The 55,376-nt window shown below is 70.8% G+C and carries 57 protein-coding genes (2 of these 57 running past the window's edge); 36 read left to right on the top strand and 21 right to left on the bottom strand.

Annotated elements, in window-relative coordinates:
- A protein-coding gene (locus tag O9K63_RS03640) for a Rieske 2Fe-2S domain-containing protein (RefSeq protein ID WP_277240631.1) crosses the window boundary here: on the bottom strand, positions 1–249 show its beginning. Its footprint begins 627 nt before the window's first position; 249 of the gene's 876 nt are visible here — the first part of the coding sequence; the start codon lies at positions 247–249; its stop codon lies off the left edge, out of view.
- 138 nt (positions 250–387) lie between these two features.
- Here O9K63_RS03640 and O9K63_RS03645 point away from each other — a divergent pair, with 138 nt between their 5' ends.
- The 3 genes from O9K63_RS03645 (at position 388) to O9K63_RS03655 (ending at position 2,250) form a co-directional block, all read left to right on the top strand.
- Complete coding sequence (locus O9K63_RS03645; protein ID WP_277240633.1) at positions 388–894, top strand: O-acetyl-ADP-ribose deacetylase; 507 nt, start codon at positions 388–390, stop codon at positions 892–894.
- A gap of 59 nt (positions 895–953) precedes the next feature.
- Positions 954–1,994 carry a glutathione S-transferase family protein gene (locus tag O9K63_RS03650; RefSeq protein WP_277240635.1) on the top strand — a complete coding sequence of 347 codons (1,041 nt, stop codon included), beginning with the start codon at positions 954–956 and terminating at the stop codon, positions 1,992–1,994.
- A gap of 100 nt (positions 1,995–2,094) precedes the next feature.
- Positions 2,095–2,250: a hypothetical protein gene (locus O9K63_RS03655; RefSeq protein WP_277240637.1), complete on the top strand. Its 156-nt coding sequence runs from the start codon at positions 2,095–2,097 to the stop codon at positions 2,248–2,250.
- Positions 2,251–2,371: 121 nt separating this feature from the next.
- Here O9K63_RS03655 and nadA read toward each other — a convergent pair whose 3' ends face one another.
- Positions 2,372–3,565 carry a quinolinate synthase NadA gene (gene nadA, locus O9K63_RS03660; RefSeq protein ID WP_277240641.1) on the bottom strand — a complete coding sequence of 398 codons (1,194 nt, stop codon included), beginning with the start codon at positions 3,563–3,565 and terminating at the stop codon, positions 2,372–2,374.
- A gap of 40 nt (positions 3,566–3,605) precedes the next feature.
- On the opposite strand from nadA, the gene O9K63_RS03665 reads away from it, so the two are divergent.
- From O9K63_RS03665 to aat, 4 genes are all read left to right on the top strand, one after another.
- Positions 3,606–4,772 (top strand): glycerate kinase family protein, encoded by a 1,167-nt coding sequence (locus tag O9K63_RS03665; RefSeq protein WP_277240643.1) that lies wholly within the window; start codon positions 3,606–3,608, stop codon positions 4,770–4,772.
- Positions 4,773–4,887: 115 nt separating this feature from the next.
- Positions 4,888–5,253, top strand: a complete 366-nt coding sequence (locus O9K63_RS03670) for a HesB/IscA family protein (RefSeq protein ID WP_277240646.1) — start codon at positions 4,888–4,890, stop codon at positions 5,251–5,253.
- Positions 5,254–5,338: 85 nt separating this feature from the next.
- The gene (locus tag O9K63_RS03675) at positions 5,339–6,328 is read left to right on the top strand and encodes a carbohydrate kinase family protein (protein WP_277240647.1); all 990 of its coding nucleotides are present in this window, start codon (positions 5,339–5,341) and stop codon (positions 6,326–6,328) included.
- A 19-nt stretch (positions 6,329–6,347) separates the two neighbouring features.
- Positions 6,348–7,085: a leucyl/phenylalanyl-tRNA--protein transferase gene (gene aat, locus O9K63_RS03680; protein WP_277240648.1), complete on the top strand. Its 738-nt coding sequence runs from the start codon at positions 6,348–6,350 to the stop codon at positions 7,083–7,085.
- Here aat and O9K63_RS03685 read toward each other — a convergent pair.
- Positions 7,072–8,265, bottom strand: coding sequence for an aminotransferase class V-fold PLP-dependent enzyme (locus O9K63_RS03685; RefSeq protein ID WP_277240650.1), 1,194 nt, complete (start codon positions 8,263–8,265; stop codon positions 7,072–7,074). The two genes, aat and O9K63_RS03685, sit on opposite strands and share 14 nt — an antisense overlap.
- A 168-nt stretch (positions 8,266–8,433) precedes the next feature.
- Between O9K63_RS03685 and ctaC the strand changes: the two genes are divergently transcribed.
- The 4 genes from ctaC to O9K63_RS03705 all read left to right on the top strand — a co-directional run bounded on the left by ctaC (position 8,434) and on the right by O9K63_RS03705 (position 12,719).
- Positions 8,434–9,270 (top strand): aa3-type cytochrome oxidase subunit II, encoded by an 837-nt coding sequence (gene ctaC / locus O9K63_RS03690; RefSeq protein WP_277240652.1) that lies wholly within the window; start codon positions 8,434–8,436, stop codon positions 9,268–9,270.
- Positions 9,270–10,994, top strand: a complete 1,725-nt coding sequence (ctaD, locus tag O9K63_RS03695; protein ID WP_277240654.1) for an aa3-type cytochrome oxidase subunit I — start codon at positions 9,270–9,272, stop codon at positions 10,992–10,994. The genes ctaC and ctaD overlap by 1 nt, the downstream gene beginning before the upstream one ends.
- Positions 10,991–11,392, top strand: a complete 402-nt coding sequence (locus O9K63_RS03700) for a cytochrome c oxidase subunit 4 (RefSeq protein WP_277240656.1) — start codon at positions 10,991–10,993, stop codon at positions 11,390–11,392. Before ctaD ends, O9K63_RS03700 begins: the two co-directional genes overlap by 4 nt.
- Positions 11,393–11,525: 133 nt before the next feature.
- Positions 11,526–12,719, top strand: coding sequence for a L,D-transpeptidase (locus O9K63_RS03705; protein WP_277240658.1), 1,194 nt, complete (start codon positions 11,526–11,528; stop codon positions 12,717–12,719).
- Positions 12,720–12,735: 16 nt separating this feature from the next.
- On the opposite strand, the gene O9K63_RS03710 is transcribed toward O9K63_RS03705, so the two are convergent.
- Genes O9K63_RS03710 through ctaE form a run of 7 tightly spaced genes read right to left on the bottom strand, consistent with a single transcriptional unit; the run spans position 12,736 to position 18,764 of the window.
- Positions 12,736–13,116 (bottom strand): metallopeptidase family protein, encoded by a 381-nt coding sequence (locus O9K63_RS03710; protein ID WP_277240660.1) that lies wholly within the window; start codon positions 13,114–13,116, stop codon positions 12,736–12,738.
- A gap of 2 nt (positions 13,117–13,118) precedes the next feature.
- Positions 13,119–13,472 (bottom strand): hypothetical protein, encoded by a 354-nt coding sequence (locus O9K63_RS03715; protein WP_277240662.1) that lies wholly within the window; start codon positions 13,470–13,472, stop codon positions 13,119–13,121.
- Entirely contained in the window at positions 13,469–14,344 is an 876-nt protein-coding gene (locus O9K63_RS03720; RefSeq protein ID WP_277240664.1) for an MFS transporter, read from the bottom strand. The genes O9K63_RS03715 and O9K63_RS03720 overlap by 4 nt, the downstream gene beginning before the upstream one ends.
- A gap of 59 nt (positions 14,345–14,403) precedes the next feature.
- On the bottom strand, positions 14,404–16,116 hold the full coding sequence (gene qcrB, locus O9K63_RS03725; RefSeq protein ID WP_277240666.1) for a cytochrome bc1 complex cytochrome b subunit: 1,713 nt from the start codon (positions 16,114–16,116) through the stop codon (positions 14,404–14,406).
- A gap of 2 nt (positions 16,117–16,118) precedes the next feature.
- Positions 16,119–17,228: a cytochrome bc1 complex Rieske iron-sulfur subunit gene (qcrA, locus tag O9K63_RS03730; protein WP_277240667.1), complete on the bottom strand. Its 1,110-nt coding sequence runs from the start codon at positions 17,226–17,228 to the stop codon at positions 16,119–16,121.
- Between the two features lie 40 nt (positions 17,229–17,268).
- Entirely contained in the window at positions 17,269–18,051 is a 783-nt protein-coding gene (qcrC, locus tag O9K63_RS03735) for a cytochrome bc1 complex diheme cytochrome c subunit (protein ID WP_277240669.1), read from the bottom strand.
- A gap of 41 nt (positions 18,052–18,092) precedes the next feature.
- Positions 18,093–18,764 carry an aa3-type cytochrome oxidase subunit III gene (gene ctaE, locus O9K63_RS03740; RefSeq protein WP_431190350.1) on the bottom strand — a complete coding sequence of 224 codons (672 nt, stop codon included), beginning with the start codon at positions 18,762–18,764 and terminating at the stop codon, positions 18,093–18,095.
- Between the two features lie 79 nt (positions 18,765–18,843).
- Between ctaE and O9K63_RS03745 the strand changes: the two genes are divergently transcribed.
- Together O9K63_RS03745 and trpD are read left to right on the top strand one after the other, a co-directional pair.
- Positions 18,844–19,308, top strand: a complete 465-nt coding sequence (locus O9K63_RS03745) for a hypothetical protein (RefSeq protein ID WP_277240671.1) — start codon at positions 18,844–18,846, stop codon at positions 19,306–19,308.
- Complete coding sequence (trpD, locus tag O9K63_RS03750; RefSeq protein WP_277240673.1) at positions 19,305–20,366, top strand: anthranilate phosphoribosyltransferase; 1,062 nt, start codon at positions 19,305–19,307, stop codon at positions 20,364–20,366. The genes O9K63_RS03745 and trpD overlap by 4 nt, the downstream gene beginning before the upstream one ends.
- A 73-nt stretch (positions 20,367–20,439) precedes the next feature.
- Here trpD and O9K63_RS03755 read toward each other — a convergent pair whose 3' ends face one another.
- Together O9K63_RS03755 and O9K63_RS03760 are read right to left on the bottom strand one after the other, a co-directional pair.
- Entirely contained in the window at positions 20,440–21,375 is a 936-nt protein-coding gene (locus tag O9K63_RS03755; protein ID WP_277240675.1) for a cation diffusion facilitator family transporter, read from the bottom strand.
- The gene (locus tag O9K63_RS03760) at positions 21,375–21,752 is read right to left on the bottom strand and encodes an ArsR/SmtB family transcription factor (RefSeq protein WP_277240680.1); all 378 of its coding nucleotides are present in this window, start codon (positions 21,750–21,752) and stop codon (positions 21,375–21,377) included. Before O9K63_RS03760 ends, O9K63_RS03755 begins: the two co-directional genes overlap by 1 nt.
- A gap of 97 nt (positions 21,753–21,849) precedes the next feature.
- Between O9K63_RS03760 and cmtR the strand changes: the two genes are divergently transcribed.
- The 4 genes from cmtR to O9K63_RS03780 are packed head-to-tail and all read left to right on the top strand — an operon-like array spanning position 21,850 to position 25,481.
- Positions 21,850–22,230, top strand: a complete 381-nt coding sequence (gene cmtR, locus O9K63_RS03765) for a Cd(II)/Pb(II)-sensing metalloregulatory transcriptional regulator CmtR (RefSeq protein WP_277240682.1) — start codon at positions 21,850–21,852, stop codon at positions 22,228–22,230.
- On the top strand, positions 22,227–24,224 hold the full coding sequence (locus O9K63_RS03770; protein ID WP_431190351.1) for a heavy metal translocating P-type ATPase: 1,998 nt from the start codon (positions 22,227–22,229) through the stop codon (positions 24,222–24,224). Before cmtR ends, O9K63_RS03770 begins: the two co-directional genes overlap by 4 nt.
- Entirely contained in the window at positions 24,221–24,871 is a 651-nt protein-coding gene (locus O9K63_RS03775) for a DsbA family protein (protein WP_277240683.1), read from the top strand. The genes O9K63_RS03770 and O9K63_RS03775 overlap by 4 nt, the downstream gene beginning before the upstream one ends.
- On the top strand, positions 24,864–25,481 hold the full coding sequence (locus tag O9K63_RS03780; RefSeq protein ID WP_277240685.1) for a vitamin K epoxide reductase family protein: 618 nt from the start codon (positions 24,864–24,866) through the stop codon (positions 25,479–25,481). Before O9K63_RS03775 ends, O9K63_RS03780 begins: the two co-directional genes overlap by 8 nt.
- A 170-nt stretch (positions 25,482–25,651) precedes the next feature.
- Here the strand turns inward: O9K63_RS03780 and lnt are convergent, their stop codons facing one another.
- The 4 genes from lnt to O9K63_RS03800 all read right to left on the bottom strand — a co-directional run bounded on the left by lnt (position 25,652) and on the right by O9K63_RS03800 (position 30,771).
- Positions 25,652–27,106, bottom strand: a complete 1,455-nt coding sequence (gene lnt, locus O9K63_RS03785; RefSeq protein WP_277240687.1) for an apolipoprotein N-acyltransferase — start codon at positions 27,104–27,106, stop codon at positions 25,652–25,654.
- Between the two features lie 272 nt (positions 27,107–27,378).
- On the bottom strand, positions 27,379–28,113 hold the full coding sequence (locus tag O9K63_RS03790; protein WP_277240689.1) for a ZIP family metal transporter: 735 nt from the start codon (positions 28,111–28,113) through the stop codon (positions 27,379–27,381).
- A 691-nt stretch (positions 28,114–28,804) separates the two neighbouring features.
- A complete protein-coding gene (locus O9K63_RS03795) occupies positions 28,805–29,083 on the bottom strand; it encodes an Lrp/AsnC family transcriptional regulator (RefSeq protein WP_277240691.1) in 279 nt (92 codons plus the stop codon).
- The gene (locus O9K63_RS03800; RefSeq protein WP_277240692.1) at positions 29,080–30,771 is read right to left on the bottom strand and encodes a DEDD exonuclease domain-containing protein; all 1,692 of its coding nucleotides are present in this window, start codon (positions 30,769–30,771) and stop codon (positions 29,080–29,082) included. The genes O9K63_RS03795 and O9K63_RS03800 overlap by 4 nt, the downstream gene beginning before the upstream one ends.
- A gap of 76 nt (positions 30,772–30,847) precedes the next feature.
- On the opposite strand from O9K63_RS03800, the gene O9K63_RS03805 reads away from it, so the two are divergent.
- Positions 30,848–31,885: a DUF2332 domain-containing protein gene (locus O9K63_RS03805; RefSeq protein WP_277240693.1), complete on the top strand. Its 1,038-nt coding sequence runs from the start codon at positions 30,848–30,850 to the stop codon at positions 31,883–31,885.
- 92 nt (positions 31,886–31,977) lie between these two features.
- Positions 31,978–32,259: a hypothetical protein gene (locus O9K63_RS03810; RefSeq protein WP_277240695.1), complete on the top strand. Its 282-nt coding sequence runs from the start codon at positions 31,978–31,980 to the stop codon at positions 32,257–32,259.
- Positions 32,260–32,274: 15 nt separating this feature from the next.
- Here O9K63_RS03810 and O9K63_RS03815 read toward each other — a convergent pair whose 3' ends face one another.
- A complete protein-coding gene (locus O9K63_RS03815) occupies positions 32,275–34,065 on the bottom strand; it encodes an AMP-dependent synthetase/ligase (RefSeq protein WP_277240698.1) in 1,791 nt (596 codons plus the stop codon).
- A gap of 185 nt (positions 34,066–34,250) precedes the next feature.
- On the opposite strand from O9K63_RS03815, the gene O9K63_RS03820 reads away from it, so the two are divergent.
- From O9K63_RS03820 to O9K63_RS03845, 6 genes are read left to right on the top strand one after another with little or no spacing between them, the layout of a single operon-like run.
- Positions 34,251–34,607, top strand: coding sequence for a hypothetical protein (locus O9K63_RS03820; RefSeq protein ID WP_277240700.1), 357 nt, complete (start codon positions 34,251–34,253; stop codon positions 34,605–34,607).
- A 9-nt stretch (positions 34,608–34,616) separates the two neighbouring features.
- Positions 34,617–35,063 (top strand): SRPBCC family protein, encoded by a 447-nt coding sequence (locus O9K63_RS03825; RefSeq protein ID WP_277240702.1) that lies wholly within the window; start codon positions 34,617–34,619, stop codon positions 35,061–35,063.
- Positions 35,064–35,070: 7 nt separating this feature from the next.
- Positions 35,071–35,976, top strand: coding sequence for an ArsA family ATPase (locus O9K63_RS03830; protein WP_277240703.1), 906 nt, complete (start codon positions 35,071–35,073; stop codon positions 35,974–35,976).
- Positions 35,969–36,280 carry a hypothetical protein gene (locus O9K63_RS03835; protein ID WP_277240704.1) on the top strand — a complete coding sequence of 104 codons (312 nt, stop codon included), beginning with the start codon at positions 35,969–35,971 and terminating at the stop codon, positions 36,278–36,280. Before O9K63_RS03830 ends, O9K63_RS03835 begins: the two co-directional genes overlap by 8 nt.
- A 7-nt stretch (positions 36,281–36,287) precedes the next feature.
- Positions 36,288–37,250 carry an ROK family protein gene (locus O9K63_RS03840; protein ID WP_277240706.1) on the top strand — a complete coding sequence of 321 codons (963 nt, stop codon included), beginning with the start codon at positions 36,288–36,290 and terminating at the stop codon, positions 37,248–37,250.
- Positions 37,247–38,221, top strand: coding sequence for an ROK family glucokinase (locus O9K63_RS03845; RefSeq protein WP_277240708.1), 975 nt, complete (start codon positions 37,247–37,249; stop codon positions 38,219–38,221). Before O9K63_RS03840 ends, O9K63_RS03845 begins: the two co-directional genes overlap by 4 nt.
- Before the next feature lie 36 nt (positions 38,222–38,257).
- Here O9K63_RS03845 and O9K63_RS03850 read toward each other — a convergent pair whose 3' ends face one another.
- A complete protein-coding gene (locus O9K63_RS03850; protein WP_277240710.1) occupies positions 38,258–38,869 on the bottom strand; it encodes a hypothetical protein in 612 nt (203 codons plus the stop codon).
- A 99-nt stretch (positions 38,870–38,968) separates the two neighbouring features.
- Here O9K63_RS03850 and O9K63_RS03855 point away from each other — a divergent pair, with 99 nt between their 5' ends.
- The 4 genes from O9K63_RS03855 to O9K63_RS03870 are packed head-to-tail and all read left to right on the top strand — an operon-like array spanning position 38,969 to position 43,096.
- Positions 38,969–39,781, top strand: coding sequence for a lysophospholipid acyltransferase family protein (locus O9K63_RS03855; protein WP_277240712.1), 813 nt, complete (start codon positions 38,969–38,971; stop codon positions 39,779–39,781).
- A 3-nt stretch (positions 39,782–39,784) separates the two neighbouring features.
- Positions 39,785–40,972 carry a MacS family sensor histidine kinase gene (gene macS, locus O9K63_RS03860; RefSeq protein ID WP_277240714.1) on the top strand — a complete coding sequence of 396 codons (1,188 nt, stop codon included), beginning with the start codon at positions 39,785–39,787 and terminating at the stop codon, positions 40,970–40,972.
- Entirely contained in the window at positions 40,969–41,685 is a 717-nt protein-coding gene (locus O9K63_RS03865) for a response regulator (protein WP_277240715.1), read from the top strand. The genes macS and O9K63_RS03865 overlap by 4 nt, the downstream gene beginning before the upstream one ends.
- 55 nt (positions 41,686–41,740) lie before the next feature.
- Entirely contained in the window at positions 41,741–43,096 is a 1,356-nt protein-coding gene (locus tag O9K63_RS03870; RefSeq protein WP_431190352.1) for a class II 3-deoxy-7-phosphoheptulonate synthase, read from the top strand.
- A 69-nt stretch (positions 43,097–43,165) separates the two neighbouring features.
- Here O9K63_RS03870 and pknB read toward each other — a convergent pair whose 3' ends face one another.
- Complete coding sequence (gene pknB / locus O9K63_RS03875) at positions 43,166–45,082, bottom strand: Stk1 family PASTA domain-containing Ser/Thr kinase (RefSeq protein WP_277240719.1); 1,917 nt, start codon at positions 45,080–45,082, stop codon at positions 43,166–43,168.
- A 34-nt stretch (positions 45,083–45,116) separates the two neighbouring features.
- The gene (locus tag O9K63_RS03880) at positions 45,117–46,244 is read right to left on the bottom strand and encodes a LysM peptidoglycan-binding domain-containing protein (protein ID WP_277240721.1); all 1,128 of its coding nucleotides are present in this window, start codon (positions 46,242–46,244) and stop codon (positions 45,117–45,119) included.
- Between the two features lie 204 nt (positions 46,245–46,448).
- Between O9K63_RS03880 and O9K63_RS03885 the strand changes: the two genes are divergently transcribed.
- Positions 46,449–46,835: an Rv2175c family DNA-binding protein gene (locus tag O9K63_RS03885; RefSeq protein WP_277240723.1), complete on the top strand. Its 387-nt coding sequence runs from the start codon at positions 46,449–46,451 to the stop codon at positions 46,833–46,835.
- A gap of 28 nt (positions 46,836–46,863) precedes the next feature.
- Here O9K63_RS03885 and O9K63_RS03890 read toward each other — a convergent pair whose 3' ends face one another.
- The gene (locus O9K63_RS03890; protein ID WP_277240724.1) at positions 46,864–47,949 is read right to left on the bottom strand and encodes a polyprenyl synthetase family protein; all 1,086 of its coding nucleotides are present in this window, start codon (positions 47,947–47,949) and stop codon (positions 46,864–46,866) included.
- A 140-nt stretch (positions 47,950–48,089) separates the two neighbouring features.
- Here O9K63_RS03890 and O9K63_RS03895 point away from each other — a divergent pair, with 140 nt between their 5' ends.
- From O9K63_RS03895 to dinB, 6 genes are all read left to right on the top strand, one after another.
- A complete protein-coding gene (locus O9K63_RS03895) occupies positions 48,090–48,509 on the top strand; it encodes a DUF6504 family protein (protein ID WP_277240726.1) in 420 nt (139 codons plus the stop codon).
- Between the two features lie 13 nt (positions 48,510–48,522).
- Positions 48,523–48,972: an SAV_6107 family HEPN domain-containing protein gene (locus O9K63_RS03900; protein WP_277240728.1), complete on the top strand. Its 450-nt coding sequence runs from the start codon at positions 48,523–48,525 to the stop codon at positions 48,970–48,972.
- Complete coding sequence (locus O9K63_RS03905; RefSeq protein ID WP_277240730.1) at positions 48,969–52,739, top strand: DNA polymerase III subunit alpha; 3,771 nt, start codon at positions 48,969–48,971, stop codon at positions 52,737–52,739. Before O9K63_RS03900 ends, O9K63_RS03905 begins: the two co-directional genes overlap by 4 nt.
- A gap of 187 nt (positions 52,740–52,926) precedes the next feature.
- A complete protein-coding gene (locus O9K63_RS03910) occupies positions 52,927–53,286 on the top strand; it encodes a DUF4440 domain-containing protein (RefSeq protein ID WP_277240732.1) in 360 nt (119 codons plus the stop codon).
- 97 nt (positions 53,287–53,383) lie between these two features.
- Complete coding sequence (locus tag O9K63_RS03915) at positions 53,384–54,157, top strand: class I SAM-dependent methyltransferase (protein WP_277240734.1); 774 nt, start codon at positions 53,384–53,386, stop codon at positions 54,155–54,157.
- A 13-nt stretch (positions 54,158–54,170) separates the two neighbouring features.
- Positions 54,171–55,376, top strand: the 5' portion of a protein-coding gene (dinB, locus tag O9K63_RS03920) for a DNA polymerase IV (protein WP_277240736.1). It continues 66 nt past the right edge of the window; the window shows 1,206 of its 1,272 coding nt (coding positions 1–1,206); it begins with the start codon at positions 54,171–54,173; its stop codon lies off the right edge, out of view.

A 55,376-nucleotide genomic window follows, 5' to 3' on the forward strand; every position in this document is an offset into this window, starting at 1 on the left:
CCGGGAGGCCCGCCCGTCGTCCGGACCGACGAGGTCGAGCACGCTCGCGCCGACGAAGGAGCCGATGACCACGTCGGTCAGCGGGGGGTGCACGGGGTGGCCCAGCCACGTCCCGCTCAGGGCGTCCTTGACCCCGCCGGCGGGGACCGCCTTGCGGATGGCCGTGCCCACTGCCTTGCCCGGCTCGTCCAGCCGGGCCAGTCGCTCGATGCGGTCGGTCAGCGTCGTCAGCGGTCCCAGAGCAGTCATCATCATCCTCCGTGCGCGCAGGCGGGTGCAGGTCTCCTGCTGGTACCCCTGCCCAGCGCGGGGTAAACGGACGGACGTGCCGGGGCCACCCCCTTCGCACCCCTTGAGCGGAGGAGCCGCCGACGGGAGACTGGAGCGATGGTCACGCTCACTGCCGTCCGGGGAGACATCACCACCCAGGAGGTCGACGCGGTCGTCAACGCCGCCAACTCCGCGATGCGCGGAGGCGGGGGAGTGGACGGGGCGATCCACCGGGCGGGCGGTCCGGCGGTGCTGGAGGACTGCATCGCGCGCTTCCCCGACGGCCTCGCGACCGGGGACGCCGGCTGGACGACCGCAGGGGACATGCCCGCCCGGTGGGTCATCCACACCGTCGGACCGAACCACAGCGCCGGCCAGACCGATCGCTCGCTGCTCACCTCCTGCTACCGACGCTCCCTCGAGGTGGCCGACGAGCTCGGGGCGCGCAGCATCGCCTTCCCGCTGATCAGTGCCGGGATCTACGGCTGGCCCAAGGACGACGCCATCGCGGCCGCCGTCGAGACGATCACGCAGGCGCGCACGGCGGTCGAGGCCGCGCACATCGTGGCCTTCGACGAGGACACCTTCGAGCAGGTCAGGCGACGGTGCCCGGGCGGGGCATGACGACGGGCCCCGCCGCGCCGTGATGGATAAAAGTACAATTTTCAACTACTATGGGTGACATGACACAGGGCACTTACGTCGAGAAGGAATTCCAGCGCGACACGACCTACATCGAGGACCGGATCACCTCCGACGGCAGCGGTGAGTGGCCGGTCGAGCCGGGCCGGTACCGGCTGGTGGTCTCCCGGGCGTGCCCGTGGGCCAACCGCACGATCATCGTCCGGCGCCTGCTCGGGCTCGAGGACGTCATCTCCATGGGCGTCACCGGTCCGACCCACGACGCCGACAGCTGGACCTTCGACCTCGACGAGGGGCGCCTCGACCCGGTGCTGGGCATCCCGCGGATCAAGGACGCCTACCTCAAGCGCTTCCCCGACTACTCGAAGGGGATCACCGTCCCCGCGCTCGTCGATGTGCCCTCCGGTGAGGTCGTGACGAACAACTTCCCGCAGATCACCCTCGACTTCTCCACGCAGTGGCGCGAGTACCACCGCGAGGGTGCCCCGGACCTGTGGCCCGAGGACCTGCGCGAGGAGATGGAGGCCGTCAACAAGCGGGTGTACACCGAGATCAACAACGGCGTCTACCGCTGCGGGTTCTCCGGCGACCAGGCTGCCTACGAGGCCGCGTACGACCGGCTCTGGGCGGCCATGGACTGGCTCGAGGAGCGCCTGTCGACCCGTCGCTACCTCATGGGTGACCACATCACCGAGGCCGACGTGCGTCTGTTCACCACGCTCGCGCGCTTCGATGCCGTCTACCACGGACACTTCAAGGCCAACCGCTCCAAGCTGAGCGAGATGCCGGTGCTGTGGGCCTACGCCCGCGACCTGTTCACCACGCCCGGGTTCGGTGACACCACCGACTTCACCCACATCAAGAGCCACTACTACGAGGTCCACCGGGACATCAACCCCACGGGCATCGTGCCGGCGGGCCCGGACCACGCCAACTGGCTCGAGCCGCACGGCCGTGAGGCCCTGGGCGGCTCGCCCTTCGGGCCGAACGGGACGGCACCCGGCGCGCCGAGCGAGGACGAGCGCGTCCCCGTGGCGCACAACCCGCTGCTCGACGAGGCCGGGATGGTCCGCTCGGGCTGACCGCGCCCGCCCGGGGGACCCGATCCTTCACCCTCAGCGGTGGCCCTGCGGCCTCGTGGTGGAGATCGACGGCGCGGGTCACCGGTGGGGGCTGGCGGTCATGGACGACAACCTCCGGCAGAACGCAGTTGCTCTCGGTGGGGACACCGTCCTGCGCCTCGACCTGTTCGGGCTGCGGATCGCAGAGGAGCAGTTCATGAAGCAGGTCGTGACCGCTCATGCTCGGCTCACCGGTGGTGCCAAGCCCCTCGGCTGACCGTGAACTCGCGGGCGATTCCTCCGCGCGTACACCTCCAACCGCGTCAAAGACCGAGCAGGCCGCGCCGAGTGGACACAGACGCGCGGGCGCTTCACCCGCGTGTTCACCTCCACCCGGTTCAGGGCAGGGCGAGCATCCGGTCCAGCGCCGTGCGTGCCTGCTGCGCAACGGTCTCGTCGACGACGATCGGGTTGACCACGCGTCCCTCGACGAGTGACTCGAGCGCCCAGACGAGGTGCGGCAGGTCGATGCGGTTCATCGTCGAGCAGTAGCAGACGTTCTTCTCCAGGAAGCTGATCTGCTGCTCCGGGTGCTCCTTCGCCAGACGCTGCACGAGGTTGAGCTCGGTCCCGACGACCCACTTCGTGCCGGCGGGGGCGGACGAGACGGCCTGGATGATCTTCTCCGTCGAGCCGACCTCGTCGGCGAGCGAGACGACCTCGTTGCGGCACTCCGGGTGCACGATCACCCGCACGCCGGGGATCTCCCGTCGCGCCGTCTCGACGGCCTCGGGGGTGAACCGTCCGTGGACCGAGCAGTGGCCGCGCCACAGGATCATCCGTGCGTCGCGGATCTCCTCGACGGTCAGCCCGCCCATCGGCCGGTGGGGGTTCCACACCACGCAGTCGTCGAGGTCGCGGCCGAGGTCGCGCGCCCAGGTGTTGCGGCCGAGGTGCTGGTCGGGCAGGAAGAGGACCTTGCCCTCGCCGTCGACGCCGCCGACCCGGTCGAAGGCCCACGTCAGCGCCCGCTCGGCGTTGGAGCTGGTGCACACGGTGCCGCCGTTGCGTCCGGTGAAGGCCTTGATGGCCGCGGAGGAGTTCATGTAGGTCACGGGCACCGTCGACTCGGCGACCCCGGCCTCGACGAGGTCGTCCCAGCAGTCCTCGACCTGGTGCAGGGCGGCCATGTCGGCCATGGAGCAGCCGGCGGCGAGGTCGGGCAGGACGACCGTCTGCTCGTCGTTGGTGAGGATGTCGGCGGACTCGGCCATGAAGTGCACGCCGCAGAAGACGATGTACGGCGCGTCCGGCCGGGCGGCAGCCTCCTTGGCCAGCTTGAAGGAGTCGCCGGTGGTGTCCGTGAACTCGATGACCTCGTCGCGCTGGTAGTGGTGCCCGAGGACGAAGACGCGGTCACCCAGTGCCTCCTTGGCTGCGCGCGCACGCGCGACGAGGTCGGGGTCGGAGGGCTGCGGCAGCTCGCCGGGGCACTCGACACCTCGCTCCGAGTGCAGGTCGCTGTCCTGGCCGAGGACGAGCAGCGACAGGGGCGCCGGGCGGGTCTGGGTCGTCTCGCTCACGTCAGGCATGGTCCCACAGCGTCGACGGCACTCTCGGTAGAGTCCATGCGTGCACGTGCTCATCGCGCCGGACTCCTTCACCGGCACCCTCACAGCGACCCAGGCGGCAGAGGCGATCGCGGCCGGGTGGCGCCGCAGCGCCCCCGACGACCTGCTGACCCTCGTCCCGCTCAGCGACGGCGGCCCCGGATTCATCGACGTGATCACCGCCGCGTGCCCGGGCGACTCGTCGATCGTGACCGTGACCGGCCCCCGTGGGGGGTTCGTCCCGGCGGCCGTGCACGTCACCACGGACGAAGGGGGGCGGCGCACCGCCTGGGTGGAGTCGGCCCAGGCCATCGGCCTCCACCTGCTCGACGCGGCGGAGCGGGACCCGGGCGTGACCTCGACGTGGGGCCTGGGTGAGCTGCTGGCGGCAGCCCTGGAGCAGGACGTCCAGCGGATCGTCGTCGGTCTCGGTGGCTCGGGGACCAACGACGGGGGTGCGGGCATGCTCGCCGCCCTCGGCGCGGGGCCCCGGGAGGTCCTCGGTGGCGGGGGAGCGGGCCTGATCGCGACCCGCGAGGGAGACCTCGACGGCCTCGCGGCCACCCGCGAGCGCTTCGCGGGGGTCGAGATCGTCGCTGCGACGGACGTCGCCTCCCCGCTGCTCGGTCTCAAGGGCGCCAGCGCCGTCTTCGCCGAGCGCAAGGGTGCCACGCCCGAGCAGTCGCAGCTCCTCGAGGCCGCCCTGGGCCACTTCGTCGACCAGGTCCGCCGGGTGCTGCCCGCGGGAGCGGACCTGCTCACGGGGCAGGAGCGCCGACTCGACCGCGAGCCGGGCGCGGGTGCCGCCGGCGGCGTCGGGTACGGGCTGATGCTCCTTGGCGCCCACCGCACGAGCGGCGTCGAGACCGTCCTCGACGCCGTGGGCCTGGCTCCCCTCCTCGCGGCTGCCGACGTCGTCATCACCGGGGAGGGCTGCCTGGACCACCAGAGCATGGTGGACACGGTCGTCGCCGGTGTCGCCGATCTCGCCGCGACCCACGCCACGCCTGTCGTGGTCCTGGCGGGGCGGGTGCTCATCGGCCGGCGCGAGGCCATGTCCCTGGGCCTGAGCGGCAGCTACGCCGTGGCCGAGCGGTACGAGGACCTCGAGCGGTCGATGGCCGACCCGGTCGGGACCCTCCGCGGGCGCGCGGCACGGGTCGCCGCGACCTGGTCACCCCGCCGTTGACACCCACACATCTGGCGTATGGTGGGCCCACGGGAACATCCGGCGCCACCGTCGTGTTTGCCCCGTTGTGGCGGGACTCCGCCACTGCCACACCCCCGAGCCACGAGGACATCGCATGAGCGTCCAGGACACTTCTTCCGACGTTGCCACCGACAGCCACGAGGTCATCCTCACCGATGTCGCGGCGGGCAAGGTCAAGTCACTGCTCGAGCAGGAGGGCCGTGACGACCTGCGGCTTCGCATCGGCGTCCAGCCCGGCGGCTGCTCCGGCCTGATCTACCAGCTGTACTTCGACGAGCGCTCCCTCGACGGTGACCTCGTGCGTGACTTCGACGGCGTCTCGGTCGTCGTCGACCGGATGAGCGCCCCGTACCTCACCGGCGCCACGATCGACTTCGCCGACACCATCGAGAAGCAGGGCTTCACCATCGACAACCCCAACGCGGGCAGTTCCTGCGCCTGCGGCGACAGCTTCGGCTGAGCCGACTCCGGCGCCCGAAGGGCCTCCCCACCCACCGGTGAGGAGGCCCTTCGCCGTCCCCGGGCACGTCTGTAGGGTTGCGCGCGTGCCCATCGCCATCGCCGGATCCATCGCCACCGACCACCTGATGACCTTCGCCGGTCGCTTCGCGGACTCCCTGGTCGTCGACCAGCTGGACAAGATCTCCGTGAGCTTCCTCGCCGAGGACCTGGACATCCGGCGCGGGGGAGTCGCGGCCAACATCGCCTTCGGCATGGCCAACCTCGGACAACGACCGGTGCTCGTCGGTGCCGTCGGCGAGGACTTCGCCGACTACCGCAGCTGGCTGGAGCGCCACGGTGTCGACTGCGACTCGGTGCGGGTCTCCGAGACCCGGCACACGGCGCGCTTCGTGTGCACGACCGACGAGGACATGGCCCAGATCGCGACCTTCTACGCCGGAGCGATGAGCGAGGCCCGCGAGATCGAGCTCGCCCCCATCGGCGAGCGCGTCGGCGGCCTCGACCTCGTCCTCGTCGGCCCGGACGACCCGGACGCCATGCGCCGGCACACGCAGGAGTGCCGCGACCGGGGCATCCCCTTCGTGGCCGACCCGAGCCAGCAGCTGGCCTTCGGTGGCGGCGACCTCATCCGCGACCTCATCGACGGGGCCGAGTACCTCATCACCAACGAGTACGAGAGCCACCTGACCGCGCAGAAGACGGGCTGGAGCCAGGACGAGATCAACTCCCGGGTCGGCTACCGCGTGACCACGCTGGGCAAGGACGGGGCGCGCATCACCGGTCGTGACCTCGAGGAGCCGATCCACGTCGGGGCCGCGCGCGAGGTGACCAGGGCCGACCCCACCGGTGTGGGCGACGCCTTCCGCGCCGGCTTCCTCACCGGTGTCGCCGAGGGCCTGCCCCTGCGCGAGTCCGCGGAGCTGGGCTCGATGCTCGCCACCTACGTCATCGAGACGGTGGGCACCCAGGAGTACGAGCTGGGCACCGCCCGCTTCCTCGAGCGACTCACCGAGGCCTACGGCGCCGAGAGCGCCGAGCTGATCGCCGGCCACATCCGCTGCCGGCGTCCCTGACGGGAGGGCCGCGACCGGGATGAGCACCCCCTTCCCACCGATCGAGCCCCCCGGCGGGTCCGCTCTGTGGGCGAACTACCTGCGCGCCGGGATCGAGGCCGCGGACGCCAACCCCGGCGACGTCGGGGAGGTCGTGGGTGTCGGCGGACGGCTGGACCCGCTCTCCGTGCTCACCGCCTACCGCCTCGGCGTCTTCCCCATGGGCCTGGGCGAAGGGGGTGGCCCGCCGATGGGGTGGTGGTGCCCCCGGTGGCGGGGCGTCCTCGTGCCCGGCCGGGCGCACGTCTCCCGGTCATTGCGGCGGTCCTTGCCCCGCTTCACCGTGACGGTCGACGAGTCCTTCCGCGAGGTCGTCGCCGCCTGCGCCGACCCGGCGCGGGAGGGCGCGTGGATCAGCGACGCCGTGGCCGAGGTCTACGGGGAGCTGCACGAGCTCGGCTGGGCCCACAGCATCGAGGTGCGCGACGACGCCGGCGTGCTCGTCGGCGGTCTCTACGGCGTCGCCGTGGGTGGCCTCTTCGCCGGGGAGTCGATGTTCCACCACGCCACGGATGCCTCCAAGGCCGCCCTGGTCCACCTCGACCGGCTCGTCGCCGCCGACGGCGACGAGCGCCGGATCATCGACGTGCAGTGGCGCACCACGCACCTGGCGACCCTGGGGATCGAGGAGATCCACCGCCGCGAGTACCTGGCCCGGCTGTCGGTGGCGCTGCAGGCGCCTGCGATCGACTTCGGCGCCCACCTCACAGATCGGTGATCCCGAGCCGTGCACGAGCGCTGCGCACGACCTCCGGGAGCACGGCGCAGAGCCGCTCGACGTCGTCGGCCCGGTCGGGGGAGACGGCCGCGAGGGGGAGGATGATGCGCACGTTCCCCTGCGTCAGGGCGCCCATCGCCGCGAGCACGTGGCTGGGTTCCAACGTGTCGGAGGTGCACGCGGAGCCCGAGGCGACGGCCAGCCCGTGCCGGGCGAGCTCGTCGACGATGGTGTCGCCGTCGACGTAGAGCACGGAGAAGGTGCACACGTGCGGCAGCCGGTCCCGCGGGTCGCCGACGACGTCCACGGCCGCCACGGCACCGGCCGCGGACCGGACCCGGTCGATCAGCTCGCTGGCCCGTCGTGACTCCTCGCCGTCGTCGGTGGTGACCTGCTGCCAGGCCTCGGCCGCCGCGAGGGCCGTGGGGACGGCGACGGGATCGAGGGCGAAGCCGCCCTCGTGGGGGCTCGGTGGGTCGTGGGGCGAGAAGCGGGTGCCCGTGCGCACGACGAGCACTCCCAGCCGGGGTCCACCCCAGGAGACGGCGTCCGCCACGAGCACGTCGAAGTCCTGCGGTACCGGGTCGCGCCCCACCGACGCACGGGCGTCGACGAGGAGGGGGACGCCGTGCGCGGCCGCGACGGACCGGGCCGCAGCGAGGGGCTGTCGGGTCCCGACCTCCTGGTTGGCGGCCTGCAGGACGGCGAAGGGGGTCTCCTCGGTGATCGCGGCGCGCCACGCCGGCAGGTCGAGCGCCCCGGTGGGGGAGACGGCGACCTCGACCGCCTCCGCGGCACCCGCACGCAGCCACCGCAGGAGGCCCGAGTGCTCCACGGAGGAGGTCACGGGCGGCCCGGTGCGGCGTCGCCGCCCCCTGGCGAGGCCTTCGAGCGCCGTGCGGGCCGCCTGGTCCCCACTGGCGTGCAGGGTGACCTCGTCCGGCCGGACCCCGAGGCCCTCTGCGAGGACCGCCCGTGCTCGGTCGAGCAGGGCCCGGCTGCGACGGCCCGCCGCGTGTCGCGAGGTGGGGTCGGCCCACGCCAGGTCGTGGGCCGCGCGCCAGGTCTCGAGGGCCGCCGGGAGGGCCGGTCCGGGGGAAGCGTCGAGCAGGCCCGGGAGACCCTCTGCGAGAGCCGTTCCACGGGGGTTTGGCGGGGTCGAATCCGTCTCTGGCGCCACGCCTGCAGGTTACTGCCACCCTTCCTCGAAGGGCCCGCACCCCTGCGGTAATGTGTGACCGTCTTCTGAAAACTTCGGACCAGTAGTAGGTGCCTCTTGCCTGTGTCTTCGAGCACAACGTCCCGGCGTGTACGTCGCGGGATCGGTGCGATCGGACTCGTCGCCGCCGTGTCGGCCCTTTCGGCCTGTAGCGCGGTCGGTGTCAACACCGATCTCAAGAACGGCTACCTGCCCGAGGGGGTCACCGAGGAGTCCGTGCTCGTCGAGAACCTCTGGATCTGGTCGTGGGTCGCGGCGCTCGCCGTCGGCGTGCTCGTGTGGGGCCTGACCCTGTGGTGCATCGTTGCCTACCGCAGGCGGAAGGACGACGACGGCACCCTGCCGGTCCAGCTGCAGTACAACGTACCTCTGGAGATCCTCTACACGGTCGTGCCGATGTTCATGGTCGGCGCGCTCTTCTTCTACACCGAGCAGGCGCAGTCGAAGCTCCAGGACACCAGCCAGGAACCCGACGTGACGATCAACGTCGTCGGCAAGCAGTGGAGCTGGGACTTCAACTACGTCGACGCGAACGTCCACACGGCCGGTGACATGGCCCGGCTGGACGGCAAGTCCGGCCACGAGGAGAAGCTGCCGACCCTGTACCTGCCGAGGGGCGAGCGGGTCGAGTTCGTCCTCACCTCGCGTGACGTCATCCACTCCTTCTGGGTCCCGGCCTTCCTCGAGAAGATGGACGTCAACCCGGGCATCGTCAACCGCTTCCAGGTGGTGCCGTCGCAGACGGGCACCTTCCAGGGCAAGTGCGCCGAGCTGTGCGGTGCCTACCACTCGCAGATGCTCTTCAACGTCAAGATCGTCGAGCCGGCTGAGTACGAGGCGCACATGCAAGAGCTGCGGGACAAGGGCCAGACGGGCCTCCTGGACAACGACCTCAACCGCGAGGGCATCAACCAGCGGGATCGTGACCTTCTTCCCGAGCCCGCCGATGACGAGGAGACGAACTGATGTCGACGATCTCAGGAGCACTGAGCCGGAACACGAGCGAGTCGGAGGTCGCCGAGAAGACCATCGCCCGTCGTGAGCGGGCGGGGAGCCAGTTCTTCCGCATCATCACCTCCACCGACCACAAGGTCATCGGCAACCTCTACATGGCGACCAGCTTCCTGTGGTTCCTGCTCGGTGGCGTGATGGCCCTGGTCATCCGGCTCGAGTTGTGGGCCCCCGGGCTGCAGGTGGTGGACAACCCCGAGCAGTTCAACGAGATGTTCACCATGCACGGCACGATCATGCTGCTGCTGTTCGCGACGCCGGCCTTCGCCGGGTTCGCCAACGCGCTCATGCCGCTGCAGATCGGGGCACCGGACGTCTCTTTCCCCCGGCTGAACATGTTCGCCTACTGGCTCTACCTCTTCGGTGGCCTGATCGCGGGTGCTGGTCTGATCACGCCGGGAGGTGCGGCGGCCTTCGGCTGGACCGCCTACGCGCCGCTGTCCGACCCCACGTACAGTCCCGGCGTCGGGGGCGACCTGTGGGTCTGGGGCCTCAGTCTCGCCGGGTTCGGCACGATCCTCGGCGCGGTCAACTTCATCACCACGATCCTCTGCATGCGTGCGCCCGGTATGACGATGTTCCGGATGCCGCTCTTCACCTGGACCGTCCTGGTCACCTCGGTCATGGTCCTGATGGCCTTTCCCATCTTGGCGGCCGCGCTCATCGGGCTCGGCGTGGACCGGGAGTTCGGCGGGCAGATCTTCGCCCCCGAGAGCGGTGGGGCCCTGCTGTGGCAGCACCTTTTCTGGTTCTTCGGACATCCTGAGGTCTACATCCTCGCGCTGCCGTTCTTCGGCGTGATCTCCGAGATCGTTCCGGTATTCGCCCGCAAGCCGCTCTTCGGCTACAAGACCATGGTCTTCGCGACGATCGCCATCGCGGGTCTGTCGGTCTCGGTGTGGGCCCACCACATGTACGGCACCGGCCAGGTCTTCCTGCCCTTCTTCGCCGTCATGACGATGGCGATCTCGGTCCCGACGGGGCTGAAGATCTTCAACTGGATCGGCACCATGTGGGGCGGCAAGCTCGTCTTCAGCACGCCGATGGTCTGGGCGCTGGGCTTCCTGGTCACCTTCCTCTTCGGTGGTCTCACCGGTGTCATCATGGCCAGCCCGGCGTTGGACTTCCACATCACCGACACCTACTTCATCGTCGCCCACTTCCACTACGTCCTCTTCGGCACGGTCGTCTTCTCCTTCTTCGGCGGTATGTACTTCTGGTGGCCGAAGTGGACGGGCAAGATGCTCGACGAGTTCCTGGGCAAGGTGCACTTCTGGCTGCTCTTCGTCGGCTTCCACCTGACCTTCCTCATCCAGCACTGGCTGGGCGTCCAAGGCATGCCGCGCCGCTACGCGGACTACATGCCGGAGGACAACTTCCAGCTGGCCAACCAGATCTCCACGGTCGGTTCGTTCCTCCTGGCAGTGAGCTTCCTGCCCTTCTTCTACAACGTGTGGAAGACGCACACGAGAGCGCCGATGGTCGAGGTCGATGACCCGTGGGGTTACGGCGGCAGCCTCGAGTGGGCCACCTCCTGCCCGCCGCCGCGGCACAACTTCATGTCGATCCCGCCGATCCGCTCCGAGCGTCCGGCCTTCGACATGAACCACCCCGAGTACGCACCCAAGGCGCTGCAGGCCCGAGCCGCCGTCACCGACAAGGAAGAGGTCACCCGATGAAGGTCGAGATCGTGTTCTTCGCCGGGATCGGCTCCTTCTTCGTCGCGATCGGCCTGCTCTACGGCTTCTGGACCGGTTGGGTCGAGCCGGTGGGCTGGGTCGCGCTGCACCTCTGCGGCGCACTGGGCTTCATGATCGCCTTCTTCCTCTGGGCGGTCGGCCGCAAGCTGCCGGCCCGTCCCGAGGACAACCCGCAAGGCGAGATCAACGAGCAGGAGGGTGCTTATGGCGCCTTCGCCCCGTACTCTTGGTGGCCGCTGTGGCTGTCCCTGGCCGGTGCGCTCGTCTTCCTCGGGGTCGCGGTCGCCTACTGGATGGCCGCGCTCGGGTTGATCATGGGTGTGTGGGCCGTCCTCGGGTGGACCTTCGAGTACTACAAGGGCGAGTTCGCGCACTGACCAAGCGCGTACACTGTGCCGAGGGGCCTGCAGACTTCGATGAGGTCGCGGGCCCTTCGGCATCTTGTCCGGGTGCGTCATCGCCGCAGTGCGGGATGGCGCATCACGCGTTCCCACGGGGGTAAGCGAATTGGTGAAGGGACCACGAACGGCCACGGTCCTGGGTCTGCTCATGTCACTCGTCCTGGCCGGCTGCGTCGGCGACCCGAGCCCGACTGACCCCTCGTCGTCCCGGTCCGCTTCGTCATCGACGTCGACCGCGCGGCCCGAGGCCCGGATCACGGTCGACCCTGTTGAGGGCGCGACCGAGGTGATGCCGGACGAGACGATCACCGTGCAGGTCGAGCGCGGAGACCTCGGCGACGTCACCGTCGTCGGGGCCGGGGGCGACGAGATCGAGGGACGGACGCAGGGGCAGACGTGGACGTCCAGCACCCGGATGAAGCCCTCGACCGAGTACACAGTCGCGACGACCGCGCAGGGCGCCGAGGGCGGGACCATCACGGAGACGAGCACCTTCACCACGCACGAGCCGGCGGTGACTGCCACCTACGGGATCGTCTACGACGGGTGGACCGTCGGCGTGGGCATGCCGGTGAGCATCCAGTTCGACTCCGCCGTGACCGACGAGAAGTACCGCCGGGCCATCGAGCGGGCCGTGTCGGTCGAGACCACACCGAGGACCGAGGGCTCGTGGGGCTGGCTCGACGACCGGCAACTGATGTGGCGCCCCAAGGACTTCTGGGCGCCGGGGACCACGGTCACGGTCGACGCCCCCATCACCGGGTACCAGACCGGCGAGGACAAGTGGGTCGCCGAGGACGCCAGCGGCTCGATGACCATCGGTCGGCGCCAGATGGCCACGGTCGACATCGCCGATCACGAGATGACCGTCTCCCGGGACGGCACGAGGCTGAAGACCTTCCCCGTCAGCAGCGGCAAGCCCGGCAAGGAGACTGAGACCCGGTCGGGGATGAAGGTCGTCATCGGCAAGCAGCGCGAGATGACGATGGACTCCACGACTGTGGGCATCGAGAAGGACGACAAGGGCTACTACAAGGTCGAGACCGACTTCAACGTGCGGGTGACCTGGACCGGGGAGTTCGTCCACTCCGCGCCCTGGTCCGTCGGTGCACAGGGGAGCACGAACGTCTCCCACGGGTGCGTGAACATGTCCCCGCAGAACGCGAAGTGGTTCTACACCAACTCGCTGGTCGGTGATCCGGTGGACTTCACCGGCTCGGATCGCGAGTTCAAGCCCGCCGAGGGGATCGGTGTCTGGCAGTACTCGTGGGCGCAGTGGCAGCAGCAGAGCGCCCTGACCTGACCACCGGGTGGCGGTATCAGGCCCAGCCGAGGTCGTGGAGACGCTGCTCGTCGATACCGACGTGGTGAGCGGCCTCGTGGACGATGGTGATGGCGATCTCCTCGCGCAGCTCGTCCAGGTCGGCACACATGCGCGACAGCGGCCCGCGGAAGAGCACGATCCGATCCGGTAGCGCACCGGCTGCCCAGCCGCCGTCACGCTCGGTCAGGGGAGTGCCGACGTAGATCCCGAGCAGCTGGGCGTTCTCCTCGGGGGAGAAGTCCGGGTCGGCGTACTCGGGTCCGGGCTCGTCCTCGACGAAGAAGGCCACGTTGTCGAGCATCTCGAGCAGCTCAGCGGGCACATCGTCGAGTGCGTCACGGACCGCCGACTCGAAGTCCGCTTCACTGATCTGCATCGTCAGGGCACCTCCGGTTGCAGGGATGGTGTGGGCGTGGCTCGCGCCACGCCGGCACGATGGACGTGGAAGAGGGTGATCCCGAGCAGCAGGAGTCCCAGACTCGTCACCGCGAGGCGGCCGAGAGACGTGGCCGCGACGGGAACGAAGACGCTCGCCAGGACGGCGTTGAGCAGGAGCATGGCGAAGGTCGAGACCGACGCCGCCGTCCCTCGGGCCTGCGGTACCGCATCGAGCAGGGCCAGCTGGTAGACGGGCAGCGAGATGCCGGTCCCGAAGGCGATGGCGGTTGGGCCCACGACCGCCCGGGGCAGGCTCGCCGCTTCCGGACCGAAGGCGAAGACCATGCCGGTCACGGCGCCGGTGATGGCGACGCACTGCCCTGCTGTGATGAGCCGGTGGCCGTCGAACCGGCTGGCCAGACGGGCGTTGGTGAAGGAGCCCAGGACCATCCCGCCGACCATCGGGACGAAGAAGACCCAGAAGTCCTGCGGTCCCTTGCCCAGGAGCGAGACCACGAAGATCGGTGCCGCGGCGATGTAGAGGAACTGCCCGGGGAGGAGAAGGCCTGGGCCGCGGAGAGCACTTGCAAGTTGCGTTGGCGGCTGACGTCCGCGACGTTGCTCAGGATGGAGCGCACGTGCAGGGGAGTGCGCTCCTCGCGCGGATGGCTCTCCGGTAGCAGGACGAGCACGGCGATGGCGATCGTCGCGCCGAAGACGGCCAGGAACCAGAAGATCAGGGGCCACGGCCCGAGCAGCAGCAGCCACCCGCCGATGATCGGGGCGATCGCCGGACCGAGGGCGAAGATCATGGCGACGACGCTCATCAGCTGCTGGGCCCGGGGGCCCTCGAAGAGGTCACGGACAACCGTGCGGGAGACGATCGTCCCGACCCCCGCTGACATCCCCTGCAGCACCCGGAAGACGAGGAGCACCTCCAGAGACGCCGAGAGCGCGCAACCGATGGACGCGAGGGCGTAGACCGCGGCACCGGTGACCATCACCGGCTTGCGGCCCACAGCATCACTGATCGGCCCGTGGAAGAGACTCATGGCCGCGAAGGAAGCCAGATAGGCACTCACGACCAGTTGCATCGCGGCGTCGGAGACCCGGAACAGCTCACCCATGGCCGCGAACGCCGGGAAGGGTGTGTCGATGGAGAAGGGCCCGAAGATGCCCAGCAGCGCCAGGAGGAGCGTCGTCAGGGCCAGCGAGGCAGGTCGCACGGCGCGGCGTGGGCCCCGGAGGAACTCCTCCGGGGCCCACGCCGTTCGCCGACCGGGGGTCAGCGGGAGGTGACCTTGTCGTGCTCGCCCGATTCGATCCGCTCGTGGTCGTGGTCGTGGTGCGCCGCCTCGAGCTCCGCCGGGGTGACCGGCTCGACGGCCCCGCCGAAGTAGAAGTCGTGCAACTTGGCGCGCAACTTGTTCTTGCGTGCACCCTTCTTGTTCTCCACGCCGTTCTCGTCGACGGTCGGCTCTAGCTGCAGCGGGGGAGTGCCCTCGTGCTGGACGAGCGTCCACCGCGTGTACGGGTCGAGCGGCTCGTGGACCTCGTGGAACTCGCCGTCGGCGCTGCGCTCGATCCGACCCGTCTCGCGACCGTGGAGGACGAGGTCGCGGTCGTGCCGCTGGAGGCTCAGGCACAGGCGCCGCGTCGCCCAGAACGCAATGACCGGGCCGACGAAGGTCAGCACGCGCAGTGCCCACGTGATGTCATTGATCGACATCCCGAACTGGATCGCCATGATGTCGTTGCTCGTGGCGAACATGAGCACACCGTAGAGCGTCAGTGCAGCCATGCCCAAGCCGGTGCGCGTCGGAGCGTTGCGCGGGCGGTCGAGCAGGTGGTGCTCGCGCTTGTCGCCGGTGACCCAGGCCTCGATGAACGGGTAGGCGATCATTCCTGCGTAGAAGGCCGGGATGACGAGCAGGGCACCGATGATGACCGGCCACGCCCACGTGAACCCGAAGGTCTCGAACTCGAGGAAACCGGGCAGGAGCCGGAGGGCACCATCGGGGAAGGCCATGTACCAGTCCGGCTGGGTACCCGCGGTCGTCGCATTCGGCTCGTAGGGACCGTGGACCCAGACGGCGTTGATCTGCACCAGCGACGAGATGAGTGCGATCCCGCCGAAGACGATGAAGAAGAAGCCTCCGGCCTTCGCCGCGTACACCGGCATGACGGGGAAGCCCACGACGTTGTCATTCGTCTTGCCCGGGCCGGGGTACTGGGTGTGTTTCTGCAGCGCCACGAGGACGATGTGCACCGTGAAGAGTCCGATGAGCAGTGCCGGCAGCAGCAGGATGTGGACCGAGTACAGTCGCGGAATGATGTCCATGCCCGGGAAGGTGCCACCGAACAGCGCATAGCTGAGATAACTGCCGATGACCGGCGCGGCCACCATGAAGCCCTGGGCGACGCGCAGGCCCGTACCAGAGAGTAGGTCGTCCGGGAGCGAATAACCCGCGAAGCCCTCAACGAGCGCGAGGAGGGACAGGATGCAGCCGATGACCCAGTTGATCTCGCGCGGCTTGCGGAAGGCGCCGGTGAAGAACACGCGGAGCATGTGCACCGACAACGCGACGATGAACAGCAGCGCGGACCAGTGGTGGATCTGGCGGATGAGCAGCCCGCCCTTGATGTCGAACGAGATGTCCAAGGTCGAGGCGTAGGCGCGGGACATCTCCACGCCCTGCAGTGGGACGTAACTGCCCTCGTAGGTGGTGTGGGCCATCGACGGGTCGAACCAGAAGGTCAGGAATACCCCGGTGAGCATGCACACGATCATCGAGTACATTGCGATCTCGCCGAGCATGAAGGACCAGTGGTCGGGAAAGACCTTCTTCATCAGGTAGCCGACGCCCTTGGCGGCGCCCGTCCGGTCATCGATCCAGCCGGCGACGCCGCCGACCTTCTTCATACCAGCGGACGTGGGCGTCGCAGCCGGTGCGTCACCAGAACGCAGGCCGTCGGCGGGACGAGCATTGGCGGCCATGATCAACCACGCTCCCAGAAGCTCGGGCCGACCGGTTCCTGGAAGGGCTGGTCGGCGATCAGGTAACCCTCGCTGTCGACGGTGATCTTCAGCTGTGGCATTGGACGTCCTGCGGGCCCGAAGACGACCTCGCAGTCGTTGGTGACATCGAATGTGGACTGGTGGCACGGGCAGAGCAGGTGGTGTGTCGTCTGCTCGTACAGGCCGACGGGGCAGCCGACATGGGTGCAGATCTTGGAGTAGGCCACGATGCCCTCGTACCCCCATGCGCGGGCCTTGCGTCCCTGCTCGGTCTCCTGGAAGTCCTTGGGGTCCAGGCGCATGAGCAGGACCGACGAATAACTCATCTTGTTGAGTTTGTCCTCACTGTCCAGCAGACCTTCGGGCTGAATGTGGAAAACCGACCCGATAGTGACGTCCGCGGGCTTGATCGGCGTGTTCTCCGGGTCCCGCATCAGGCGCAGCTGGTTGGATCGGCCGTTTTCGCTCTTGTCCCAGAAGGTGACCGAGAGATCGTTGCGCGGCAACGGACCCAGCGATCCGACGATTTGCACGAGCAGCGGCAGGGCGAAGAGGCCCATCGCGCCACCGAAGGTCGCTTTGAGCAGCGGACGACGCGTCAACTGGGAGGACTCGCCGCCCTCCACCATCGTGGCGACGAAGTCCTGGCGGGCCTCGTCCTTCGAGCGCAGCGGGTGACGCATCTCGACGACCTCGGTGTCGGGCATGAGGGTCTTGGCCCAGTGGACCGCACCCAGTCCGATACCCAGCAGGCTCAGTGAAAGGCCGAGACCCAGCAGGAGGTTCGACAGGCGCATCTCGTTGGTGATCGGTACCCAGACCTGGGTTCCGGTGTCGACGAGCAGGTAGGCGACGATGAACAGCACCGTGCCGAGGATCGACACGAGGAAGAGCAGCGCCACCTGGCGCTCAGCGCGCTTCGCGGCCCGCTCGTCCAGGTCTGCGTTGCGCAGGACGTGCGGCGGGAGGCCGGGGTTGGCGAACTGCTCCGGGACACCACCGGTGCCCTGCACGTGGCCCTGGTCGAGGCGCACGGGCTCGGAGCCGCCGGGCTCCTCCGGCTGCGCTCCCGTCGGGGTGTGCTCACTCATCTGTCGTGGGTCCTGTCTGTGTGGCGTGTTGTCAGGTGGGTCAGGCGGACTTCTGGCCGAGCCAGACTGCAGCTGCGACGAGCATGCCGAGCCCGATGGTCCAGACGAAGAGGCCCTCGGGGACGGGACCGTAACCACCGAGGCCGTTGCCGCCGGGGTTGCCGGCCTCCTCCATGGCTTCGATGTAGGCGATCACGTCGCGCTTGTCCTCGGGGTCGAGGTTGGCGTCGTTGAAGACCGGCATGCTCTGCGGGCCGGTGACCATCGCCTCGTAAATGTACTTGCCGGAGACGCCCGTGACGGGCGGTGCGTCCTTGCCGCGGGTGAGGGCACCGCCGGCGCCGGCACTGGAGTGGCACATGGCGCAGTTGACGCGGAAGATCTCGCCGCCCCTGCCCGGGTCGCCCTTTGAGCCGTCCGTGTACTTCTCCGGGGGAACGGCCGGGCCGGCTCCGAGGGTGGCCACGTAGGCGCCGACGTCGGCGATCTCCTCGTCGGAGAACTTCACGCGGATGTTGCCTGGGGCCTGCACGTCAGGAGCGGCCATGGGCATGCGGCCGGTACCCATCTGGAAGTCGACGGAGGCGGCACCGACGCCCGCCAGGCTCGGACCGGCGCCCTCGACGCCCAGACCGTTGGCCCCGTGGCAGGTGGCACAGTTGGCCGTGAAGAGCTTCTTGCCCTTCTCGACGCTGTCGGCGGCGGCCACGGTGGCCTGCGCGTCCTTCGGGGCCACGGCCGAGTAGGCCGTGCCGGTGACGAGCAGACCCAGCATGAGCAGCAGGGCGATCGCCGCGGGGTGACGGCGAGTGAGCTTCGGCATGGAGTGTCCTGTCGTGCGGTGTCGTCGGGAGGGCATCTGCATCATCCGAGGAGGTAGATGGCTGCGAAGAGGGCGATCCACACGACGTCGACGAAGTGCCAGTAGTAGGAGGTGACGATGGCACCGGTCTGCTGCGAGTGGCTGTAGTTACGGGTGGTGTAGGTGCGGCCGATGATCAGGAGGAAGGCGATGAGCCCGCCGGTGACGTGGATGCCGTGCAGGCCGGTGGTCAGGTAGAAGACCGACGCCCACGAGTCGCTGGCGATGTTGACGCCCTCGGAGACGAGGGTGGCGTACTCGAGGATCTGGCCGGAGACGAAGACGGCCCCGAAGATGTAGGTGAGGAAGTACCACTCGCGCATGCCCCAGCCGGCGACGTTGAGCAGTGACCCGGTGCGCGACTTCTGGCCGTGCTCGGCCCTGAGGACACCCAACTGGCACCACACGGAGGAGATCACGAGGACCAGGGTGTTCGCGGCGGCGAACGGGACGTTCAGCAACTCGGTGTTCTGCTCCCACAGCTCGGGTCGCATCGATCGGACCGTGAAGAAGATGGCGAACAGTCCGGCGAAGAACATCAGCTCGCTGGAGAGCCAGACTATCGTGCCGACCGAAGCCATGTTGGGTCGACTCACCGGCCCCATGGAGGGGTCCGCGATCGGGTGCTTGGACGCGTCTGACGGCAGGGAGGTTGCAGTGGCCACGCGCCCCATTATGTATCCCCTGTCCACCGAATGTGCGCCGCCCCCCTCCGCGAGTCCCGTCACGCCTGCGAACGCTAGGATCTGGGGCATGACCGGTACCCCGCAGACGACTAGTTCCCGGCCCGCAGAGGGCGTCGGCCCGCACGCCACGGAGGTCACTTCGACCGCCGTCCGGCTGCTGCTGTACAGCGACAACATCACCACCCGTGATGCGGTCCGTGCAGCCGTGGGCCGGCGCCCCGCCCGCGACGTCGAGGTGAAGTCCTGGCTGGAGTGCGCCACGGCACCCGCCGTCGTCTCGGCCGTGGAGGCGGGCGGGCTCGACCTGCTCATCCTCGACGGGGAGGCCGCGAAGGTCGGTGGGCTCGGTCTGTGCCGACAGCTGAAGCTCGAGGTCTACAACTGCCCGCCCGTGCTGGTCCTCACCGGACGCCCGCAGGACGGGTGGTTGGCGACGTGGTCGATGGCCGAGGGGTCGGTTCCGCACCCCCTGGACCCGATCGTCGTCGCGGACGCGGTGGCGGACCTGGCCCGGGGCGTGGCCCGCCGATGAGCGGCGCGGCCACCCACACCTGGCCCCAGCTGCTCACCAGCCTCCTGTGCGGGCGCGACCTCAGCGCCGCCGAGACCTCGTGGGCGATGGGTCAGGTCATGTCCGGTGACGCCGCACCCACCCAGATCGCCGGTTTCCTCGTCGCACTGCGGGCGAAGGGGGAGACCGTCACCGAGCTGCGTGCCCTGGCCGACGTCATGCTCGAGCACGCGCGGCCGATCTCGGTCGCGGGCCCGACGCTGGACATCGTCGGCACCGGCGGTGACATGGCCGGCACGGTCAACATCTCGACGATGTCCTCCATCGCGATCGCCGCGACCGGGGTACGCGTGGTCAAGCACGGCAACCGCGCGGCCTCCTCGAAGTCCGGCTCGGCCGACGTCCTCGAGGCGCTCGGGGTCACCCTCTCCCTGCCGACGGAGGTCGTGGCGGAGGTCGCCGAGCGGGCCGGCATCACGTTCTGTTTCGCGCAGTCCTTCCACCCCTCCTTCCGGCACACCGCGATCCCGCGGCGTGACCTCGGGATCGGTACCGCACTCAACGTCCTCGGTCCGATGACCAACCCGGCCCGTCCGACCTACTCGGTCGTGGGCGTGGCCGACGCGCGGGTCGCTCCGCTCATGGCCGGCGTCTTCGCCCAGCGGGGGACGGACGCCCTCGTCTTCCGCGGCGACGACGGGCTCGACGAGCTCACGGTCGCCGACGGGTCGCACGTGTGGTGGGTGGCCAGCGGCGAGATCACCGAGGTGCACCTCACCCCCGAGCAGGTGGGCCTGGACCGCAGCCCCTTGGACTCGCTGCGCGGGGGCGACGCCGAGCAGAACGCAGAGGTCGCCCGGCGGCTCTTCGCCGGAGAGCGCGGACCCGTCCGCGACGCCGTGGTGCTCAACGCCGGGGCCGCGGTGGCCCTGGCGCAGGCCGGACCGGGGGCTCCCGCCGACCCGCTCGCCGCGATCCGCAGCGGCATGGACACGATCGAGACGGTGCTCGACTCCGGGCGTGCCCAGGAGCAGCTCCAGCGCTGGGTCGACGCGACCCGGGACGTGGCAACCGCTTAGGACGACGACCATTGGCAGAAAGCGTCAAGGATGGAATGACCTGCAACAGGCGGTGAGACGGTAGTTCGTGGATTCATGCGTGTTGTGTGGCGTCGCATGTTCGGTCGCGCAGTGTGGTTGTTTCCAGCTGGATGGTGGCGTGGTCGAAGGAGACGGGGAAGTGTTCCTTCATGCAGGAGCGGATCTGCTTGAGGATCTGGGGTGCGTGCCCGGATTCGAAGCATTGGTCGTCGATGACGACGTGGGCGGAGATGACGGGCAGGTCCGTGCCGATGGTGGAGGCGTGCAGGTCGTGGACCTCCTTGACGTGGTCCAGCTCGAGGACGTGTGCTCGTACGACGTCGAGGTCGACGCCTTTGGGGGTGAACTCCATCAGGACGCGTGTGGTCTCGCGCAGCAGTTTGAGAGCGCGGGGCAGGATGAGGGCGGCGATTAACAGCGCGGCGAAAGTGTCCGCGCGCTGGAATCCGGTGGTGGAGATGACGATGGCCGCCACGATCACCCCGATGGAACCCAGGGCGTCGTTGAGAACCTCGAGGAAGGCGGCGCGCATGTTGAAGTTGGCCTCACGGCCGGAGGCCAGAACCAGCATGGCGGCGAGGTTCGCGACCAAACCGATCACTCCGAAGACCAGCAGTTCCGCGCCCGGCACCTGGGTGGGCTCGAAGAGTCTGCGCACTCCTTCGACCGCGGCGTAGGTCCCGACCACCAGGAGCAGTGCGGCTTGCCCCAGTGCGGCGAGGACTTCGATGCGGGCGAATCCCCAGGTGCGCTTGCTGCTGGGTGGTCGCAGCATCATGGTGGAGGCCATGACGGCAACCAGCAGACCGCTGGAGTCGGCCAAGGCGTGGGCAGTGTCTGTCAGCAGCGCCAGGCTGCCGGTGATGACGCTGCCCACTGCTTGGGCCACGACGATGATGGTGGTGAGACCGAAGGCGACGAGCAGTCGGTTGCGCAGGGCGCGGCTCGGCTGTCCTGAGGTGTGTGCGTGGTTGTGGTCGGCGCCCATTACAAAGTCTCTGCAACCAAGTCGTCGTGGTCGCGGTGATCGCGCAGCGACAGCAGCACCCCGGATGCGCTGAGCAGAGCGTCGGCGTCCTCCAGCAGGGCCGCAAGCCGCACGGGATCAGCCAGCGAGAACCATGAGGCGCGACCCTCGGTGCGCAGGGTCACCAGACCGCAGTCACGCAGGCAGGCCAGGTGCTTGCTGACAGTGGACTGAGCCAGGTGCATGTGGTCCACCAGGTCACGGACGCGGTGCTCGCCATTGGCGAGGTGCTCCAACAACGCCAGTCGCGTCGGCTCGGCCAAGGCGTGGAACAGTGCGGCACGGGCGCCGCGGTCTTCCATCCCGGCTGCTTCGTCAAGAGCACCGTTAATCGTCATACAGCGATGCTAGCACCTGGTAGCGATGATACCCACCTCCCGCGCAACCCGACCGGCCGGCGGCCAGATTGGTCAGCAGTCGATGTATAGTCACTGCATGCTGAACATTGAACGGCACTTGGATGTGATCAACCGGCTGGGGAGGGCGATGGCGGATCCGACGCGGGCGCGGATCCTGGTCGCGCTGCTGCAGGGCCCGGGTTACCCGGCCGAGCTGGCCCGCGACCTTGGTCTCAGTCGCACCAATGTCTCGAATCATCTGGCCTGTCTGCGGGGCTGCGGGATCGTGGTGACGGCACCCGAAGGTCGCCGCATGCGGTACGAGATCGCTGATGCGCACCTGACGCGCGCGTTGGAATCGTTGCTGGACGTGGTCCTCGCGGTCGATGACGGCATCCCGTGCATCGACGAGCACTGCGAGTGTTGCGGAACCGTCCCTGGTGCCGGCGCCGCCGGTGTTCAGGAGGTCGGGCAGTGAGTGACGAGTGCTGCGGACCGGCCGTCCCAGGGGGTGCGGGAGCGGCCACCGGCGACAGCGAGGTCGAGGAGCTGGCGCCCTGGTGGCGTGATCGTGCGCTGGCGCTGCCTCTGGCGGCGGGTGTGCTGTGGGTGACGGGTCTGCTGCTGGAGCAGGCCGGGCTGGGGACCGTGGCGTTGATCGCCTACGCGATCGGGCTGGCAGCGGGAGCGTGGACCTTCGCCCCGGGTGCTGTGCGTCGCCTGGTCACCGGTCGGGGTCAGGGCCGCTTGGGCGTGGGTCTGCTGATGACGATCGCCGCCACCGGGGCGGTGCTGCTGGGCCACGTGGGTGAGGCCGCCGCGCTGGCCTTCCTGTTCTCGATCGCCGAGGCGCTGGAGGACCGCGCGATGGACCGCGCCCGGCACGGTCTGCGGGCCCTGCTGTCCCTGATCCCCGAGACCGCGCTGATCGCTGGCCCCGACGGTGACAGGCAGATTGCAGCCACCGAGGTCCGCCGTGGCGACGTCCTGCTCGTCGGGGCCGGGGAGCGGGTGAGCACGGACGGCGTCGTTGCCTCCGGCCACTCGTGGCTGGATACCTCGGCGATCACGGGCGAGTCGATCCCCGTCGATGTCGCTCCCGGCGATGCGGTGTCGGCCGGGTCGGTCAACACCTCCGGCGCTCTGCGGGTCACCGCAACCGCCGACGGGCGGGACAACTCGCTGACCCACATGGTCCGGCTCGTGGAGCAGGCGCACGCCGAGAAGGGGGAACGCGCCCGCCTTGCCGACCGCATCGCACGGCCCTTGGTTCCGTTGGTGCTGCTCGCCGCGCTCCTGGTCGCAGCCTTCGGGTTCGTGGTGGGCGATCCTCAGACCTGGGTCGAACGCGCCCTGGTGGTGCTTGTCGCGGCCTCGCCCTGCGCACTGGCCATCGCGGTCCCGGTGACCGTGATCTCGGCCATCGGCTCGGCCAGCAAGTTCGGGGTCATCATCAAGTCGGGGGCGGCGTTCGAGCAGCTGGGAACGATCCGTACGGTGGCCTTCGACAAAACCGGCACGCTGACCCGCAACGAACCCCGCGTGGTGGCGACTGCCGCTGCGGATGATCACACCGACGCCGAGGTCCTGGCCATGGCAGCGGCCCTGGAGGCCACCAGCAGGCACCCGCTCGCGACAGCCGTGGTCGCTTCTTCGCCGGACCACCCCGGGGCCAGCGACGTGCACGAGCACGCCGGGCACGGGGTGAGCGGGCTGGTGCAGGGCCGCCGAGTGCGGGTGGGCAGCCCCCGTTGGGTCGAGCCGCAGTCGCTGGCTGATCGTGCCGACGAGATGGCCGACGAGGGCATGAGCATCGTCGTGGTCGAGGCCGACGGCCGGGCGTGCGGGCTGATCGGGATCCGCGACGAGCTGCGCGCCGAGGCGGCAGAGGCAGTCAGTGCCCTGCACGAGCAGGGCGTGTCCACGCTCATGCTGACCGGCGACAACTCCCGCACCGCGCACGCCATCGCCCAGGAAGCAGGCATCCGGGACGTGTACGCGGACACCTTGCCTCAGGACAAGGCCGAGCACATCCGCCGCTCCATGGACCGCACACCCACCGCGATGATCGGTGACGGCATCAACGATGCACCCGCCCTGGCATCGGCCACCGTGGGTATCGCGATGGGAGCCAGTGGTTCGGCCGCCGCCGTCGAGTCGGCCGATGTCGCCTTCACCGGCCACGACCTTCGTCTGCTGCCGCTAGCGTTGGCGCACGCGCGCCGGGGCCGGACCATCATGACCCAGAACGTGATCCTATCCGTGGCCCTGATCGTGGTCCTCTTCCCGATGGCCCTGTTCGGCGTGCTGGGACTGGCGGCTGTTGTACTGGTCCACGAGGTCGCCGAGGTCATCGTCATCGCCAACGGCCTCAGGGCCACCCGTGCCCGGCGACCCACGGTGCCACCGCGCGGCCCAGGCGTCCCCGCCAGTACCAGCAGCACCCGTCCCGTGAAGGCAGGAAACCGTTGAGCAAGAGCCTGAAGTTGTCCGTGGCCATGATCGTGACCGTCATCGTGGCCCTGACCGCCGCGGTGGTGCTCAGCCGCCCCGGCGACTCTGCCGCCCCCAGCAGCTCCGGCTCCGGTGATGGCGCTTCCGCGCCGCTGGTGCGCGAGGACAGTCCCCGCCTGACCTCGGGCGAGGACGCGGTCTTCGTGGAGTTCCTCGACTTCGAGTGCGAGGCCTGCGGCGCAGCGCACCCGGTCATCAAGGACCTGCGCGAGAAGTACGGCGACCGGGTCACCTTCGTCGTGCGCCACATGCCCCTGCACGGCAACTCGATGAACGCCGCCCTGGCCGCAGAAGCCGCCGCCGAACAAGGCGAGTTCGAGGCCATGCACGACAAGCTCTTCCAGACCCAGACCGAATGGAGCCACCAGGAAGCCTCACAGATGGAGACATTCACCGGGTACGCCAAGGAGCTGGGCCTGGACATGGAGCAGTTCCGCGCCGACCTAGATGACCCCGCCCTGAAGGAACGCATCGAGCAGAGCAAGCAAGACGCCATGAACCTGGGCGTCACCGGGACGCCGACCTTCTTCCTCGACGGCGAGAAGCTCGAGCCCACCACCGTCGCCGACCTCGAAACCGCGCTCGATGCCGCAGTCGATGACTGATCCGACTACACAGGCCGCCGCCACTTCTGGGCCCGCCGACCGCGGACTCGGGCTGCTCTACCTCACCGGGGGCTTGCTCGGTCTCGTCGCAGCCGTGGTGCTGCTCGTGGAGAGCATCGCCCTGCTGAAGAACCCCGACTACGTCCCCACCTGCAGCATCAACCCCATTCTCTCCTGCGGGTCGGTGATGAACACACCCCAAGCAGCAGCGTTCGGGATCCCCAACCCGATCATCGGCGTCGCCGGCTTCGCCGCCCTGTCGATGTTCGCCGTGGTGGTCCTCACCGGCGCCACCATCCGCCCCTGGTTGTGGACGGCCACCCAGGCCAGCGTCACCTTCGCCGTGCTCTTCATCCACTGGCTGATCTACCAGAGCCTCTACGTCATCGGCGCACTGTGCCCCTACTGCATGCTCGTGTGGGTCGTGACCATCGCCGTCTTCTGGCACACCACCATCCACACCCTCCAGCGGAGCAAGAGAAGTCCACGCCGACGCGGGATCGTGGACGTGCTCAACGACTATCGCGGAACAGTCCTCACTGGTTGGTACCTGGTGATCGTCGTGCTCATCGCCCAACGGTTCTGGACGTACTGGATGACTGTCGTCTGATGCCGGGCGCCACGGAATCCTGTGCCCCGCGTAGAGCAGGCGGCCGCACAGAGACATGGCTGCACTCCGAAGGCCGATCTCTCGGCGTGGGCCTCCAGGCGGGCCAAGCCAGGCTGGGCGCCGGGTTCTTCCCGCACCGTCGGACCCCCGCTCGCGAAATGGACCGCCGGTCAGACGGCGCGGCGACGGAGGGCGTGGAGACTCAGTAACGCGATGAGGAGGAGCAGCGCGAGCATCGGGGTGTCGCCCATGCGCGCATAGGGCGTCATGCCGGTACGCAGGGGGACACTGGCACTCAGCAGCTCACGCGTCCCCAGACCGCTGAGTTCGGTCAGCGCACCGTCGGGTCGGATGATGGCCGAGTACCCCGTGGGTGCGGCCTGCAGGACGGTGCGACCGAACTCCTTGGCGCGCAGGCGGGACGCGGCGACCTCGATCGCCGGGACGTCCTGGCCGGTAAAGGACGATGCGCTCGTCGGAGCGAGGACCAGCTGTCCGCCGGCACGCACTGCCGCCGCGACCCTGTCAGCGAAGAACGTCTCGTACGAGATGACGATACCCATCGGGGGCACTCCCCGCGGCTCGAGCACCGCGGGACCACGACCGGCAATGGCGTCGCGCGGCACCAGTCGCGTCAGGTCGCTGAGCGGCTCGACCAGGTCCCGCAACGGGAGGTACTCGCCGAAGGGCACACGGTGGTGCTTCTCGTATCGACCCAGCAGGTTCCCCTCCGGTCCCCACAGGAGGGATGCGTTGCGGAAGCGGTCCCGCCCCTCGGCCTCGGTCGTCCCGACGACGAGATTCGTCCCGAGCCGACGGGCCAGGTCGGCGAAGCGAGCACCCACGGATGTCCGACCTATCGGACCCTCGACGTGGGCGATGCTCTCCGGCATGAGCACGAGATCCGGTGACCCAGTGATGCCACGGGCAGCCCGCAGGTGTTCGGCCGTGGCATCCACCGACTGGATCACGTGCACCCCGCGAGCACCCCCTCCTTGGACGATCGCTGCGTCGAGCGTGCCCGAAGCGGCGGTCCCCACAGCGTCCGGCACTGCCGGTGGCACAGCGACGGCCAGCACCACGCTGACCGCAGCCGCCGCGCGGGTCCGGCTCGAGCCGACGACGAGGGCAACTCCCGCGGCTCCGGTCAACGCCGCGAGACCGGTCACCAGCAGGGAACCACCGAGAGGTGCCGCGCCCATGAACGGCCCGTCGACCTGGCTGAAGCCCAGCGACGGCAGCGGAAATCCGCCGAATGGGAAGCGGTTCTGGACCGCCTCCAGCAACACGAGCGCGGCGGGGGTGGCCAGCCACCAGCCCGGCCACACGTGCTGTCCGGTGATCGTGCCCGCCCGTGTCGGGACTGCGAACGACACCGCTGCGACGAGTACCAGCAGTGCTGTCTCGAGCGCGACGACGGCCAGGTAACCGGCACCCGTGAAATCAGTGAGCCAGCGCAGGGCCATGCCGTAATGGACCACTCCACCCAGCGCACCGAGCCACAGACGCTCACGCAGCGGACGACCGGCCAGGGCCAGCATGAATGCAGCGGTCCCCAGCGGGAAAAGCACCCACCACCCGCGCGGTGGCAACGCCAACCACCAGAGGGTCGCAGCGCCCACCATCAGGGCGGCACCCGGCGCCAACCCACGTGAGGTCGCGCTCCTCGTTCGCCGCACGGTGTCGGGGAGGCGGAAACCGATGCTCATCGATCAGGAGAGGGCGACGAGCATCGCACGGGCAACTACGTCGGACAGGATGGTCACCGCTAGGACGCTAGTTGCCGACGGCCGGATTTGGCCAAACGACGGTGACGCCTGAGGGCTTCAAAGCCGGGTGAAGGCGGAGGCAGCGGAGCGAGAAGATGCCATGGATCTCTCGGGGACGCCGACGTTTGTCAAGCCAGGTAGACGGATACGAGGGCAAACAGGGCGAAGCCGCCGGTCAGGAAGACTGGGTCGAGACGACTCGTCTGGCCCTCGTGGGCCTTGGAGATCATCTCCTCCACCACGACGCTGGTAAGGATCCCGCCAGTTAGAGCCAGCACGGACAACGTGGCCAGTTCGGGGGCATCCCGAAGCGCGAAGTAGCCCAGGGCGGCTCCGAGGAGGATGGGGACGGCGAAGGCCGACGACATCACCAGCCGGCTGGTGCGGGGCGTGCCAGCCCTACGCAGGGTCGCCACGGCGGCGAATCCCTCGGGTACATCGGCGGGGACCTGACCCAAGGCAAGCAGCAGCCCCAGCCGGGGGTCCACCAGCGTGCCGGTGCCGATCATCACCCCGTCGCTGAACAGGTCGATCGCCACCCCGGAGTAGATGGCCAGCGGGCCGGTGCCACCCTCTTGTCCGCCGACGCGGCGGCGGATCTTGGCGATGGCGCGCTCCAGCCCTATGAAGACGGCTCCGCCGACCAGGAAGGCCGCGATCGGTACCCACGGGGTCTGCGCGTTCAGGGCCTGTGGCATCATTTCCAGCCCGACCACTGCCAACACGATGCCCGCCGCCAGGTGCAGTGCCAGACTCAGAGTCCGGGCGGAGATCCGGAACAACTCCGCGGCCACACCACCCAAGAAGTTGCCCAGCGTCGGCAACGCGGCCAAGACCAGCACCAGCACGAACCCATCCGGCACGGTCAACTCCTTCCCATTGGCAGCACGAGCCCAGCGGGGGCCTCCATCCTATGTGGCCCGCCTATCCCATCCAGGACTCGTGGTGATGAAACCCTCCAGACGAGCCCTGTCGGCTGGCAGATGAGCTCCACGTCGCCGATGAGTTGGCTCTGCAGCCCTCTGATTAAAGTACTCCCGTCTGCCGGTGAGCAGGAGCAGTCCGACGATGATCAGCAGGATCGCGCCGGCCACGTGAATCCAGCATTGACAACGAGTGACCCCGTGCGGATACCGAACTCAGCGCCCGTGGGCTGCGGCGATGAAGAGGAAGGACGTCCAAGGCAGTGGGCGATGGCGAGAAGGACCCCGCAGGTCATCGATGCGTCACCGGCGAAGTTGAGTGCGAGAAGTGCCCCGACAGTCGGGCCCACGCAGGGCGCCCAGCCGAGGGCGCAACCGCCCCGAGAAGGAGTGCCTTGGCGGCACACGGAAGATTCTCGGAGTTGGGGCGTGTGGTTTCGCGGCAGGTGGCGTCGGTCTCGGAGTGAGTGGTGTCATGCGTTCCGAGCTCGGATCTCGAGTGCGGCGGTTCTCGCGTCGTGAGCGGTCCATGGACACGATGGATGCCATGATCCCGTGGGTAGTTCACCGAGGACACGGCAGAGGACACCGGCCCATGCCCACGCCTGGGTCCCCTCCACGGGAGATCAGATCACTCCAGGCCGATGTTGAACGCCGCGTCGAGGTCGTGGTGGCTGTAGGCCCGGAAGGCGATGTGCGTCGAGGTGTCGACGATGCCCTCGACCTTGTTCAGACGGCCGGCGATGACCTCGTTGAGGTCCTCGTGCCGGGTGACCCGGACCATGGCGATCAGGTCGGCGTCGCCGGCGACGGAGTAGACCTCGCTCACGCCGTCGAGGTCGGCGATGGTCTGGGCGACCTCGGGGATGCGGTCGACCTCGGCATGGATGAGCACGATTGCGGTGATCACGAGGCCCACCCTAGAGCAGGAGCGAGCTCGTGGTGGGCAGCGGCGGCACCACCGACGGGACAGGTCCACTCACCGTCGATGTGCACCAGCCGGGTGCCCTCGGCCTCGAGCCAGCGCAGGACGAGCTCGGTCTCGGCCGGCAGCGCGCTCGTGCCGGGGCCGGTGGGGGCTCCGACCACCTCCGCGCTGGCCTGCAGGGCGGCGACGTAGGGCATCGGGTCGGCACCCGCGGGGGAGTGGGTGCTGCCGGCCAGGCGGCCGTGACGGACGCAGACGAGGTCCCAGCCACCACGCGGAGCGCGCCGGGCGGCGACGATCTCGGCCGCCTCGCGCACGGGCGCCGCGCGCTGGTTGCGGGAGGCGGCCTTGACCAGGGCGGCGAGCCGGTCACGCAGGGCAGCCGCCTCCTCGAAGCGTTCGGCCTCGGACAGGGTGCGCATCCGCTCGCGCACCGCGGTGACGGCGGCACGGGAGTCGCCGACGAGAACCCCTGCGGCGGCGGCGACGGTCTCGGCGTACTCGTCCACGGTCACCGCGCCGGTGCACGGGGCGGCACACCGCCCCATCTCCGCCAGGACGCAGGCGGAGGTGGGCCTCCGCGGGGAGATCCGGGTCAGGCACTGGCGCAGCGGCACGGCGTCGTGGAGTGCGGCCATGGCCTCCTCGGCGCTGCCCCGCGCACCGAAGGGACCGGCGTACGCGAGGTCGTCCGGGCCGATCGAGCGCACGATCGACAACCGGGGGAAGGCCTCGTCGGTGAGCTTGAGCCACCAGACCCGCTCGGGGTTGCGCGAGCGACGGTTGTAGCGCGGCTTGTGCTCGGCGATCAGCCGCAGCTCACGCACCTGCGCCTCGAGGGTGGTGGCGCACACGATCGGGGTCACCTGCGTGGCCAGCCGGACCATCTCGCCCATCCGGCGACGCTGCTCGGAGGCGGTGAAGTAGCTGCGCACGCGCGTGCGGATGTCCACGGAGGTGCCGACGTAGAGCGGCTCGCCGTGCTCGTCCTTGAAGACGTAGACCCCGGGGGCGCCGGGCAGGCCGTCGGCGAGGTGTCGCTTGCGGCGCTGCGCGTCGCTCACCCGCGAGGAGTAGGAGCTCAGCTCCTCCAGGGTGTCCACGCCGACCGACCCGAGGCGGCCGATGAGCCCGTGGAGGACGTCGACGGTCGCCTTGGCGTCGTGCAGCGCCCGGTGGTCGGGGGTCGTCGCGGCCCCGAAGTGGCGGGCGAGGGTGCCCAGCTTGTGGTTGGCGACCTCGTCGCGGCTGACGACCTGCCGGGCCAGCCGGACGGTGTCGACGACCGTCGACCCGGGCCAGCGCAGGTCGTGGGCCGCGCACGCCGCCTTGAGGAAGCCGATGTCGAAGCCGGCGTTGTGCGCCACGAGCACCGCCCCCTTCGCGAACTCGAGGAAACCGGCCACGGCCGTCCCGGTGCGGGGGGCGTCGCGGACCATGGCATCGGTGATGCCGGTCAGCGACTGGATGAATGCGGGGATCGGCTCGCCGGGGTTGACGAAGGTCTGCAGCTCGCCGAGGACCTCGCCGCCGCGCACCTTGACCGCGCCGATCTCGGTGATGCCGCAGTCACGCACCGACCCACCCGTGGTCTCGAGGTCGACGACGACGAAGGTGACCTCGGCCAGGGGTGTGCCGAGATCATCCAACCTGTCCTGCACGACCTCCATGCGCCTGACCGTAGGCGAGCGCCCCGACAACGTCCGGGAGGCGGCGCGGCGCGGCCCCTCGTGGCACCCTGACCGCATGCGCACGATGGACGAGCTCGGCGACGTCGCCGGCTTCTACGCCCACTTCGCCGAGCACGAGGCGAAGGGGGAGTCCGCCACCTTCGCGCGGTGGGCGGCCGGGGTGGCGCAGGACCCCGAGGTGCTCGCGCTGCTGGAGGAGCTGCCGACCGCCAAGCGCCAGCCCAACCTCGTCTTCGCCGCGGCGCGGTGGCACGGTGCGGCCACGCCCTCGTGCTACGACGCCGACGGGGGGCTGCGGGACGTCCTGCTCACGAGGTGGTCCCGGGTCCGCGAGACGATCCTCACCCGCGCGACGCAGACCAACGAGGTCGGCCGGTCCGCCTCGCTCCTGCCGCTGCTGTCCGGTCTGCCGGGTCCGCTGGCCCTCGTCGAGGTCGGCGCGAGCGCCGGCCTGTGCCTCCACCCGGACCGCTGGTCCTACCGCTACCTCGACGACGGGGGCGCGGAGGTCGCCCGCATCGACCCGGTCGGGGGACCGTCGCCGGTCGTCCTGGAGTGCACGGTGACCGGCCCGGCGCCGATCCCCCCTTCGCCGCCCGTCGTGGTCCACCGCGGTGGCGTGGACCTCAACCCGCTCGACCTGTCCGCCGACGACAACGCCGCGTGGCTGGAGACGCTCGTGTGGCCCGAGCACGAGGACCGGCGGCAGCGGCTGGCGGCGGCGTGCGAGCAGGTCGCCGACGTCGCGGTCGACGTGATCACCGGTGACCTGCGCACCTCCCTCGACGAGGCGGTCGAGCGGGCGCGGGCGGCCGCGCCCGGGGCGACGCTCGTCGTCTTCCACACCGCGGTCATCGCCTACCTGGACGAAGGGGGTCGGCGGGCCTGGCCGCAGGTGGTCACCGAGGCGCTCGAGCGGGTGCGCGCCGACGGGGGTGCGGCGCACTGGATCAGCAACGAGGGGGTCGATGTGCTGCCCGGGGTGAGCGCGACCGCGCCCTGCGAGCCGGTCGACGCCGGCTTCTGCCTCGCCCTGGACGGGCAGGCCGTCGCATGGACCCACGGGCACGGACGGCGGCTCGAGTGGTGCTGAGGCCGGGGTCGGCACCTGGCTGCGTTGTCGGTGGGCCCTCCTAGCGTGGTTCCTGCCGGGATCGCCCCGGTGACCAGGAGGAGGTGACGGACATGAGCCGTCGAGCAGGAGCGTCCCTGACGATCGACTGCGCCACGTGTCCGGTGCGGGACGTGGGGTGTGCGGACTGCATGGTGACCGCGCTGCAGTCACCGGTCGCCCTCGAGGACCCGAGCGCGTCGGACCTGCCGCTGGACCGTCGTGAGCGCGAGGTCGTCTCACGGCTCGTCGCCAGCGGGCTGGTCAGCGCGGAGAACGCGACCAGGGCCCGCGCACAGCGCGAGCCCTGGTCGGAGTACGACGTGACGGCCGGTGGGGCCAACCGCGCGGGATGACCTGACCGGTGCGGGTCAGTTGCCGTAGAGGCTCTCCACCTCCTCGAGGAAGTCGCGCATGATGACATTGCGCTTGAGCTTCATCGACGGGGTGAGGGTGCCGTTCTCCTCGGTGAAGTCCTCGCTGAGGACGGAGAACTTGCGGATCGACTCCGCCTTGGAGACGGCCTTGTTGGCCTCGTCGACCGCGCCCTGGATCTCGGCGAGCACCGTCTCGTTCGTGCGCGCCTGCTCGACGGTGATGGAGCCGAGGCCGTGGTTGGCGGCCCATCCCGGCAGCATCTCCTCGTCGAGGGTGACCAGCGCGGCGATGAAGGGCTTGCCGTCACCGACGACGAGGCACTGGCTGATGATCGGGTGCGCCTTGAGGCGGTCCTCGAGGACGGCGGGGGCGACGTTCTTGCCGCCGGCGGTCACGAGGATCTCCTTCTTGCGACCGGTGATCTTCAGGTAGCCGTCCTCGTCGAGCTCACCGAGGTCGCCGGTGCGGAACCAGCCGTCCCGGAGCGCCTCGAGAGTCGCCTCCTCGTTGTCGTGGTAGCCGCGCAGCACGTTCAGGCCCTTGATCATGACCTCGCCGTCGTCGGCGACCTTGATCGAGACGCCCGGCAGCGGCGGGCCGACGGTGCCGATCTTCACCTTCTCCGGGATGTTGACCGTCGCCGGCGCGGTGGTCTCGGTCAGGCCGTAGCCCTCGAGGACGGTCACGCCGATGCCGCGGAAGAAGTGGCCCAGACGCGTGCCGAGCGGTGCCCCACCGGAGACGGCGTACTCGACCTTGTTGCCCATCTTCGCGCGCAGCTTGCTGTAGACGAGCTTGTCGAAGACGCCGTGCAGGAGCTTCACCTTCAGCGGCACCGAGCCGGTGTCCTGGCCCTCGGACCACGCGATGGCGGTGTCGGCGGCCTTGGCGAAGATCTTGCCCTTGCCGTCGGCGGTCGCCTGCTCGTTGGCCTTGTTGAAGATCTTCTCGAACACGCGCGGCACGGCGAGGATGAAGGTGGGCCGGAAGGACTGGAAGTCGTCGAGGATGTTGGCGATGTCCGCGCTGTGGCCCATCCGGCGGTTCGCCGTGACGGCGAGGACCTCGATGAAGCGGGCGAAGACGTGCGCGAGCGGCAGGAAGAGCAGCGTGGACGCCTCGTCCTTGTTGAGCACGTCGCCGAGCTTGGCGATCGTGTTCTCCGCGAGACCGAGGAAGTTGTCGTGCGTCAGCTCGCAGCCCTTGGGGCGACCGGTCGTCCCGGAGGTGTAGATGATGGTCGCGAGGGAGTCGCGCTGCTGACCGCCGATCCGGGCCTCGAGGTCCTCGTCGCTGATGGTCGAGCCGGCCTCGACGAGCCGGTCGAGGTCGCCGTTGTCGATGACCCACAGCTCCTTGACGTGATCGAGGTTGCCGCGGGCCTCGGCGGCCACGCTCTCGTGCGCGCCCGTCTCGACGACGACGAAGCGCGTGCCGGAGTCCTTGACGATCCACTCGACCTGCTCGGCCGAGCTCGTCTCGTAGATCGGCACGGGGACGCCACCGGCGGTCCACGTCGCGAAGTCCAGCAGGGTCCACTCGTACCGGGTGCGGGCCATGATGGCGAGACGGTCACCGGTCGCGAGCCCGGCGGCGATCAGGCCCTTGGCGAGGCCGCGGACGTCCTGGTTGAACTGGGCAGCGGTCACGTCGCGCCAGGCGCCCTGCTCCTTGACCGTGAAGGAGACCCGTTGCGGCTCCGTCGCCGCGTTCCGGCCCGGCAGGTCCGCCAGGGAGTCGGTGGGGTTGCCTTCGATGAGTCGAGGCATCGTGCTGTCGTTCACGAGTTCTCCTTCGTTCGCCGTGCGGACCGGCCGTGCCTAGGTTCTGGGATCGAAGCGAGCCTACCGCCGAGTCGTCCCCGGGTCAGGGGCGTGGGCGGTGACGGAGGCCATAACGTGGGCACGGTCGCCGACCCCCGTTCGCCTCGTCCCCGCCCCGTCGTCCCCGATCGCCGAAGGAGCCCGCCATGCGCCTCAGGAGCGCACCCGTCATCGACGTCGTCGACGAGACCTTCGTGCGCGCCGAGCCGCGTGCGGTGCGGGCGGCGCTGGACGAGCCGGGCGTACTCGACCGACTGTGGCCGGGGCTGCAGCGCGAGGTCGCGCAGGACCGGGGAGCGAAGGGGGTGCGTTGGTGGACCGGGGGAGAGGTCACCGGCCGGGTGGAGATCTGGCTGGAGGAGGTGCCGGGCGGCACGATCGTCCACCACTTCCTCCGCGGGGAGCAGCGGTCCGGACCCGGTCGGTGGGAGCGGCGCCACCGTCGTCGGTGGAAGGAGGGCGTCCACGACATCAAGGACCGGCTCGAGGGTCGTACGCGATAGTCTCCCGCCATGGCCGACAGCACCCGCTCCAGCATCGTCGTCGAGGCACCCGCAGGGGAGGTGCTCGACATCATCGCCGACCTCGAGGCCTACCCCGAGTGGATCAGCGAGTTCTCCGCCGTCGAGATCCTCACCGAGGACGGGGACGGCTGGCCCGACCAGGCGCGGTTCGGCCTGGACGCGGGCCCGATCAAGGACACCTACACGCTCAAGTACGTCTGGGACGTCGAGGAGGACGGCCAGGGTGTCGCCTCGTGGAACCTTGTGGAGGCCACCGTCCTGAAGGCGATGGACGGGTCCTACACGCTCGCCTCGACGCCCGACGGAGGGACCGAGGTCGTCTACGAGCTGACCGTCGACGTGAGGGTGCCGATGCTGGGCATGCTCAAGCGCAAGGCGGAGAAGGTCATCGTCGACTCGGCGCTGCGTGACCTCAAGAAGCGCGCCGAGGCCTGATCGGCCCGTGCGTGCACACCTCGTCGTCGGTGGGGGCGAGCATGCCGCCACGGTGACGGATCGCGTCGCCGCGACCACATCCCTTCGCCCCCTCGTCCGCAGCCGGGAACCGGACGGCCACGATCCCGTGCTCGAGGCCATCGAGCACCACCTGGACCGCCTGCTCGCCGCGCTCGACCTGCCCTCTCCCGTCGTCGCCGACCTCGTGGCACGGTTGCTGCCCGCGGAGCTGCCGGGGCTCCTGCACCTCGCCCGATCGCTGGACCAGGCCACGGCCGACGGCCACGAGCTCGTCACCGAGGTCGACACCGAGGTCTCCCGCCTGCTCGACCTGCCGCAGCGGGTGGCCCGTGCCTTCGCGGCCTTCGTGCCGGTGGTCGCCCGCTGGGAGGTGCTCGTCGCCCCCGAGGGAGTCGGCGCCCTGCCCTGCCCGAAGCCCCCGGTTCTCGCCGCACTGCGTGAGGGCGCCGACCTGCTCGAGGGGCTCGACAGCGCGCTGGCCGACCCCGGGCGGACCGCCATCCACCTCGCGGCCCCGGACGGACCGGTCGGGTCCGCCCGTCGTGCCGACGCGGAGGTGCTGCTGGCGCTCATGGGCCGCACGCTCACCGCCGTGCATCCCCCCGGGGGGACCGGCGTGGAGCACCTCCCGGTCGCGGCGAGCCCGGACCTGCCGCCGGTCGAGCGCCGCGGTCAGGAGTGGTTGCTCCACATCGGGCTCCCGGGAGTGCGGGCCGCCGAGCTCGATCTCGTGCGGCACGAGGACGAGCTCGTCCTGGGCTGCGCCGGACGCACCCGTCGCGTGCTGCTGCCGTCGGTGCTGCGCCGGTGCGAGGTCGAGCGCGCTGGTGTCGCCGGGGGTGTGCTCACGCTCACCATGACCCCTGATGAGAGGGTGTGGCCCCGTGGATGAGCACTCACAACCCCAGGACGTGGTCGTCCAGCTCCTGCAGGTCCTCTCGGAGGTCGACCTGGACGGGCTCGGCGAGGACCTGCGCCGCGTCGACGGAGCCACCGCCCGCCGGGCGATGACCGGGGCGAGCATGCTCGCGGAGGCACTGACGCGGGCCACCTTCGGCAGCGACACCGTCGCGGGCGCGCTCGGTGCCGACTTCGGTGACCCGCCCCACCACGAGCCGCGACGCTCCGCGGGTGTGCGCATCACCGTGCACGACGACGAGGCCGCCACGGCCATGCACCCCACGAGTGAGGCGTGATGCAGCGATGAGCCAGGCACCAGCGGTCGGGATCGACATCGGGGGCACCAAGATCGCGGGAGCACTCGTCGACGCCGAGGGCCGGATCACCCACCGGGAGCAGCTGGCCACGCCGGGGGAGGGCGCGTCGCAGATCCTCGATGCCACCGCCGAGCTGGTCACGACGCTCGTCGCCGCAGCCGGTGGTCAGGTCTCGGGTGTCGGCATGGCCTGCGCCGGCATGGTCGACGGCCGGGCCGGCCGCCTGTGGTTCTCGCCCAACCTGCCCCTGCGCGATCTCGACGTCGCCGGCGAGGTCCGTCGGCGCACCGGTCACGAGGTCGTGCTCGAGAACGACGCCAACGCCGCGGCCTGGGGCGAGTACCGCTTCGGTTCCGGCGTCGACTGCGACGACATGCTGCTGGCCACCGTCGGCACCGGGGTCGGCGGTGGGTGCGTCATCGACGACCGGCTCCTGCGGGGCGCCTTCGGCATCGGCGGCGAGATCGGGCACGTCACCATGGACCCGCACGGCCCACGCTGCGGCTGCGGCAACCACGGATGCCTCGAGGTCTACGCCTCCGGGACCGCCCTTGAGCGCTACGCCCGCGAGCTCATCTCGTCCGGCGAGGCGACGGGGGCCGGACTGCGCGAGCGCTGCGGCGACGCTCCCGAGGCGCTCACCGGCCAGGACGTGACCGAGCTGGCCCGGGACGGCGACGAGGGCGCGGTCGCCCTCTTCGCCCGGCTCGGCACCCGGCTGGGCGAAGGCATGGCCTCGGTGTGCGCGGTCGTCGACCCGGCCGTCGTGGTCATCGGCGGGGGAGTCGCCGACGCCGGCGACCTGCTCCTCGACCCGACCCGGGAGGCCTTCGCCGCGCACCTCATCGGCCGCGGGCACCGTCCGTCGCCGACCATCGTGGTCGCCACCCTCGGCAACGACGCCGGGCTCGTCGGTGCAGCCACCCTGGCCCGGGAGGTCACCACGTGAGCACGCGCATCGGCATCGACATCGGCGGGACGAAGGTCTCCGGCGGGGTCCTCGACGACGACGACGGACGGATCCTCGTGCGCACCCGGCGCGACACCCCCGACCGCTCCAACGCACCCCGCATCGTCGAGGACACCATCGTCGAGGTCTTCGAGGAGCTGCTCGTGCTCGCCGAGGAGGCCGGTCTCGAGCGGCCGGCCACGGTCGGGGTCGGCGCCGCCGGGTTCGTGGCCGCCGACCGGGCGACCGTCGTCTTCGCGCCGCACCTGTCGTGGCGCAACGAGCCGCTCCGCGAGTCCCTCGGCAAGCGCATCGACCTGCCGATCGTCATCGAGAACGACGCCAACGCGGCCCTGTGGGCCGAGCACCGTTTCGGCGCCGCACGCGGGGCCACCCACGCCGTGATGATCACCCTCGGCACCGGCATCGGCGGCGCCCTCCTCGTCGGCGGCCACCTGGTCCGCGGACGCTACGGGATCGCGGGGGAGTTCGGGCACATGCAGGTCGTGCCCGGTGGCCAGCGGTGCGAGTGCGGCAACCGCGGCTGCTGGGAGCAGTACTCCTCCGGCAACGCGCTCGTGCGCGAGGCCCGGGGCATGGCGATGGCCAACTCCCCGATGGCGGCCGACCTCATCGCCCACGTCGGCGGTGACGTCGAGGACCTGACCGGGCCGCGGATCACCGACGCGGCCAAGGAGGGGGACGCGACGGCCGTCGAGCTGCTCGCCGAGATCGGGCACTGGCTGGGCGTCGGCATCGCCGACCTCGCGGCGGCACTGGACCCGGAGGTGTTCATCGTCGGCGGGGGAGTGAGCGCCGCCGAGGACCTGCTGCTCGGACCCGCACGCGACACCTTCGCCCGCCAGCTGGCCGGGCGGGGGTACCGCCCGGCGGCGCGGATCGTCACGGCCCGCTTCGGTCCCGACGCCGGGCTCATCGGCGCCGCCACACTGGGGGCCGAGGAGGCCTGAGCGGTGCCGCCCGGACGCCGGGCCGCCGGGCAGCCTTCAGACGCGGGCGCCGTCGTCGGGGTCGTAGCCGCGCCTGGTGGGCTGGCGCAGCACGATGCACGCGAAGCCCCCGAGGATCAGGGCGATGACGAGCATCGTGAACCAGAAGCCGGCCGAGCGCGTCAGCAGCATCCACAGCAACCCGAGCGGGCCGAGGACGAGGCCGACCACGGCCCCCCAGAACAGGCGGTCATCCAGCGGGGGCAGCGGCGCAGGCGGGGGTGGCGTGTAGCCCTCCTCGTCGTCGGCGTCCCCGAGGAAGCCGTCGTCGCCGGCCATGAGCGCGTCCGCGACGGAGTTCGTCGGGTCGGTGCGCCACGGGACCGGCTCTGCGGGGGGCTCCTCGCGCGGTCGCCCGCCCCGGCCGGGCATGGGGACGTCGACGTCGCCGGTGGACTGGGTCGGACCCTGGCGTCCCGGAGGCGGGGGGAGCCGGACGTCGCCGGTCGACTGGCGGCGGGGCGGTGCGGCAGGCGTCTCGCTCGGCCCCTCGGGACCGGCCGAGGTGCCGGTGGCCGACTCCTCCTGGGGGGTCTCGTCCCACCGGGCGACGATCGACGCGAAGATCGCGTCCACATCCCTTTCCTCGGGGTGCTGTCGCTCCGCCATCTGCTTCTTCCGCCAATCCGTGACGTCGTGGTGCGCTGCAACCAGTCTCGCACGCCCCGACGTGTCGTAGAGTTCGGTGCGATCAGGAGGAGGTGCCAGGTGTTCTATTGGATGCTCAAGATGGTCTTCATCGGACCCGTGCTCAAGCTGTTGTTCCGACCGCGGGTCGAGGGCCTGGAGCACATCCCCGACGAGGGAGCGGCCATCCTGGCGAGCAACCACCTGTCCTTCTCCGACTCGATCTTCCTCCCGCTCGTCCTCGACCGGCGCCTCACCTTCCTGGCCAAGGCCGACTACTTCACCGGCAAGGGCGTCAAGGGACGCCTCACCGCTGCCTTCTTCCGCGGCGCCGGGCAGCTGCCCATCGACCGCAGCGGCGGCAAGGCGAGCGAGGCCGCGCTCAGCGCCGGGCTGAAGGTCCTCGAGGGCGGCGAGCTCCTGGGGCTCTACCCGGAGGGGACCCGCTCGCCCGACTCCCGCCTCTACCGCGGTCGCACCGGCGTCGCCCGCATGGCGCTCACCGCAGGCGTCCCGGTGATCCCGGTGGCCATGATCGACACCGACAAGGCCCAGCCAACCGGTCAGATCATCCCCAACATCCGGCGGATCGGGGTCAAGATCGGCCGCCCGCTCGACTTCTCGCGCTACGAGGGGATGGAGGGCGACCGCTTCGTGCTGCGCTCCGTCACCGACGAGATCATGTACGAGCTGATGCAGCTGTCCCAGCAGGAGTACGTCGACATGTACGCCACGTCGATGAAGGAGCGCCTGGTCACCAGGGCCAGGCGCCGCGCTCGCGAGCTGCAGGAGGCCGCCCGACCCGGACGGGCCGCCCCGGAGCTCGAGGAGGCACTCGGCGACGACGACAACGAGGTCAACCCCTGGTCGCGGGAGAGCCGGGACGGGCTCTAGGCCATGACCATCGAGCCGTGGGGCGGTGCCGCGCCGCGGCGCTACCACCCCTCGCCACTCATCGACAGCGCCGGGGGGCGTGGCCTCGCGCTCTACCGGTTCCTGGCGATCGTCTACGCCGGCGTGCTCGTCGTCGTCCACCGTGAGCACGTCATCCTGTGGTGGCCGATCATCGCCTACGGCGTGCTCGCCCTGGCCTGGTCGGTCATCGCACCGCTGCTGCGACGACCCACCGTGCTCGCCGTCGGCGTCGAGCTGGTCATCGCCTGCGTCGGCATCTTCCTGACCAGCGAGGTCTACGACCCCGCGTCGGTCGCCGACGGGATCTCCACCGTCCCCGGGGTGTGGGCCGCCTCGCCGGTGATCGCCGGGGCGCTGCTCGCGGGGGTACGCGGTGGTCTGCTCGCCGCGCTCGTGATCTCGGTGGCCAACATCATCCAGGCCGTCGAGCCCAGCCAGCTGACCTACCACAACATCGTCCTGCTGCTCCTGCTCGGTGTGCTGCTCGGACTGGCCGTGCAGCTGGCCCGCGAGAGCCAGCAGCGCCTCGAGCAGGCCATCGCGGCCAGCGAGCGGCTGGCCGAGCGCGAGCGGATCGGGCGCCAGGTCCACGACGGCGTCCTGCAGGCGCTCGCCCTGATCCACCGACGCGGCCGGGACATGGGCGGCGAAGGGGTGGGCCTCGCCGAGCTCGCCGCGGACCAGGAGCGGTCCCTGCGCACGATGATCTCGCGCCTCGACCCGGTCCCGCCGAGGGCCGGGACGGCCACACCGGCGGCGGACTGCACCGATCTTGCCGTGACGCTGGGCCGGTTGCGATCGGGGCGCGTCGAGGTCGTCCTCCCCGCGGGCGAGGTGCGCCTGCCCACCGCGACGGCGCAGGAGGTCGAGGCGGCCGTGGTCGCCGCCCTGGACAACGTCGAGCAGCACGCCGGCGACGACGCCCGTGCCTGGGTGCTGCTGGACGCCGACGACGAGCGCATCGAGGTCGTGATCCGTGACAACGGCACCGGCACCGCACCCGAACGCCTCGTCGAGGCGACCGCGGAGGGACGGCTGGGTGCCAGCAGCTCCATCCGCGGCCGGATGGTCGACCTGGGAGGGGACGCGAGCTGGCGGTCCCCGGCCGGCGGAGGGACCACGGTGATCCTCACGCTGCCGGCCGAGCACATGGCAGGCTCCTCCTCATGACCGCTGCCCCGACCCCGCCGACGGTCCTCGTCGCCGACGACCACCCGCTGTGGCGCGACGCGCTCGTGCGCGACCTCGAGGAGTCCGGCTTCGTCGTCGTCGGTACGGCGTCGGACGGGCCGTCGACCGTGCGCCGCACCCGCGCGACGGTGCCCGAGGTGCTCGTCCTCGACCTCAACCTGCCGCACATGCGTGGCGACGAGGTCTGCCGCGCCATCGGCGACCTCCCCACGCGGGTGCTCGTCCTCTCGGCCAGCGGTGAGGAGAAGGACGTCCTGGCGGCGGTCAAGGCCGGCGCGAGCGGGTACCTCGTCAAGTCCGCCTCCCCGGAGGAGATCCGCGACGCGGTGACCGCCACCGGGGCGGGGGAGGCCGTCTTCACCCCCGGCCTCGCCGGTCTGGTGCTCGGGGAGTTCCGCGAGATGAGCAGTCGCGCCAGGGCCGCACCGCCGGACGCGGAGGACGCGAGCGGACGGTCGGTCCCCGAGCTGACCGACCGCGAGGTCGAGATCCTGCGGTACGTCGCGATTGGGATGACGGCCAGGGAGATCGCCGCCGATCTCGTCCTCTCCCACCGCACGGTCCAGAACCACGTGCAGAACATCCTGGGCAAGCTCCACCTGCACAACCGCGTGGAGCTGACCCGGTTCGCGATCAGCCGGGGCCTCGACCAGCCGGACCGGGTGCCGGGCGGGGGCGACCGCGAGCCCTGAGGGTGCCGCAGAGTGGACGGGTGTCCACCGCTTGGGCCGAGGTGCCTATCCTTGGATGGTGACCACTGCAGTGCCGACCTCCACTCCCACCGACCGCTCGCTGCCCGTCGACCTCCCGGCGGCCCAGCAGCCCGAGTGGCCGGACCGCGCGGCCCTCGACGACGCGGTCGCCACCCTCGGCACGCTGCCGCCCCTCGTCTTCGCCGGCGAGTGCGATGACCTGCGCGACCGCATGGCAGCCGCCTCGGTGGGCGAGGCCTTCGTCCTGCAGGGCGGCGACTGCGCCGAGACCTTCGTCCACGCGACGGCCGACAACATCCGCGACCGCATCAAGACGGTCCTGCAGATGGCCGCCGTGCTCACCTACGGGGCCGGCATGCCGGTGGTCAAGATGGGTCGGATGGCCGGGCAGTTCGCCAAGCCGCGCAGCAAGAACACCGAGACCCGCGACGGCGTGACCCTGCCGGCCTACCGCGGTGACATGGTCAACGACTTCGCGTTCACACCGGACGCGCGCAACCCGGACCCGCAGCGGCTCGTGCACGGTTACCACGCCAGTGCCTCGACGCTGAACCTCGTGCGCGCCTTCACCCAGGGTGGTTTCGCCGACCTGCGGCGCGTCCACGACTGGAACGTCGGCTTCGTCGCCAACGCGGCCAACCGTCGCTACGAGGGCCTGGCCCGTGAGATCGACAAGGCGATGCGCTTCATGGCGGCCTGCGGGGTCGACTTCGACGCGATGAAGACCACCGAGTTCTGGTCCGCCCACGAGGCGTTGCTGCTGGACTACGAGCGTCCGATGACCCGCGTGGACTCGCGCACCGGCGACCTCTACGACACCTCGGGCCACTTCCTGTGGGTCGGGGAGCGCACCCGCCAGCTCGACCACGCCCACCTGGACTTCGTCAGCCGGATCCGCAACCCCATCGGGATGAAGGTCTCGGACAAGGCCGACCCCGACGAGCTGCTGCGCATCATCGACCTGCTCGACCCGGAGCGCGAGCCCGGCCGCCTGACCTTCATCACCCGGATGGGCCACGACACGATCCGTGAGGCGCTGCCGCCGATCATCGAGAAGGTGCGCGACTCCGGTGCGATCGTCACGTGGATCTGCGACCCGATGCACGGCAACACCTTCGAGTCGGCCTCCGGCTTCAAGACCCGCGACTTCGAGCACGTCGTGGACGAGGTCCGCGGCTTCTTCGAGGTCCACCGGTCGCTGGGCACGGTCCCGGGCGGTCTGCACATCGAGCTCACCGGCAATGACGTCACCGAGTGCCTCGGCGGCGCCGAGCGGATCCTGGACGAGGACCTGAACAAGCGCTACGAGAGCGTCTGCGACCCGCGGCTGAACCACCAGCAGAGCCTGGAGCTGGCCTTCCTCACCGCCGAGATGCTCGGCGCTCGCTGAGGGCCACCCACCCGCGGTCGCGCCGCACGCCCCCTTCGCCCCCCACGGGTGGAGGGGGCGTCCTCGTGCTCAGATGACGAGGATCGTCACGGTCGAGCCCTTCTCGACGCTCTGCCCGCCCGACGGGCGCGTCGCGGTGACCTCGTCGAGGACGCCGCCGAAGAACTTGTCGACCTTGACCGAGAAGCCGGCCGCCTCGAGCTTCTGCGTCGCCTGCGCCTCGCTCAGGCCCTTGACCTCGGGGACGGCGACCATCTGCGGTCCCTTGGACACGGTGATCGTGACCGTCTCGCCGCGGGTGAGGGTGCCGTCGGCGGGGGACTGGCTGGCCACGGAGCCCTCGGGCACGGAGGTGGAGTAGACGTCGTCCGCGCGGGCCACCGCGAGGCCGGCCGCCTCGATCGCCGCGGCCGCGGCCGCGGCGCTCCGGCCGGTGACCGACGGGACGGTGATCGGTTCGGGGCCCTTCGAGACGACGAGGGCGACCTGCTCGTCCCGCTTGAGCTCGGTGCCCGGCTTGGGCGCCGTGGAGATGACCTCGCCGGCCGCGACCGACTCGTGCCACTGCTCGCTGGTGCCCCCGAGAGCGAGGTTGCGCTCGGCGAGGGCCGCCTCGGCGGCGTCGAGGCTCTTCCCGGTGAGGTCGGGGACCTCGTAGCGCTCCGGGCCCTTGGAGAAGACGACGGTGACGTCGTCCCCCTTCGCCAGCTCGGTCTCGGGCGGGGGGTTGGAGGTGATCGCCGCGCCCTGCGGGACCTCCTCGCTGAAGGCTCTCTCCTCGGTCAGCCCGAGGTCGTGGCGGCTCAGTGTGGTGGCCGCCTCGTCGCGTGTCTGGCCGGCGACGTCGGGGACGAGGACGCTCGCCCCCGGACCCGCGGTCACGTACCAGTAGCCGACGCCGCCGCCGAGCAGGAGCAGCACGAGCAGACCGGCGAGCAGGCCGCGGCCCCGACGACGGGACGGCGAAGGGGGGTCCTCCCCGTCCGCTGCGGCCGGCACTGCGGCAGTGGCGTCCGGGGTGCGGGCTGTGGTCGTCGCGCCGAGGGCGCGCGTGCGGCTCGGGCGGGGGTGGGCCAGGGTCGCGGCCCCGGCGGCGGCACCGGTCGCGGTGGGCGAGGGGCGGCGGTCGAGCTGCCCCGGGGTCAGCTCGTCCCGGGCGGCCCGGAGGGCGTCGAGGTACTCGCCGGCGTCGCGCGGTCGCTCGTCGGGATCACGGTGGGTCGCCAGGGCGACGAGGTCGTCCAGCGGCGCCGGCAGGTCCGGGTCCCGCTCCGACGGTGCCGGGACCCCGCCGTGGACGTGCTGGAAGGCGATGTGGATCGGCGACTCGCCCTCGATGGCCCGGGTGCCCGTGAGCAGCTCGAAGAGGACGAGCCCGGCGGCGTAGACGTCGCTGCGGGCATCGGCGATGCCGCGCTCGACCTGCTCGGGGGAGAGATAGGCGACGGTGCCGTAGAGGACCCCGTCGTCGGCGGTCGTCGTCTGCGACGTGACGGCGCGGGCGAGCCCGAAGTCGGCGACCTTCACCTGGCCGTTGTCGGCGATGAGGATGTTCTCCGGCTTGACGTCTCGGTGGATGTACCCGGCGTCGTGGGCGACCGTCAGCCCGGTGAGGGCCGCCGTCATGATGTCCAGGGCGGCGCGCGGCGTCAGGGCACCCTCGGCGTCGACGAGCTCGCGGACGCTGCGTCCCTCGACGTACTCCATCGCGAGGAAGACCCGGCCGTCGTCCTCGCCCTGGTCGTAGACCGGGACGACGTTGGGGTGGCTCAGCCGGGCGGCGGAGCGCGCCTCGCGACGGAACCGGGAGACGAAGGTCTGGTCCGCGGCGAGGTCGGGCCGCATGACCTTCAGGGCCACCTCACGGTCCAGACGGGTGTCGGTGGCGAGGAGGACGGTGGCCATGCCACCGTCGGCGAGGTGCCGCAGCACGCGGTACCGCCCGTCGACGACCTCGCCGACGAGGGGATGGGATGCCGTGGTCACGCCCAAAGTGTAGGTTCGCCCCCTTCGCCCTCCATCACATGCGCTTGCGCAGCGCCTTGACGTTGGCCACGTACCGCTCGGTGTCGGCGTACATGCCGTTGGCCTCGACCGAGGCGAGCCCCTGGTAGTAGCCGCCGATCGCGTCACCGGTCGAGGAGGCCTGCTGGGTGAGCACCTTCAGCAGGAGGACTCCCGCGGTGACGTTGTCCTCGGTGTCGAGGAGGTCGAGGTCACGACCGGCCAGGGAGGAGGTCCACTCGCCGGAGGCCGGGATGATCTGCATCGCGCCGACTGCGTTGGCGACGGAGACCTGCCGCTGGTCCCAGCCGGACTCCAGGTAGGAGACCGCCAGCGCGAGCGAGGGGTCGACCCCGTGCTGTCGGGCGATGCGGGTGATGATCTCCCGGGTCTCGGTGCGGCTGGGCACCGAGCGCCCGGCGAGGATCGCGCGGTTCTCGTCGGCCGCGGCGACGATCGAGTCGGCGTAGGTGCGCCCGGAGAAGGTGTTCTCCTTCGTCGGGGTGGGGCCCTTCGTCGATCCGGTGACCTTCAGCTCCTGGCCGGGGTAGATGTGCTTGCCGGTGGAGACGTCGTTGAGCTTGGCCAGGCGGGTGACGCTCATGCCGTGGCGGGAGGCGATGCCGCTGAGGGTGTCCCCGGCGCGGACCGTGTACGAGGACGAGGCCGCCGGACGGCTGGTCGAACGCTTGGCGGGCCTGGCCGGGGTCCCGCTGACGCGCAGCTTCTCGCCCGGGTGGATGAAGCCGTTGCCGAGGCCGTTCAGCGACCGCAAGCGGTCCAGGCTCATGTCGTGGCGGGCGGCGATGCCGCTGAGGGTGTCCCCGCTGCGCACGGTGTAGGTGCGGGTGGACCCGGAGCGCGAGGGCGTCGCGCCCCCGCGCGCCGTCGAGCCGGCGCGCTGGGGCACCACGAGCTGCTGCCCGGGGTGGATGAACTCCTCACTCCGCAGGTCGTTGCGCGAGAGCAGCGCGGTGGGGGAGACGCCGTAGCGCTGGGCGATGCCGTAGACGGTCTCGCCGGAGCGGACCGTGTGCTGCTTGGATCCTTCGGCGCTGATGGTGGTCTCGGTGGTTCCGGCGGTCAGGTCGAGCGCCGGGGCGACAGGGGTGGCCGGGACGGGGACGAAGAGCGGCAGGACCAAGGGAGACTCCGATGTCGGGGGCGTCGGGCGCGCCCGGTGGTGCGGTCAGGGGAGGTGCCGTGACGTCTGCGGGGCACCTGTGAGCCATGTGGCGTATGTGGTTGCAGTGGCGACGGTACCGAAAAATTGCGGAATGTGCGCGGATTCCTGCAGCGAGTGGGTTCGGGAACCGCTCCCGACGCCCGCTCTGCCAGACTGTGCGGCGTGAACGACACGCCAGAGAATGCTTCCCCCACCGAGCCGTCCGCGCCGTCCGAGCCCGTGTGGCTGACCCTTCCTGACATCGCCGAGCAGCTCGGCGTGCGCATCACCGAGGTGCGCCGGATGCTCAAGGAGGGTGACCTCGTGGCGGTGCGCCGCGGCGAGCGCAACGTGCTCTCCGTACCGGCGGACTTCATCGGTGAGGACGGGCCGCTGCCGGAGCTGCGCGGGACCTTCACCGTGCTCTCGGACGGCGGCTTCACCGACGAGGAGATCGTCGAGTGGATGTTCACCCGTGACGACCGCCTGGTCGGGGGCACGCCGATCGGCGCCATCCGGCAGGGGGCGAAGACCGAGGTGCGCCGCCGGGCCATGGAAGAGGCCCTCTGACACCTCGGGCGGCGCGACGCAGCCGTGACTAGGTGCTGCGCGCGGTCGTGACGTCGATCAGCTCGGCCAGCAGCTCGCGCGCGTCGGGAGCCAGCCCGGACGCCTCGGCCAGTGCTGCGCGGGCGGTGTCCGCCCCCTTCGCGATGTCGGTCTCGACGCCCTCGAGTGCGCCGGTGTCGACGAGCAGCGCACGGAAGGACTCGACCTCCGCCTCGCCGAGATCGGGGGATCCGAGCCACGTCTCGATCCGGCTCGTCGTGGTCTCGTCGGCCCCGACGAGCGCCCGGGCGATCAGCACGGTGCGCTTGCCCTCGCGCAGGTCGTCCCCGGCCGGCTTGCCGGTCGCATCCGGGTCGCCGAAGACCCCGAGCACGTCGTCACGCAGCTGGAAGGCCTCGCCGAGGGCGAGCCCGTAGCGGGAGAGCGCCCGCAGGTCCTCCTCCGAGGCGCCGCCGGCCGTGGCGCCGATGAGGAGCGGGTGCTCGACGGAGTACTGGGCGCTCTTGTAGCGGATGACGTGGCGCGAGCGCTCGATGCGCTCCGCGTCGTCGAGCAGGTGCCACGGACGCATCGAGGTGACGATGTCGAGGAACTGCCCGGCCATGAGCTGACCGCGCATCTTCTCGAAGGTCGGCCGGGCGGCGGCCAGGGACCGGGCGGGCAGCCCGGAGTCGGTGAAGAGGTCGTCGCACCAGCCCAGGCAGAGGTTGCCGGCGAGGATCGCACCCGCGGTGCCGAAGCGGTCCGCGTCGCCGTGCCATCCGCGGTGCCCGTGGGCGTCCGCGAGCGTGCGGTGCATCGCCGGCTTGCCGCGGCGGGTCTCGCTGTCGTCCATGACGTCGTCGTGGATGAGTGCGGCGGCCTGGAAGAACTCCATCGCGGCGGCGAGGGTGACCGCACCCTCGTCGTCGGGCTGCCCGGCGGCCCGCCAGCCCCAGTAGGCGAAGCCGGCCCGCAGCCGCTTGCCGCCCTCGAGCAGGGTGCGCACGGGGTCGATGAGATCGGCGACGTCGGGGCCGATCTCGGCGAGCTCGTCCACCCAGCGGTCGAGCTCGGCGTCCAGACGGGTCTGGACCCGCGTACGCAGGTCGGCCCGGTCCAGGGGGTGCGGCACGTGTTCTCCAGTCGCGAAGGGGGGGGAGGCGCAGCGGTCTCCCGCGCTCCTCGGAGCCATCGGGAGCCAGCCTACGTGGCTCGTGCTTGACGCGGTGTCATCCCCTCGGTCTACTGTTGTTCGAACAGGTGTTCGAGAGGATGGAGTTGATCATGGTCCGGCTCGTGGAGGAGACCATCGAGGTGCGGGTGGGCGATCCGCAGCGTATGGGCGTGGAGGGACAGCCCGATGACCGGTGCGGGGCGCCGGAGCAGTTCCTGTGGCGCGGCCGGCTCTACCGGGTGACCGAGGTCATCGCCCACTGGCAGGAGCGGCACCCGTGGTGGCGGTCGGCCACCGAGCAGCCGCTGGCACAGGTCCCGCTCGCCCGGGACGTGTGGCGGGTGACGGCCAGCCGTGGGCGCAGCAGTGCGCCGGGGGTCTACGACCTCGGCGTCGACGGCGTTCCGGTCACGCCTGCCGTGTCCGCTGGGCCCGCCGTCTCCGCTGGGCCCGCCGTCTCCGCTGGGCCCGCCGTCTCCGCTGGGCCCGTCTGGCTGCTGCTGCGGACGCAGGACTGAGGTGGTGGTGACGATGGCTGCCGCACCGCTCCTGCACCCCGATCGCGTCGACGGCGCGGTCCACCTGCTCTCCGCCGCCGCCGAGAGCCTGGCGAGCGCGCACTGGGCCCGCACGGCGCACGGGCGCAGCGCCGGGACCCGGCTGGCCGTGCTCCGGGCCGCCGCTGCGGTCCTCGCCGTCCGTGGCCGGGCGTGCGCGACCGGGTCCGGCCCGCTCGACGTGTGGCACCTCCTCCCGCGGGTGGCGCCCGAGCTGACCGAGTGGGCGCAGTTCTTCGGGGCCGTGCTGTCCGACGAGGCGCGCAGCGGGGCGCCGATGAGCGTGCGCGAGGTCGACGACCTGCTGCGCCAGGGGGAGGAGTTCGTCCAGCTCGTCGCGGGGCTGCTCGGCCTGCCCCCGGTCCCCGTCACCGGTGACTCGACTGTGCTGACCGTGCTGAGCGGACAGGGAGGGCGTGGATGAGCTTCGCCCACCTGCACGTGGCCTCGGGCTTCTCCCTCCGTCACGGCACGAGCACGCCGGAGGACCTCGTCGCCCGGGCGGTCGAGCTCGGCCAGCCCGCGCTCGCCCTGACCGACCGGGACGGGCTCTACGGGGCCGTCCGCTTCGTCCGGGCGGCGAGCGCGGCCGGCGTGGCGCCGGTGCTCGGGGTCGACCTGGCCGTCGGTCCCCGGCCGGGTCCGGCACAGCGGCGGGGCCGCCCCCTTCGCACGCCGGTGCGAGGGGGCGCCGAGGTGGACCCCCGGCACCCCCGCGTCACGGTGCTGGCGCGAGGGGCCGGTGCGGGCGTCCCGCACGGTGTCGGGTGGGCGCGGCTCTGCCGCCTCGTCAGCGAGGTGCACCTGACCGGTGAGCGGGGCGACGCGGTCGCGCAGCCGCAGATGATCGCCCGGCACGCGAGCACCCCCGACCCCGCGGAGCCGGCACCGCTGCTGGTCCTGCTCGGCCCGGGCTCCGACGTCGGCGCCGCGCTGCTCGACCGTCGGCCGGACATCGCCCGGGAGCGTCTCGCGGCATGGCGCCGCCTGCTGCCCGCCGGGGCCGTCGCCATCGAGGTCGTCGACCACGGCGGCCCACCCGGGTCACCCGCCTCGACCGGGCACGCTGCGCACCTGCTCGGGCTGGCCGACGCGACCGGCACCCCGGCCGTGCTCACCGCGGCGACCCGCCACCTGCACCCGCAGGACGCGGTCGTCGCCGACGTGCTCGACGCGACCCGTCGGCTCGTCGTCCTCGACACCCGCCACCTGGACCGGGTCACCGAGGCCGGCCACCTCGCCGACACCCCGACGATGGCCGCGTCCGCGCACCGGGTGACGACCGCGCTCGGGGGCGGGGCCGGTGGCTTCGGCTGTGCCGGTCCGCGCCAGCGCGCCGAGGCACTCCTCGCGACGACGACCCGCACCGCCCTCGAGTGCGCCCAGGACGATCGCAAGGACCTGGGGATCGGCCGGGTCCACCTGCCCGAGGCCCGGGTGCTCGGCCTGGGTCCCGACGACGACCCGCAGGCAGTGCTCGCGCAGCGCTGCCGGGCGGCCATCGGCACGCGGTACCCGGACGCCTCGCCGAGCACCCTCCGGCAGGTCGAGGAGCGCCTCGAGGACGAGCTCGACGTCATCGCGGCACTGGGCTACCCGACCTACTTCCTCACCGTCGCCGAGGTCGTCGACCTCATCGTCGAGGCCGGGGTGCGGGTGGCCGCCCGTGGTTCCGGGGCCGGCAGCCTGGTCAACCACCTGCTCGGCATCAGCGCGATCGACCCGATCCGTCACGACCTGCTCATGGAGCGATTCTGCTCCCCGCTGCGGGCCGAGCTGCCGGACATCGACATCGACGTCGAGTCCGCCCGCCGGACCGAGATGTACGAGCGGGTCCTCGAGCGCTTCGGCCGCGACCGGGTCACCTGCGTGTCGATGATGGACACCTACAAGGCCCGGCACGCGATCCGCGACGTCGGCGCGGCGCTGGGCATCCCACCCGCGGAGGTCGACCAGATCGCCAAGGCCTTCCCGCACATCCGGGCCAGGGACGTGCGCAGCGCCCTCGCCGAGCTGCCGGAGCTGCGCACCCGCGGGCTCGGGGCCGGCTCGCACGGTGAGCCCGGCGAGCCCGGTGAGCACAGGCTGGAGACCCTTCTCGACCTGGTCGAGCGCCTCGACGGGCTGCCCCGGCACATCGCCATGCACCCGTGCGGGATGGTCCTGTCCGATGGTGGCCTGCTCGACCGCACCCCGGTGGAGTCGAGCTGGCTGGGCTTCCCGATGAGCCAGTTCGACAAGGACGACGTGGAGGCGCTCGGGCTGCTCAAGCTCGACGTCCTCGGCATCCGGATGCAGTCCGCCATGGCGCACGCGGTGGGGGAGATCGAGCGGGTCGAGGGCGCCCGGGTCGATCTCGACGACCGGGGCGATGTCCCGCTCGACGACGCGGCGACCTTCGCGATGGTGCGCACCACCCGCACCCTCGGGTGCTTCCAGATCGAGAGCCCCGGCCAGCGCGAGCTCATCGGCAAGCTCGCCCCGACGGCCTTCGAGGACCTGGTCGTCGACATCTCCCTCTTCCGCCCCGGTCCGGTGAAGTCGGACATGATCCGGCCCTTCCTCGAGGCCCGGCACGGGTGGTCCCGCCCGCAGTTCCTCCACGAGCGGCTCGTCCCGGCACTCGCCGAGACCGAGGGCGTGGTCGTCTTCCACGAGCAGATGCTGCGGATCATCGCCGAGACGACCGGGGTGACCCTGGCCCAGGCCGACGAGGTGCGCCGGACGATGGGCAGCCCCGAGGGGCAGGCGCGGATCGAGGAGTGGTGGCGTCCGGCCGCGACCGCGCGCGGCTACCCGCCGGAGGACGTCGACCGGATCTGGGCGGTGCTCGCCGCCTTCGCCTCCTTCGGCTTCTGCAAGGCGCACGCCGCGGCCTTCGCCATGCCGACCTACCAGTCGGCGTGGTTGAAGACCCACCACCCGGCGGCCTTCCTCGCCGGGGTGCTCACCCACGACCCGGGCATGTACCCCAAGCGGCTGCTCCTCGAGGAGGCCCGCTCCCTGGGGATCACCGTCCTCGGGGTCGACGTCAACGCGAGTACGGGGGAGTACCGCATCGAGCGGGCGCCCGTCCCCGGTGCCCGGCCCGCCGACCCGGACCTGCCGGACGGGTCGGGGTGGGGCATCCGCCTGTCCCTCGCCGACGTCAAGGGCATGAGCGAGGCGGAGATCGCCCGTGTCGTCGTCGGTGCTCCCTACGACTCGCTCACCGACTTCTGGCAGCGGGCGCAGGTGAGCCGGCCCGTCGTCGAGCGGCTGGTCCTGGTCGGGGCCTTCGACTCCGTGCACGGCACCGGCGCGGGCAGCGGGGGGCCGGGGCTCGGCCACCGGGGCCGCCTGACCCGTCGGGACCTGCTGCTGCACGTCGCCGAGCTGGACCGGTGGACGCGGGCGAGCACCGGGCGCCCGCGCGGTCGGTCCCGACGGGCCGCGCCGCCGGCCTGGACCGCGGGCGAGCTCGGCGCGCAGCAGGTGCGCACGACCACCACGACCCCCGTCGCCAGCCAGCTCACCCTCGACCTCGGTGACTCCCCGGAGCTGGGCGAAGGGGTGGGCCTGCCGGAGATGACCGTGCCGGATCAGGTCAGTGCCGAGCTGGAGATCCTCGGCCTGGACGCCTCCCGGCACGTCATGGAGTTCTACGCGCCGATGCTTCGGGCGCTCGGGGTCACCCGCAGCGCGGACCTGCTCTCGGTGCGCAGCGATGCCGAGATCCTCGCCGCCGGGGTCAAGGTCGCCACCCAGACCCCGCCGATCCGCTCGGGGCGCCGGGTGGTCTTCCTCACCGTCGACGACTCCACCGGCCCGGTCGACGCGACCTTCTTCGAGGACACCCAGGGGCCCTATGCGGCGACGATCTTCCACTCCTGGCTGCTGCTCGTGCGCGGCACCGTGCGACGGGCGGGGGACCGCGGCGTCTCCGTGCTCGCCTCCGGAGCGTGGGAGCTGTCGACGCTGTGGGACGCCTGGCAGCGTGGTGGGATCGAGGCCGTGCACGCCGCGCTCGACGAGGCCGACGACCTCGCCCGGGCACGCGATGCCGCGCACCAGCAGCCGGAGGGGCACCGGGTGCTCGTCCACGCCTCCGGCTTCCGGCAGTCGCCCTGGGCGGACACCCGCCCCGCCGGCTCGGGTGTGCAGCCCCCACGCAAGCTGTGGCACTCCTCGCCGGGCAGCTCCGGCCACTGACGTGGATGCCACTGACGTGCATGGGTCACATCAGCCACACGAATATCGGGTCACCCGGAAAACCCCGGGTTCGCACGAGTTTGATACTCCTGCGAACCCGGGGAAAGTCCTGCTGAGCCACCCGCGAGGGTGGGACCCACGCCCCCTTCGCCCTGTCCCCGGGGTTGGCCGTGCTGGGATGGCTGCCATGGACGAGTCCGCGCTGCCCACGGTCCTGCGGCTCGAGCGCGAGCTGCAGACCCCAGTAGCCCGCGCCGACGAGGACCGCTTGCTCGAACTACTCGCGCCCGACTTCACCGAGGTCGGTGCATCCGGACGAGCTTGGGATCGCGAGTCGATCCTCGGCCTGCTGCGTGAGCAGTCCGACGACGAGGAGACCTCACCCATCGAGATCCACGACCTGCGTGGCCGGGTCATCGCACCCGGTGTCGTCCAGGTCTCATGGGACTCGGATCAGACCGGCAGACGGGCTCGACGCACCTCGATCTGGTGCGAGCGGGCGCACGGCTGGCAGCAGGTCCACCACCAGGGCACCCCGCTGCCGTGACCGAGTCCGTCTGCGGCCACCGTCAGGGGCGGCGACTAGGGTTGGGGAGTCCGCCGGGGCAGGCGGATGATCGATCACCCCACGAGCAGGAGCAGACGTGAACGACGAGCGAGGATGGTCCCGCAGCAGCGGGGTCGAGGCCAACATGCGCACCGCCGCCGTCTGGTCCCAGCTCCACGACCTCAGCGAGTCGCGTCGCCAGGAGCTGGGGCGACCCCTGCGCGTCCTCGACCTCGGGGGCGGGACCGGGGGAGTGGCCGTCGCACTCGCCGAGCAGGGCCACACGGTCACCGTGGTCGACCCCAACGCGGACGCCCTGGCCTCCCTCGCCCGTCGCGCCGAGGAGTCCGACGCCGCGGAGCGGGTCAGCGCCGTCCAGGGTGACGCCGACACCTTCGCCGCGTCCGTCACGCCCGGGTCCATCGACCTGCTCTGCTGCCACGGTGCCCTCGAGTACGTCGAGGAGCCCGGAGCCACCCTCACCCGGGTCGCCGAGGTCCTCGCCCCCGGCGGCCACCTGTCCCTCGTGACCGCGCAGCGCGTGGCCGCCGTGCTGGCCCGGGCCGTCGCCGGACGGTTCGACCAGGCCACCGCGGCCCTGACCAGCGCCGACGGTCGCTGGGGCGAGGACGACCCGATGCCGCGCCGCTTCGACCGCACCGACGTGGCCGACATGCTCAGCCGCGCCGGGTTCACCACCCTCGACGCCCGCGGCGTGCGCATCTTCAGCGACCTCGTCCCGTACGAGTACATCGACACCGAGGCCGACCGGCAGGCGCTGCTGGAGCTCGAGGAGCTCGCGGCCACCGACCGCCGGATCGGCCTGTCCGCGCTGGGCGCGGCGGTCCACGTCATCGCCCGCCGCGACTGATCGGGCCACCACGATGAGCCGGCGTCAGTTCCGGCCCCCACCACGGGCCGGTCAGGGCCCCCCGGACGACACCGGGTGCACGATCCTGCACGTCGACATGGACGCCTTCTTCGCCGGGGCCTCCCTGCTCGCGCGCCCCGACCTCGTCGGGACCCCCGTCATCGTCGGGGGCGGCAACCGCGGTGTCGTCCTCTCCGCGACCTACGAGGCCCGCGCCTTCGGCGTCACCTCCGCCATGCCCATGGGCCGGGCCCGCCGGCTGTGCCCGCAGGCGACCATCCTGCCCCCGGACCACGAGCTCTACGCCCGCATCTCGCGGTCGGTGATGGCGACCTTCACCGACATCACCCCCTCCGTCGAGCCACTCAGCCTCGACGAGGCCTTCCTCGACGTCGCCGGCGCCGTCCGCCTCATGGGCTCGCCGGCGACGATCGCCCAGCGCATCCGCGACACCGTCGCCGACGAGCAGGGGATCACCTGCTCGGTCGGGGTCGCCAGCACCAAGTTCGTCGCCAAGCTCGCCTCGTCCCTGGCCAAGCCGGACGGCCTCCTCGTCATCCCCGCCGCCGAGGTCGTCACCTTCGTCCAGCAGCTGCCGGTGGCCGCCCTGTGGGGTGTGGGCGACAAGACGGAGGAGTCCCTGGCCCGGTTGGGCCTGAAGACGGTGGCCGACATCGCCCACACCCCGCGCGAGACCCTCGTGCGCGCCCTCGGGACCGCGACCGGCACGCACCTGCACGACCTGGCCTGGGGCCGCGACCCCCGGACCGTCGAGCCCGTCCGCCGGGAGCGCAGCATCGGCAACGAGCGCACCTACGGTCACGACGTCGACGACCCGCAGGTCGTCCACCGCACCCTCCTCGCCCTGAGCGAGAAGACCGCGAGCCGGCTGCGGGCCGCCGGCCTGGTCGGCCGGACGGTGAGCATCAAGGTGCGGTTCGCCGACTTCACGACGATCAGCCGCTCCCGCTCCCTTCGTGACCCGACCGACGTCTCCCGGGACATCGCCGCGATGGCCCGGGACCTCTACGACGCCCTCGGGCTGCAACGCGCCCGCATCCGACTCGTCGGCGTGCGCGTCGAGCAGCTGAGCGAGGCGGCGTCCACACCGGTGCAGGTCGCCCTCGACGAGCCGGAGCACGGGTGGCGCGATGCCGACCGGGCGATCGACCGGGCCAGCGCCCGATTCGGGATCGGCAGCGTGCGTCCGGCGAGCCTG

The sequence above is a fragment of the Janibacter cremeus genome (genome assembly GCF_029395675.1).
GTDB classification, from domain to species: domain Bacteria; phylum Actinomycetota; class Actinomycetes; order Actinomycetales; family Dermatophilaceae; genus Janibacter; species Janibacter cremeus_A.

Excerpts from the sequence above, each read along its gene's own strand:
- O9K63_RS03645 (WP_277240633.1), top strand. The coding sequence starts at position 388 with ATGGTCACGCTCACTGCCGTCCGGGGAGACATCACCACCCAGGAGGTC.
- O9K63_RS03650 (WP_277240635.1), top strand. The coding sequence starts at position 954 with ATGACACAGGGCACTTACGTCGAGAAGGAATTCCAGCGCGACACGACC.
- O9K63_RS03655 (WP_277240637.1), top strand. The coding sequence starts at position 2,095 with ATGGACGACAACCTCCGGCAGAACGCAGTTGCTCTCGGTGGGGACACC.
- nadA (WP_277240641.1), bottom strand. The coding sequence starts at position 3,565 with ATGCCTGACGTGAGCGAGACGACCCAGACCCGCCCGGCGCCCCTGTCG.
- O9K63_RS03670 (WP_277240646.1), top strand. The coding sequence starts at position 4,888 with ATGAGCGTCCAGGACACTTCTTCCGACGTTGCCACCGACAGCCACGAG.
- aat (WP_277240648.1), top strand. The coding sequence starts at position 6,348 with ATGAGCACCCCCTTCCCACCGATCGAGCCCCCCGGCGGGTCCGCTCTG.
- ctaD (WP_277240654.1), top strand. The coding sequence starts at position 9,270 with ATGTCGACGATCTCAGGAGCACTGAGCCGGAACACGAGCGAGTCGGAG.
- O9K63_RS03700 (WP_277240656.1), top strand. The coding sequence starts at position 10,991 with ATGAAGGTCGAGATCGTGTTCTTCGCCGGGATCGGCTCCTTCTTCGTC.
- O9K63_RS03710 (WP_277240660.1), bottom strand. The coding sequence starts at position 13,116 with ATGCAGATCAGTGAAGCGGACTTCGAGTCGGCGGTCCGTGACGCACTC.
- qcrB (WP_277240666.1), bottom strand. The coding sequence starts at position 16,116 with ATGGCCGCCAATGCTCGTCCCGCCGACGGCCTGCGTTCTGGTGACGCA.
- qcrA (WP_277240667.1), bottom strand. The coding sequence starts at position 17,228 with ATGAGTGAGCACACCCCGACGGGAGCGCAGCCGGAGGAGCCCGGCGGC.
- qcrC (WP_277240669.1), bottom strand. The coding sequence starts at position 18,051 with ATGCCGAAGCTCACTCGCCGTCACCCCGCGGCGATCGCCCTGCTGCTC.
- ctaE (WP_431190350.1), bottom strand. The coding sequence starts at position 18,764 with ATGGGGCGCGTGGCCACTGCAACCTCCCTGCCGTCAGACGCGTCCAAG.
- O9K63_RS03745 (WP_277240671.1), top strand. The coding sequence starts at position 18,844 with ATGACCGGTACCCCGCAGACGACTAGTTCCCGGCCCGCAGAGGGCGTC.
- trpD (WP_277240673.1), top strand. The coding sequence starts at position 19,305 with ATGAGCGGCGCGGCCACCCACACCTGGCCCCAGCTGCTCACCAGCCTC.
- O9K63_RS03755 (WP_277240675.1), bottom strand. The coding sequence starts at position 21,375 with ATGGGCGCCGACCACAACCACGCACACACCTCAGGACAGCCGAGCCGC.
- O9K63_RS03760 (WP_277240680.1), bottom strand. The coding sequence starts at position 21,752 with ATGACGATTAACGGTGCTCTTGACGAAGCAGCCGGGATGGAAGACCGC.
- cmtR (WP_277240682.1), top strand. The coding sequence starts at position 21,850 with ATGCTGAACATTGAACGGCACTTGGATGTGATCAACCGGCTGGGGAGG.
- O9K63_RS03780 (WP_277240685.1), top strand. The coding sequence starts at position 24,864 with ATGACTGATCCGACTACACAGGCCGCCGCCACTTCTGGGCCCGCCGAC.
- lnt (WP_277240687.1), bottom strand. The coding sequence starts at position 27,106 with ATGGTGGGCGCTGCGACCCTCTGGTGGTTGGCGTTGCCACCGCGCGGG.
- O9K63_RS03800 (WP_277240692.1), bottom strand. The coding sequence starts at position 30,771 with ATGGAGGTCGTGCAGGACAGGTTGGATGATCTCGGCACACCCCTGGCC.
- O9K63_RS03805 (WP_277240693.1), top strand. The coding sequence starts at position 30,848 with ATGCGCACGATGGACGAGCTCGGCGACGTCGCCGGCTTCTACGCCCAC.
- O9K63_RS03810 (WP_277240695.1), top strand. The coding sequence starts at position 31,978 with ATGAGCCGTCGAGCAGGAGCGTCCCTGACGATCGACTGCGCCACGTGT.
- O9K63_RS03820 (WP_277240700.1), top strand. The coding sequence starts at position 34,251 with ATGCGCCTCAGGAGCGCACCCGTCATCGACGTCGTCGACGAGACCTTC.
- O9K63_RS03825 (WP_277240702.1), top strand. The coding sequence starts at position 34,617 with ATGGCCGACAGCACCCGCTCCAGCATCGTCGTCGAGGCACCCGCAGGG.
- O9K63_RS03840 (WP_277240706.1), top strand. The coding sequence starts at position 36,288 with ATGAGCCAGGCACCAGCGGTCGGGATCGACATCGGGGGCACCAAGATC.
- O9K63_RS03850 (WP_277240710.1), bottom strand. The coding sequence starts at position 38,869 with ATGGCGGAGCGACAGCACCCCGAGGAAAGGGATGTGGACGCGATCTTC.
- macS (WP_277240714.1), top strand. The coding sequence starts at position 39,785 with ATGACCATCGAGCCGTGGGGCGGTGCCGCGCCGCGGCGCTACCACCCC.
- O9K63_RS03865 (WP_277240715.1), top strand. The coding sequence starts at position 40,969 with ATGACCGCTGCCCCGACCCCGCCGACGGTCCTCGTCGCCGACGACCAC.
- O9K63_RS03870 (WP_431190352.1), top strand. The coding sequence starts at position 41,741 with ATGGTGACCACTGCAGTGCCGACCTCCACTCCCACCGACCGCTCGCTG.
- O9K63_RS03895 (WP_277240726.1), top strand. The coding sequence starts at position 48,090 with ATGGAGTTGATCATGGTCCGGCTCGTGGAGGAGACCATCGAGGTGCGG.
- O9K63_RS03900 (WP_277240728.1), top strand. The coding sequence starts at position 48,523 with ATGGCTGCCGCACCGCTCCTGCACCCCGATCGCGTCGACGGCGCGGTC.
- O9K63_RS03905 (WP_277240730.1), top strand. The coding sequence starts at position 48,969 with ATGAGCTTCGCCCACCTGCACGTGGCCTCGGGCTTCTCCCTCCGTCAC.
- O9K63_RS03910 (WP_277240732.1), top strand. The coding sequence starts at position 52,927 with ATGGACGAGTCCGCGCTGCCCACGGTCCTGCGGCTCGAGCGCGAGCTG.